The organism is Micromonospora sp. NPDC050784 (assembly GCF_044456765.1).
GTDB classification, from domain to species: Bacteria; Actinomycetota; Actinomycetes; order Mycobacteriales; family Micromonosporaceae; genus Micromonospora; species Micromonospora foliorum.
The window spans coordinates 1,825-58,125 of record NZ_JBITGG010000001.1 but is presented as its reverse complement, the minus strand read 5'-3'; the positions used below and the strand labels follow the sequence as shown (position 1 = coordinate 58,125).

General features: G+C 72.1%; 49 protein-coding genes, 1 tRNA gene and 2 pseudogenes. 35 read left to right on the top strand and 17 right to left on the bottom strand.

What is annotated here, in order from left to right:
* Positions 1–49 precede the first annotated feature (49 nt).
* On the top strand, positions 50–1,702 hold the full coding sequence (locus ACIBD9_RS00270; protein WP_396713170.1) for a protein kinase: 1,653 nt from the start codon (positions 50–52) through the stop codon (positions 1,700–1,702).
* Between the two features lie 68 nt (positions 1,703–1,770).
* Here ACIBD9_RS00270 and ACIBD9_RS00265 read toward each other — a convergent pair whose 3' ends face one another.
* The gene (locus tag ACIBD9_RS00265; protein ID WP_396713168.1) at positions 1,771–2,439 is read right to left on the bottom strand and encodes a potassium channel family protein; all 669 of its coding nucleotides are present in this window, start codon (positions 2,437–2,439) and stop codon (positions 1,771–1,773) included.
* A gap of 68 nt (positions 2,440–2,507) precedes the next feature.
* Positions 2,508–3,842: a TrkH family potassium uptake protein gene (locus tag ACIBD9_RS00260; RefSeq protein ID WP_396713166.1), complete on the bottom strand. Its 1,335-nt coding sequence runs from the start codon at positions 3,840–3,842 to the stop codon at positions 2,508–2,510.
* Between the two features lie 140 nt (positions 3,843–3,982).
* Here ACIBD9_RS00260 and ACIBD9_RS00255 point away from each other — a divergent pair, with 140 nt between their 5' ends.
* From ACIBD9_RS00255 to ACIBD9_RS00220, 8 genes are all read left to right on the top strand, one after another.
* On the top strand, positions 3,983–5,095 hold the full coding sequence (locus ACIBD9_RS00255) for a glycerophosphodiester phosphodiesterase (protein ID WP_396713165.1): 1,113 nt from the start codon (positions 3,983–3,985) through the stop codon (positions 5,093–5,095).
* Between the two features lie 446 nt (positions 5,096–5,541).
* Entirely contained in the window at positions 5,542–6,741 is a 1,200-nt protein-coding gene (locus tag ACIBD9_RS00250; protein WP_396713163.1) for a substrate-binding domain-containing protein, read from the top strand.
* Positions 6,742–6,743: 2 nt separating this feature from the next.
* On the top strand, positions 6,744–7,487 hold the full coding sequence (locus ACIBD9_RS00245; protein ID WP_238659585.1) for an ABC transporter ATP-binding protein: 744 nt from the start codon (positions 6,744–6,746) through the stop codon (positions 7,485–7,487).
* Entirely contained in the window at positions 7,487–8,212 is a 726-nt protein-coding gene (locus tag ACIBD9_RS00240; RefSeq protein WP_396713160.1) for an ABC transporter ATP-binding protein, read from the top strand. The genes ACIBD9_RS00245 and ACIBD9_RS00240 overlap by 1 nt, the downstream gene beginning before the upstream one ends.
* Entirely contained in the window at positions 8,212–9,102 is an 891-nt protein-coding gene (locus tag ACIBD9_RS00235) for a branched-chain amino acid ABC transporter permease (RefSeq protein ID WP_203150154.1), read from the top strand. Before ACIBD9_RS00240 ends, ACIBD9_RS00235 begins: the two co-directional genes overlap by 1 nt.
* A complete protein-coding gene (locus ACIBD9_RS00230; RefSeq protein WP_396713158.1) occupies positions 9,099–10,202 on the top strand; it encodes a branched-chain amino acid ABC transporter permease in 1,104 nt (367 codons plus the stop codon). Before ACIBD9_RS00235 ends, ACIBD9_RS00230 begins: the two co-directional genes overlap by 4 nt.
* Positions 10,203–10,301: 99 nt before the next feature.
* Complete coding sequence (locus ACIBD9_RS00225) at positions 10,302–12,434, top strand: DEAD/DEAH box helicase (protein ID WP_396713156.1); 2,133 nt, start codon at positions 10,302–10,304, stop codon at positions 12,432–12,434.
* Between the two features lie 114 nt (positions 12,435–12,548).
* The gene (locus tag ACIBD9_RS00220; RefSeq protein ID WP_396713154.1) at positions 12,549–13,556 is read left to right on the top strand and encodes a hypothetical protein; all 1,008 of its coding nucleotides are present in this window, start codon (positions 12,549–12,551) and stop codon (positions 13,554–13,556) included.
* Between the two features lie 111 nt (positions 13,557–13,667).
* On the opposite strand, the gene ACIBD9_RS00215 is transcribed toward ACIBD9_RS00220, so the two are convergent.
* On the bottom strand, positions 13,668–14,138 hold the full coding sequence (locus ACIBD9_RS00215; protein ID WP_396713153.1) for a nitroreductase/quinone reductase family protein: 471 nt from the start codon (positions 14,136–14,138) through the stop codon (positions 13,668–13,670).
* Entirely contained in the window at positions 14,135–14,914 is a 780-nt protein-coding gene (locus ACIBD9_RS00210) for a glucose 1-dehydrogenase (protein ID WP_366629745.1), read from the bottom strand. The genes ACIBD9_RS00215 and ACIBD9_RS00210 overlap by 4 nt, the downstream gene beginning before the upstream one ends.
* A 144-nt stretch (positions 14,915–15,058) precedes the next feature.
* Between ACIBD9_RS00210 and ACIBD9_RS00205 the strand changes: the two genes are divergently transcribed.
* A complete protein-coding gene (locus ACIBD9_RS00205; protein WP_396713150.1) occupies positions 15,059–15,694 on the top strand; it encodes a TetR/AcrR family transcriptional regulator in 636 nt (211 codons plus the stop codon).
* A 55-nt stretch (positions 15,695–15,749) separates the two neighbouring features.
* Here the strand turns inward: ACIBD9_RS00205 and ACIBD9_RS00200 are convergent, their stop codons facing one another.
* A complete protein-coding gene (locus tag ACIBD9_RS00200) occupies positions 15,750–16,166 on the bottom strand; it encodes a helix-turn-helix domain-containing protein (protein WP_089018891.1) in 417 nt (138 codons plus the stop codon).
* Positions 16,167–16,414: 248 nt separating this feature from the next.
* Between ACIBD9_RS00200 and ACIBD9_RS00195 the strand changes: the two genes are divergently transcribed.
* A complete protein-coding gene (locus tag ACIBD9_RS00195; RefSeq protein ID WP_396713148.1) occupies positions 16,415–16,855 on the top strand; it encodes a hypothetical protein in 441 nt (146 codons plus the stop codon).
* Positions 16,856–16,866: 11 nt separating this feature from the next.
* On the opposite strand, the gene ACIBD9_RS00190 is transcribed toward ACIBD9_RS00195, so the two are convergent.
* The gene (locus tag ACIBD9_RS00190; protein ID WP_396713146.1) at positions 16,867–18,021 is read right to left on the bottom strand and encodes a class I SAM-dependent methyltransferase; all 1,155 of its coding nucleotides are present in this window, start codon (positions 18,019–18,021) and stop codon (positions 16,867–16,869) included.
* Positions 18,022–18,109: 88 nt separating this feature from the next.
* Positions 18,110–19,798 carry a DEAD/DEAH box helicase gene (locus tag ACIBD9_RS00185; protein WP_396713144.1) on the bottom strand — a complete coding sequence of 563 codons (1,689 nt, stop codon included), beginning with the start codon at positions 19,796–19,798 and terminating at the stop codon, positions 18,110–18,112.
* Between the two features lie 451 nt (positions 19,799–20,249).
* Between ACIBD9_RS00185 and ACIBD9_RS00180 the strand changes: the two genes are divergently transcribed.
* Entirely contained in the window at positions 20,250–20,885 is a 636-nt protein-coding gene (locus ACIBD9_RS00180; protein ID WP_396713142.1) for a ferritin-like fold-containing protein, read from the top strand.
* A 75-nt stretch (positions 20,886–20,960) separates the two neighbouring features.
* Here the strand turns inward: ACIBD9_RS00180 and ACIBD9_RS00175 are convergent, their stop codons facing one another.
* Both ACIBD9_RS00175 and ACIBD9_RS00170 read right to left on the bottom strand, forming a co-directional pair.
* Positions 20,961–21,188 (bottom strand): DUF3107 domain-containing protein, encoded by a 228-nt coding sequence (locus ACIBD9_RS00175; protein ID WP_179781071.1) that lies wholly within the window; start codon positions 21,186–21,188, stop codon positions 20,961–20,963.
* Between the two features lie 64 nt (positions 21,189–21,252).
* Positions 21,253–21,891 (bottom strand): TetR/AcrR family transcriptional regulator, encoded by a 639-nt coding sequence (locus tag ACIBD9_RS00170; RefSeq protein ID WP_110563158.1) that lies wholly within the window; start codon positions 21,889–21,891, stop codon positions 21,253–21,255.
* Positions 21,892–23,732: 1,841 nt separating this feature from the next.
* Between ACIBD9_RS00170 and ACIBD9_RS00165 the strand changes: the two are divergent.
* The 6 genes and pseudogenes from ACIBD9_RS00165 to ACIBD9_RS00140 all read left to right on the top strand — a co-directional run.
* Positions 23,733–25,433: pseudogene (locus tag ACIBD9_RS00165) on the top strand (hypothetical protein); the annotation flags it as partial.
* Between the two features lie 23 nt (positions 25,434–25,456).
* Positions 25,457–26,431, top strand: coding sequence for an alpha/beta fold hydrolase (locus ACIBD9_RS00160; RefSeq protein WP_387174381.1), 975 nt, complete (start codon positions 25,457–25,459; stop codon positions 26,429–26,431).
* A gap of 5 nt (positions 26,432–26,436) precedes the next feature.
* Positions 26,437–27,288: a DUF3152 domain-containing protein gene (locus ACIBD9_RS00155; protein ID WP_396713140.1), complete on the top strand. Its 852-nt coding sequence runs from the start codon at positions 26,437–26,439 to the stop codon at positions 27,286–27,288.
* A 186-nt stretch (positions 27,289–27,474) separates the two neighbouring features.
* Positions 27,475–28,212 carry a DUF3152 domain-containing protein gene (locus tag ACIBD9_RS00150; protein ID WP_396713138.1) on the top strand — a complete coding sequence of 246 codons (738 nt, stop codon included), beginning with the start codon at positions 27,475–27,477 and terminating at the stop codon, positions 28,210–28,212.
* 123 nt (positions 28,213–28,335) lie between these two features.
* On the top strand, positions 28,336–29,517 hold the full coding sequence (gene moeZ / locus ACIBD9_RS00145; RefSeq protein WP_238657420.1) for an adenylyltransferase/sulfurtransferase MoeZ: 1,182 nt from the start codon (positions 28,336–28,338) through the stop codon (positions 29,515–29,517).
* Positions 29,518–29,663: 146 nt separating this feature from the next.
* Entirely contained in the window at positions 29,664–30,551 is an 888-nt protein-coding gene (locus ACIBD9_RS00140; RefSeq protein ID WP_396713796.1) for a prenyltransferase/squalene oxidase repeat-containing protein, read from the top strand.
* A gap of 122 nt (positions 30,552–30,673) precedes the next feature.
* Here ACIBD9_RS00140 and ACIBD9_RS00135 read toward each other — a convergent pair whose 3' ends face one another.
* Positions 30,674–31,915, bottom strand: a complete 1,242-nt coding sequence (locus ACIBD9_RS00135; RefSeq protein WP_396713136.1) for a glutamate-5-semialdehyde dehydrogenase — start codon at positions 31,913–31,915, stop codon at positions 30,674–30,676.
* Between the two features lie 90 nt (positions 31,916–32,005).
* Entirely contained in the window at positions 32,006–33,163 is a 1,158-nt protein-coding gene (gene proB, locus ACIBD9_RS00130; protein ID WP_396713134.1) for a glutamate 5-kinase, read from the bottom strand.
* Positions 33,164–33,176: 13 nt separating this feature from the next.
* Between proB and ACIBD9_RS00125 the strand changes: the two genes are divergently transcribed.
* Genes ACIBD9_RS00125 through ACIBD9_RS00115 form a run of 3 tightly spaced genes read left to right on the top strand, consistent with a single transcriptional unit; the run spans position 33,177 to position 36,439 of the window.
* Positions 33,177–33,491, top strand: coding sequence for an MGMT family protein (locus tag ACIBD9_RS00125; protein ID WP_196919863.1), 315 nt, complete (start codon positions 33,177–33,179; stop codon positions 33,489–33,491).
* Positions 33,492–33,523: 32 nt separating this feature from the next.
* Positions 33,524–34,909, top strand: a complete 1,386-nt coding sequence (locus ACIBD9_RS00120) for an MFS transporter (RefSeq protein WP_396713131.1) — start codon at positions 33,524–33,526, stop codon at positions 34,907–34,909.
* A 27-nt stretch (positions 34,910–34,936) separates the two neighbouring features.
* Positions 34,937–36,439, top strand: coding sequence for a pyridoxal phosphate-dependent decarboxylase family protein (locus ACIBD9_RS00115; RefSeq protein WP_396713129.1), 1,503 nt, complete (start codon positions 34,937–34,939; stop codon positions 36,437–36,439).
* Between the two features lie 52 nt (positions 36,440–36,491).
* Here ACIBD9_RS00115 and ACIBD9_RS00110 read toward each other — a convergent pair whose 3' ends face one another.
* Both ACIBD9_RS00110 and ACIBD9_RS00105 read right to left on the bottom strand, forming a co-directional pair.
* Positions 36,492–37,697, bottom strand: coding sequence for a hypothetical protein (locus tag ACIBD9_RS00110; RefSeq protein ID WP_396713127.1), 1,206 nt, complete (start codon positions 37,695–37,697; stop codon positions 36,492–36,494).
* Positions 37,690–38,256 (bottom strand): SigE family RNA polymerase sigma factor, encoded by a 567-nt coding sequence (locus tag ACIBD9_RS00105; RefSeq protein WP_396713126.1) that lies wholly within the window; start codon positions 38,254–38,256, stop codon positions 37,690–37,692. Before ACIBD9_RS00105 ends, ACIBD9_RS00110 begins: the two co-directional genes overlap by 8 nt.
* Before the next feature lie 199 nt (positions 38,257–38,455).
* Here ACIBD9_RS00105 and ACIBD9_RS00100 point away from each other — a divergent pair, with 199 nt between their 5' ends.
* Both ACIBD9_RS00100 and ACIBD9_RS00095 read left to right on the top strand, forming a co-directional pair.
* Entirely contained in the window at positions 38,456–39,037 is a 582-nt protein-coding gene (locus ACIBD9_RS00100) for an NADH-quinone oxidoreductase subunit B family protein (protein WP_355005696.1), read from the top strand.
* A 99-nt stretch (positions 39,038–39,136) separates the two neighbouring features.
* Complete coding sequence (locus tag ACIBD9_RS00095; protein WP_396713124.1) at positions 39,137–40,453, top strand: DUF2252 domain-containing protein; 1,317 nt, start codon at positions 39,137–39,139, stop codon at positions 40,451–40,453.
* 16 nt (positions 40,454–40,469) lie between these two features.
* Here the strand turns inward: ACIBD9_RS00095 and ACIBD9_RS00090 are convergent, their stop codons facing one another.
* The gene (locus ACIBD9_RS00090; RefSeq protein WP_396713122.1) at positions 40,470–41,516 is read right to left on the bottom strand and encodes a glucose 1-dehydrogenase; all 1,047 of its coding nucleotides are present in this window, start codon (positions 41,514–41,516) and stop codon (positions 40,470–40,472) included.
* A 105-nt stretch (positions 41,517–41,621) separates the two neighbouring features.
* Here ACIBD9_RS00090 and ACIBD9_RS00085 point away from each other — a divergent pair.
* Positions 41,622–42,218, top strand: a pseudogene (locus ACIBD9_RS00085) (NADH-quinone oxidoreductase subunit C); the annotation flags it as partial.
* Positions 42,219–42,604: 386 nt separating this feature from the next.
* On the top strand, positions 42,605–43,567 hold the full coding sequence (locus ACIBD9_RS00080) for an NADH-quinone oxidoreductase subunit H (RefSeq protein WP_396713120.1): 963 nt from the start codon (positions 42,605–42,607) through the stop codon (positions 43,565–43,567).
* Between the two features lie 134 nt (positions 43,568–43,701).
* Here the strand turns inward: ACIBD9_RS00080 and ACIBD9_RS00075 are convergent, their stop codons facing one another.
* A complete protein-coding gene (locus ACIBD9_RS00075; protein WP_396713118.1) occupies positions 43,702–44,757 on the bottom strand; it encodes a glutathione S-transferase family protein in 1,056 nt (351 codons plus the stop codon).
* Between the two features lie 46 nt (positions 44,758–44,803).
* Here ACIBD9_RS00075 and ACIBD9_RS00070 point away from each other — a divergent pair, with 46 nt between their 5' ends.
* Positions 44,804–45,232, top strand: coding sequence for an ester cyclase (locus ACIBD9_RS00070; protein ID WP_396713116.1), 429 nt, complete (start codon positions 44,804–44,806; stop codon positions 45,230–45,232).
* Here ACIBD9_RS00070 and ACIBD9_RS00065 read toward each other — a convergent pair.
* Entirely contained in the window at positions 45,213–45,788 is a 576-nt protein-coding gene (locus tag ACIBD9_RS00065; protein ID WP_396713114.1) for a Uma2 family endonuclease, read from the bottom strand. The genes ACIBD9_RS00070 and ACIBD9_RS00065 overlap by 20 nt on opposite strands.
* Positions 45,789–45,887: 99 nt before the next feature.
* Here ACIBD9_RS00065 and ACIBD9_RS00060 point away from each other — a divergent pair, with 99 nt between their 5' ends.
* The 8 genes from ACIBD9_RS00060 to ACIBD9_RS00025 all read left to right on the top strand — a co-directional run bounded on the left by ACIBD9_RS00060 (position 45,888) and on the right by ACIBD9_RS00025 (position 54,899).
* Positions 45,888–46,490 carry a NuoI/complex I 23 kDa subunit family protein gene (locus tag ACIBD9_RS00060; protein WP_396713112.1) on the top strand — a complete coding sequence of 201 codons (603 nt, stop codon included), beginning with the start codon at positions 45,888–45,890 and terminating at the stop codon, positions 46,488–46,490.
* Between the two features lie 43 nt (positions 46,491–46,533).
* Positions 46,534–47,094, top strand: a complete 561-nt coding sequence (locus ACIBD9_RS00055; RefSeq protein WP_396713110.1) for an NADH-quinone oxidoreductase subunit J — start codon at positions 46,534–46,536, stop codon at positions 47,092–47,094.
* Positions 47,091–47,453: an NADH-quinone oxidoreductase subunit NuoK gene (nuoK, locus tag ACIBD9_RS00050; protein ID WP_396713108.1), complete on the top strand. Its 363-nt coding sequence runs from the start codon at positions 47,091–47,093 to the stop codon at positions 47,451–47,453. The genes ACIBD9_RS00055 and nuoK overlap by 4 nt, the downstream gene beginning before the upstream one ends.
* Entirely contained in the window at positions 47,450–49,381 is a 1,932-nt protein-coding gene (locus ACIBD9_RS00045) for an NADH-quinone oxidoreductase subunit L (protein WP_396713106.1), read from the top strand. Before nuoK ends, ACIBD9_RS00045 begins: the two co-directional genes overlap by 4 nt.
* Positions 49,382–49,495: 114 nt before the next feature.
* Positions 49,496–51,004, top strand: a complete 1,509-nt coding sequence (locus ACIBD9_RS00040; protein ID WP_396713104.1) for a NuoM family protein — start codon at positions 49,496–49,498, stop codon at positions 51,002–51,004.
* Complete coding sequence (locus ACIBD9_RS00035; protein WP_396713102.1) at positions 51,001–52,503, top strand: NADH-quinone oxidoreductase subunit N; 1,503 nt, start codon at positions 51,001–51,003, stop codon at positions 52,501–52,503. The genes ACIBD9_RS00040 and ACIBD9_RS00035 overlap by 4 nt, the downstream gene beginning before the upstream one ends.
* 113 nt (positions 52,504–52,616) lie before the next feature.
* Entirely contained in the window at positions 52,617–53,492 is an 876-nt protein-coding gene (gene htpX, locus ACIBD9_RS00030; protein ID WP_387174423.1) for a zinc metalloprotease HtpX, read from the top strand.
* Positions 53,493–53,639: 147 nt separating this feature from the next.
* On the top strand, positions 53,640–54,899 hold the full coding sequence (locus ACIBD9_RS00025; protein ID WP_396713100.1) for an MFS transporter: 1,260 nt from the start codon (positions 53,640–53,642) through the stop codon (positions 54,897–54,899).
* A gap of 295 nt (positions 54,900–55,194) precedes the next feature.
* Here ACIBD9_RS00025 and ACIBD9_RS00020 read toward each other — a convergent pair whose 3' ends face one another.
* Complete coding sequence (locus ACIBD9_RS00020) at positions 55,195–55,689, bottom strand: YajQ family cyclic di-GMP-binding protein (RefSeq protein WP_091402478.1); 495 nt, start codon at positions 55,687–55,689, stop codon at positions 55,195–55,197.
* Between the two features lie 147 nt (positions 55,690–55,836).
* Here ACIBD9_RS00020 and ACIBD9_RS00015 point away from each other — a divergent pair.
* Positions 55,837–55,920, top strand: a tRNA-Tyr gene (locus ACIBD9_RS00015).
* Positions 55,921–56,301 lie beyond the last annotated feature (381 nt).

Sequence of the window (56,301 nt, the reverse complement as noted above, 5' to 3'; positions counted from 1 at the left end):
TCCGATACTCCAGGTGTAGGCGGGCCGTTCCTGGGCAACATCGCTCACCATGGGTGGTGGGGATCGAAACGGCGCGCAGTTGCTCGATGAGCGGTACCGGCTGGTCGAGCAACTCGGCGCTGGCGGGATGTCGGTGGTCTGGCGTGGCTACGACGAGGTGCTCGGCCGCCAGGTCGCGGTGAAGGTGCTGGCCTCCCGGCTCGCCAGCGACCGGGCCTTCCGCCACCGCATCCGGATCGAGGCGCAGGCCGCCGCGCGGCTCTGCCACCCCAACATCACCAACGTGTACGACTACGGCGAGTCCGAGCAGGTTGGCCTGACCGTGCCGTACGTGGTGATGGAGCTGGTCGACGGCGCTTCGCTGGCCCACCGGTTGGGCCGGGAGAGCCGGCTGCCGTGGCGGGACGCGGTGACCATCGGCGCGGAGGTCAGCTCGGCGCTGGCCACCGCGCACGCCCGAGGTGTGGTGCACCGCGACGTCACCCCGGGCAACGTCATGCTCACCTCGACCGGGGTCAAGGTGGTCGACTTCGGCATCTCCGCGCTCGTGGGGGAGAGCGAGAAGGGGCCGGACGGCGCGCTGTTGGGCACTCCCGCGTACCTCGCCCCGGAGCGGCTGGACAACGGCCAGGTCTCCCCGGCCACCGACGTGTACGCCGTGGGGCTGCTGCTCTACCGGATGCTCACCGGCCGACTGCCGTGGCAGGCCAGCACGACCACGCAGATGCTGCGCGCCCACATGTACAACGACCCGGAGCCGATGCCCAGCGTCCCGGGGCTGCCCGACGGGGTGGCCGAACTGGTCGCACGCTGCCTGGCCAAGCGGCCCGCCGACCGGCCGGCCACCGCCGAGCTGACCCGGACGCTCGCCGACGCGGCCGGCATGCTGGCGGCGGTGCCGGTCTCTCCGGCCGCCGGGCCGCTGGACGAGGCCCTGCTCGGCAGTGTGGGTACGACGATCCTGCCCTGGTCGGCGGCGACCGACGCGTTGCCGTTGTCGCGGACCCGCAACCGGGACCGTCGGACGCAGCAGCGGGTGACCCGTCGTCGACGGGTGGAGGCCGGAGTGGCCGCCGTCGGTCTGATCGCGGTCACCGGGGCGATGTGGGGGTTCACCTCGCGCAGCCCGGCCAGCGGCGGGGACCGGCCGACGACCGAGGCGCGGATGGGTCTGCCGGCGGCGGCGCCCTGCGAGGTGGCGTACGCGCTGCGCACCGACTCCGGCAGCGAGTTCGCCGCCGAGCTGACCCTGACCAACACCGGGGGCCGTGAGCTGCGGGACTGGACGATGAGCTTCAGCTTCCCCGGGCAGCAGAAGGTGACGAAGGCGGAGCCCGCGCCGGTGCACCAGGAGGGGAGCACGGTGCTGGTCCGGCCGGCGGCCCAGCGCACCACGCTGGCCCCCGGCGCGGCCGAGAAGGTGACCCTCACGGGTCGGTACAGCGGGGCGAACCCGTTGCCTGTCGAGTTCCGGCTCGGCGAGGCGACCTGTGGGGTCCGGGTGTCCGGGGTCGCCGGCAGTGCGCCGTCCACGGCCCCGCCGAGCACGGCCGCCACGACGAAGGCCCCGCCCAAGCCCGCGAAGGCGCGGAGTGGCTCCGGTTCGGGCGGCGGTGCGTCGAAGGTTAAGCCGCCGAAGGCGCCGAAGGGCCCCGAGAAGCCCAAGGCCGCGGGTGGTGGTCCGGGAAAAGCGGAAAGGTGACCAAGGGGTCGGGTGGTCACCGGGAGAAGTGAGCAGGCCACAACCGTGTCGGCGACGCGCGCAGCGGGTCAGCGCAGACCCGCGAACCGCTGCACCTGGTCGATCCGGCCCTCGACGATTACCACCCCGCCCCGAGGAAGTGCGATGTCGTCGGACGCGTACCGGAAGCGTTCGCCCGGCAGCTTGGCGCCGACCACGCGGACCCCGTAGCGCTCCTCCGATCGCAGGTCGAGCAGGGTGCGCCCGACCAGGGACTCCGGCACCCGCACGGTGGCGATGGCGAAGTCGTCGTCGAACTCGATGAAGTCGAGCAACCGACTCACGATCAGGTGCGCGACCCGGTCCCCGGTCTCCGCCTCCGGGAAGATCACGTGGTGCGCGCCCACCGACGCCAGGATCTTGGCGTGCTTCTGCGAGGTGGCCCGCGCCCAGATCTGGGGCACACCCAGCTCGACCAGCGCCAACACGGTGAGCACACTCGCCTCCACCGAGGCCCCGATGGCCACCACCGCCCGCCCGAAACTGGTGATGCCCAGCTGCCGCAGCGCCCCCTCCTCGGTCGCGTCGGCCTGGACCACCCGTTCGAGCTGCGCCGACCAGCGCTGCACCTTCGCCGGGCTGCGGTCGATCGCCAACACCTCGCGGTTCATCCGGGTCAGCGACCCGGCCAGGTGACAACCGAATCGACCCAAGCCGATCACCACGATGCCGCCGCTGTCCGCCCGTCTAGCCGACACCTCGGCCCTCCCTGCTTCCAAGGGCATGTTGCCGACCTGCGGGCCGGCCGACACTTCCGAAACACGCCCTAGCCGACAATGGGTTGCTCCTGGGGATAGCGGTAGAGCCGGCGTCGGGTGTTCAGGGCGATCGCCGACCCCAGGGTGAGCGTCCCGACCCGGCCGATGAACATCAGCACGGTCAGCGCCAGTTGGCCGCCGGCCGGCAGTTCGGCGGCCAAACCGGTGGTCAGACCGGTGGTGCTGAACGCCGAGGTGATCTCGAACAGGGCCGCCACGAAGCGGACGCCCTCGGTGAGCAGCAGCAACAACATGGTTCCGGCCATCACCAGTGCGACGCTGAGCAGCGCCACGGTGATCGCCTGCCGCTGGCTCGCGGTGGCCACCCGCCGGTGCCCGATCGTCACGTCGGGCTCACCCCGCAACTCCGCCCAGATGGTGAACGCCAGCAGGAAGAACGTGGAGACCTTGATGCCACCGGCCGTGCTGGCACTGCCGCCGCCGATGAACATCAACACGATCAGCAGGGGATAGCTCTCCTCCTGAAGGGCGGTGATGTCCAGGACGCTGAACCCGCCGGTGCGGCTCAGCGCGATCTGGGTGAACGACGCGAGGATCTTGCCCGGTACGTCGTACTGGCCGATCGTGCCCGCGTTGGTCCACTCGGCGGCGAGCAGGCCAGCGAAGCCCACCACCAGCAGCACCACGCTGCCCCAGATGGTCAACTTCGTCGCCACCGCCCAGTGCGCCGGCTGACGCCACTCCCGGACCGCCTCGAACAGCGCGGGAAACCCGAGACCGCCGATGATCGCGCCGATCGCCAGCGGCAGCGACACCCACGGGTCACGACTGAAGGCCAGCAGGCCGTCGGTGTAGAGCGCGAAGCCACCGTTGTTGAACGCCTGCACGGCGTGGAAGACGCCCGACCAGAGGGCCTGCCCGAAGGGATAGTCGTAGGTCAGCCAGAGCCGACCGGCGACCAGCACGGTCATCACCGCCTCGCAGGCGAAGACGGTCAGCGCGATCCGGCGGAGCAACCGGCCGACGTCACCGATGCCGAACTCCGCCGTCTCGGCCTGCACCAGCAACCGGTTGCGCAGCCCGAGCTGACTGGAGACCACCAGGATGACCAACGCCGCGACGGTGAGGATGCCGAGGCCGCCGAGCTGGGTGAGCAGGGTGATCACCAACAGTCCCCCGCTGGACCAGTAGTTCGGCGTGTCGGTGATCGCCATGCCGGTGACCGACACGGCCGAGGTGGCGGTGAAGAGCGCGGTGACCAGCGGCGGGCGCTGGTGTTCGACTGTCGCCCAGCGCGCCATGAGCAACCCGGTACCGAGCAGGATCGGCACCAGGAACGCGAACGGCACCAGCCGCACGGGATTGCGGAAAAACCGGCGCACCAGACAATCTTCCTGTCCGCCAACGGCTCCGGAGTGGGAACGGGCATTCCGGAGATTCATCTGCCGGCCAGCCATCGACCAACTCCTGGCAAATCGCGGGCGGTCTGCTTACCCGGACCAATCGATGACAGGAGACGGCGTTGCGACGTACCCTCTCGACCCTCGGCGTGGCCGGCGTTCTGCTCGCCGCCGCCGTGGCCCTGCCGACCACGGCCGTGGCCGAACCGGCCACGAACGCGGACCACTCTCGGGCCAACGACCGACCACTCGTGATCGGTCACCGTGGCGCCAGCGGTTACCGGCCGGAGCACACGCTGGAGGCGTACCGGTTGGCGATCCGGATGGGTGCCGACTACATCGAGCCGGACCTGGTCTCCACCTCCGACGGCGTGCTGGTGGCCCGGCACGAAAACGAGATCTCCGGCACCACCGACGTGTCGACCCGCCCGGAGTTCGCGGCCCGCAAGACGACGAAGACCATCGACGGCGTTGCGGTGACCGGTTGGTTCACCGAGGACTTCACCCTCGTCGAGCTGAAGACGCTGCGGGCCAAGGAGCGGCTGCCGCAGGTACGCGTGGCGAACACCGCCTTCGACGGCCGCTTCGAGGTGCCCACCCTCCAGGAAGTCATCGACCTGGCCCGGACCGAGGGGCGGGCACGGGGCCGCACCATCGGCATCTATCCGGAGACCAAGCACCCGAGCTACTTCGCCTCGATCAAGCTGCCGTTGGAGGAGCCGCTGCTCCGGGTGCTGCGGCAGAACAAGTTGGACCGGAAGAACTCGCCGGTCTTCATCCAGTCGTTCGAGACGGCCAACTTGCGTCGCCTGAGCCGGCTGACCGACGTGAAGCTGGTCCAACTGCTCGACGCGACCGGCCGCCCCTACGACTTCACCGTCGCCGGTGACGCCCGCACCTACCAGGACCTGGCCACGCCTGCCGGGCTGAAGTGGATCGCCGGGTACGCCGACGGCATCGGCGCGAACAAGAACCTGATCGTCCCCCGGAACGCCGCCGGCGCCCTGCTCGCCCCCACCAGCGTGGTGCGTGACGCGCACCGGGAGCACCTGCTCGTGCACTCCTGGACGTTCCGCGCCGAGAACCAGTTCCTCCCGGTGGACTTCCGGATCGGCACCGACCCGAACGCGCGCGGCGACATCACCGCCGAGTACGAGCTCTTCCTCGGCCTGGGCCTCGACGGTGTCTTCAGCGACCACCCGGACACTGCCGTCGCCGCCCTCGCCGGCCGCTGACCCGAACCCCGGCCCGGAGCTGATCCGCTCCGCGCCGACCACCGGGCCCATCACGCCCGGCCCACACGCTGGCCCGTCGTCCGCCACCCGGACGACGGGCCAGCGGCACGCCGGGGCGGGTCCGCCGCAAGATCGCACTTGATCCAGGAAGTAGTGGTGTTGAGGCCGCCCGAGGTCACTACATCCAGGATCGAGCACGATCTTGAGTGGGCGGCCCCGACCGAACCGGGCGAATGGCGCGGGGCGACACACGGCTCGGGTGGTCCGTGGGGGTTCGGGCCATCGAGGGCGTGGGCTCCCGCCTGGTAGTGCGGCCCGTTGTAACCTCCGGCCACCTCAATCCTGTTACTTGTGTGTTTCCGCCACATAGCTCGTGGGTGACGTCACTTCTAGCGTGAGCCGTCACGAAGAAGTTCTCTCCCTCTGAGTCCTCATGTGGAGTCGCAATGACGGTCCGGACGACGCGGCGGGCGTTCCTCTCCGCCGCCACGATGATGGCCGCGGCGTTGGCCGCCACGGCCTGTGGCAGCCCGCAGGACACCGCCACCGGCGGCGGCGACAGCGCCGCGCCGGTCAAGGTTGGCCTGGTGTACTCCCAGTCGGGAGCCCTGGCCAGCTACGGAAAGCAGTACAGCGAGGGGTTCAAGGCGGGGCTGGACTTCGCCACCAAGGGCACCGGCAAGGTCGGTGACCGGAAGATCGAGCTGACCGAGGTCGACGACGCGGGCGACCCGGCAAAGGCGGTCTCTGCGGCGAAGGACCTGATCGGCAAGGGCACGAAGATCATCGCCGGCTCCACCGCCTCCGGTGTGGCGCTCCAGGTCGCGCCGATCGCGGCACAGAACAAGGTCCTGTTCATCTCCGGCCCGGCCGCCACGGACGCGGTGACCGGCGCGAACAAGTACACCTTCCGCTCCGGCCGGCAGTCCTACCAGGATGTGGTGACCGCCAAGTCGTTCATCGGAGACCCGACCGGCAAGAAGGTCGTGGTCTTCGCCCAGGACGGCGCGTTCGGCGACGCCAACGAGGCGGCCGTCAAGGCCGTCATCGGCACCGCGGGCGCGACCGTGAGCAGTGTCCGGGCCCCGGCCAGCGCCACCGAGTTCACCCCGTTCGCCAGCCAGATCAAGGCCGCCAAGCCGGACCTGCTCTTCGTGGCGTGGGCGGGCACGACCGCACCGGCCATGTGGCAGACCCTCGACCAGCAGGGCGTCCTCTCGTCCACCACTGTCGTCACCGGCCTGGACATCCGCGCCTCGTGGCCGACCTTCGGTGCTGCCGGCGCGAAGATCTCCTTCCTGTCGCACTACTTCGACGGTGCCAGCGACACCGAGGCCAGCAAGGCGTTGAAGGCCAAGGTCAACACCATCGACCTGTTCCACCCGGACGGCTTCGCCGCCGCGCAGATGGTGGTCCGTGCCGCACAGGAGGGCGGGGACGACGTCGACAAGATGGTCACCGCCCTGGAGGGCTGGAGCTTCGACGGGGTCAAGGGCAAGATGACCATCCGGGCCGCCGACCACGCGCTGCTCCAGCCGATGTTCCAGGCCAAGCTGACCGGCAGCGGCACCGCGTTCACCGCGACGGCGCAGAAGAGCCTCACCGGTGACGAGACCGCGCCGCCGGCCGTGGCCATGAAGGGCTGACCATGCTCGCCACCCGCGGTCTGACCTGGCGGATCGGTGAGGTCGCCATTGTCGACAGCGTCTACCTCGACCTGGCGCCCGGGGAGTTCCTGGGCGTCATCGGGCCGAACGGCGCCGGTAAGACCTCACTGTTCAACCTGATCACCGGCCTGCGCCGGGCCACGGAGGGCCGGATCACCCTGGACGGGCAGGACATTGGAGAGCTTCCGCCGCACCGGCGGGCCCGCCTGGGTCTGGGCCGTACCTTCCAGGCGTCCTCGGTCTTCGGCTCGCTGAGCGTGCGGGAGAACGTCCGGCTCGCCGTGCAGGCGCACCGCGGGGGCTCGATGGCACTGTGGCGGCGGGCGGCGGCCGACCGGGAGGTCGCCGCCGCCGCCGACGCGGCGCTCGACCGGGTCGGCCTCGCCCACCGGGGTACGGCCCTCGCCGGCACCCTGGCTCACGGCGAGAAGCGCAAGCTGGAGATCGCCCTGCTGCTCGCCGGTGAACCGCGGGTGATGCTGCTGGACGAGCCGATGGCCGGGGTCAGCGCGGAGGACGTACCGGAGCTGGTCGCCGTCATCAAGTCGCTGACCGGCGACAGCGGCAGGGCGGTGCTGATGGTCGAACACCACATGGACGTCATCCTCGAACTGGCCGACCGCATCGCCGTCATGCACCACGGCGCGCTGCTGGCCTGCGACACCCCGGAGACGGTGATGGCCAACCCCACGGTGCAAGAGGCCTACCTGGGGGAGTCGCTCTGATGGAACCGATCCTCAGTGTGGAGGAGCTGTCGGTCCGGATCTCCGGGCTGCACATCCTCCAGGGGGTGTCCTTCACGGTCGCCCCGACCGGCGTGACCGTCCTGCTCGGTCGCAACGGCGTCGGCAAGACCACCACGCTGCGCGCGATCGTCGGCCTCACCCCGCCCGCCGGGGAGGTCCGTGGCACCATCCGGATGGGCGCGCAGAGTCTGCTGGCCCGGCCGACGCACCGGCTGGTCCGTGGCGGTCTCGGCTACGTGCCCGAGGACCGCTGCGTGTTCGCCGGGCTCACCGTCGCCGAGAACCTGCGGCTCGCCGAGCGGCGCGGCACCAGCCCGGCGTACGACAAGGTCTTCGCGCTCTTTCCGGAGCTGGACCGGCGCGGACGGCAACGGGCCGGTTCGCTCTCCGGTGGGCAGCAGCAGATGCTGGCCATCGGTCGGGTGCTGCTCAACGACAACCGGCTGCTGCTCGTGGACGAGCCGACCAAGGGGTTGGCGCCGAAGGTGGTCACCGAGGTGGCCGAGGTGTTGGAACGGGTCGCGGAGTCGGTGCCGGTGCTGCTCGTCGAGCAGAACCTGGCCGTCGTACGCCGGCTGGCCCGTGACGCGGTCGTGCTGGCCGCCGGCAAGGTGGCCTGGACCGGCGACGCCCACGAGTTGCTGCTGGAGACCGCGTTGACGAAGTCGCTGCTGGGTGTGGGCTCGGCGGAGGTGAATCACTGATGGGCACCGTGATCCTGTTGGCGCTGACCGGGCTCGGCCTGGCGGCGCTGTACTTCCTGGTCGCCTCAGGTCTGTCCCTGGTCTTCGGCCTGGCCGACGTGCTCAACTTCGCGCACGGGCTGTTCCTCGGTGTGGGCGCGTACGGCACCTGGTGGGCGGCGGGCAACCTGCCGGGCGCCGGGCCGGACGGGTTCGGTTTCGTGCTCGCGGTCGCATTCGGGGTGGCCGCCGGCACGCTCGTCGCGATCCTGGTCGAGCTGGTGCTGATCCGCCCGCTGTACTCCCGCACCATCGAGCAGGTGCTGGTCACCGTCGGGCTGTCCCTGGCCGGGGTGGCATTGCTCCAGGCCACCTGGGGTGCGGACGCCCGGCCGTTCCCGCGTCCGGACTGGACCCGGCAGGTGACCGGGATCCTCGGCGCGCAGGTGCCCAACGGTGGCCTGCTGCTGATCATCGCGGCGGTGCTGGTGCTCGGCGCGATCCTGGCGTTCCTGCGCTGGACCCGGTACGGCCTGGTGATCCGGGCCGGGGTGGAGAACCGGGAGATGGTGACCGCGCTGGGCATCGACGTCCGCAAGGCGTTCACCCTGGTCTTCGCGATCGGTGGGGCGGCCGCCGCGCTCGCCGGCGCGCTCGGCGGGGTCTACTTCGGCACCGTCTCGCCCGGGCAGGGCGGCTCGCTGCTGATCTTCGCGTTCATCGTGGTGGTGATCGGCGGGATGGGCTCGGTGGTCGGCTCCGCGTACGCGGCGGTCGTGGTCGGGTTGGTGCAGCAGTTCGTCAACTACTACGGCACGTCCGGGCTGGGCGACATCTGCGTGGTCGGACTGCTGGCCGTGGTGCTGCTGCTGCGCCCGCAGGGCATCGCCGGAAAGGTGGCAACGGCATGACGGTGATCGACGCTCCTCCCGCGCAGGTGCCCGACGAACTGACCCCGCAGCGGGGGCGGTGGCACCGGGTCCGCCCGTTCCTGCCGCTGGTCGCGCTGGTCGTGCTGGCGATCCTGCCGTACTCGACGATCTCCCTGCCGGGGATCTTCGAGGGGCCGGTCAACTCACCCGGCACCCTGCAACTGCTCGCCATCTGCCTGATCTTCGGCGGGTTGGCGGCCGGGTACGACCTGCTCTTCGGCCGGACCGGGATGCTCTCCTTCGGGCACGCGCTGTACTTCGCCGCCGGTGTCTACGGCACCGACATCCTGGTCACCCGGGCCGGTCTGCCGCTGTGGCAGGCGGCGCTGCTGACCATCACCGGCGGCACCATCCTCGCGGCGCTGCTCGGCGCGGTGGCCCTGCGGACGGTGGGCATCGCGTTCGCCATGGTCACGTTGGCCTTCGCCCAGGTGGGCGCGATCCTGGTGGCCCGGGACTTTGGCGGGCTGACCGGCGGCGAGGAGGGCCTGCCGCTGGACGTGTCCGGGCTGCCCGCCGGGCTGGTGGGGGTGACCAACACGGTCAACCTGTACTGGTTGGCGCTGGCGTACCTGACCCTGGTGGTCTTCGTGGTGCACCGGGTGAGCGGGTCACCGACCGGTCGGGTGCTCGCCGGGCTGCGCGACGACGAGCGGCGGATCGGCGTGCTCGGGCTGGACCCGTACCGCTACAAGCTGGTGGCGTTCACCCTGGCCGGCGGCTTGGCGTCGGCGGGCGGGGTGGTCTACGTCCTGATCGTCGGCGGCGCGTCGCCGCACATCACGTCCTCCGAGCTGACCCTGTCGCTGCTGGTCATGGTGGTGCTCGGCGGGCCGGGCACCCGGTGGGGTCCGGTGCTCGGCGGCGTCCTCTACATGTACCTGGACCATCGGCTCACCGCCTTCGGCACGAGCGACGCCGTGGACAACCTGCCGGCAGTCCTCAGCCGTCCGCTGAGCCAGCCGCTGTTCGTGCTGGGCACGGTCTTCATCCTGGCCGTCTACTTCTTCCCCGGAGGCCTGACCAGCCTGGCCCCCCGCCTCTCCCACCTGACCCGTTCCCTCCGCCCCCGCCGATAACACCGTTGATCAAGAGGTTTGCGTCGGAATCCGGCCGAATGATGACGCAAACCTCTTGATCAACAAGGGCTTGACGGACGGCGCTGGTAGAAATGCCGGGTGGAGACAGCAGAGCGGGCAGGGGTACGGGAGCGGGCCGAGGCGGTGCTGCGCCGGCTGGCCGGTGACCACGCCCGGCTGCGCGAGGATCAGTGGCGCGCCATCGAGGCACTGGTCGTCGACCGGCGACGGGTGCTCTGCGTCCAGCGGACGGGTTGGGGCAAGTCGGCGGTCTACTTCGTGGCCACCGCCCTGCTCCGGGACCGCGAGCAGGGCCACCAGGCCGGGCCGACCGTCATCGTCTCGCCGCTGCTGGCGTTGATGCGTAACCAGGTCGAGGCGGCCGCCCGGGCCGGCATCCGGGCCCGCACGATCAACTCGGCGAACCTCGACGAGTGGGACGAGATCACCGCCGAGATCCAGACCGGCGCGGTGGACGTGCTGCTGATCAGCCCGGAACGGCTCAACAACCCGGACTTCCGCGACGGCGTCCTGCCGAAGTTGGCCGCGACCACCGGCCTGCTGGTGGTCGACGAGGCGCACTGCGTCTCCGACTGGGGGCACGACTTCCGGCCGGACTACCGGCGGCTGCGGACGTTCCTCGCCGAGCTGCCCGAGCGCACCCCCGTGCTGGCGACGACCGCCACCGCCAACGCCCGGGTCACCCAGGACGTCGCCGAGCAGCTGGGCGACGCCCTCATCCTGCGCGGCACCCTGGACCGCGAGTCGCTGCGCCTCGGGGTGCTCGACCTGCCCAGCCCTGCGCACCGGCTGGCCTGGCTCGCCGACCACCTGGACCAGCTGCCCGGCTCGGGCATCGTCTACACGCTGACCGTGGCGGCGGCGGGGGAGACGGCCGAGTTCCTGCGCTCCCGGGGCTACCCGGTCGCCTCCTACAGCGGGCAGTCCGACGACGCCGACCGGCGGGCCGCCGAACAGGACCTGCTCGACAACAAGATCAAGGCGTTGATCGCCACCAGCGCCCTCGGTATGGGCTTCGACAAGCCCGACCTGGGCTTCGTCGTCCACCTCGGCGCGCCACCCTCGCCGATCGCGTACTACCAGCAGGTCGGCCGCGCCGGCCGCGCCGTCGAGCACGCCGAGGTGCTGCTGCTGCCCGGCGTCGAGGACGCCGCGATCTGGCGGTACTTCGCCTCGCTGGCGTTCCCACCGGAGCAGCAGGTCCGGGCCGTGCTGGCCGCCCTGCACACCGACCGCCCGCTCTCCACCCAGGCCCTCGAACCCCTCGTCGACCTTCGCCGGGCCCGGTTGGAGCTGATGCTCAAGGTGCTCGACGTGGACGGCGCGGTCCGCCGGGTGCGCGGTGGTTGGCTCGCCACCGGCGAGCCGTGGGTCTACGACGAGGCCCGGTTGCGCCGCGTCGCCGAGGCGCGCACCGTCGAGCAACAGGCCATGCGGGAGTACGCGACCACGTCCGACTGCCGGATGCGGTACCTACGGGAACGCCTGGACGACACCGGGGCGGTCGACTGCGGCCGGTGCGACAGGTGCGCCGACCCCCTCTTCGCCGCGGACGTGTCGACGGCCGCGCTCGCCGCCGCGCAGGCCTTCCTGGGCCGACCCGGCGTGGAGATCGCGCCGAAGAAGCTGTGGCCGACCGGGCTCGACGCGGTGGGCGTACCCCTCAAGGGCCGGATCGCCCCCGCGGACCAGGCGCTGCCGGGCCGTGCCGTCGGGCGCCTCTCCGACCTGGGCTGGGGCGGGCGGTTGCGCGATCTCGTCGGCCCGGAGGCGCCGGACGCGCCGGTGCCCGACGACGTCGCCGGCGCGGTGGTGGAGGTGCTGAAGGCGTGGGCGCACGGCGACGACCCGTGGCCCCGCCGGCCGGTGGGGGTGGTCGCGGTCGGTTCCCGGCGCCGGCCCCGGCTGCTCGGTTCGCTCGCCGAGCGGATCGCCACCGTGGGCCGGCTGCCGCTGCTCGGCGAGGTCACCGCGGCCGGCCCCGGCGGGCCAGCCGGGCCGCGCGGCAACAGCGCCCAACGGGTACGCGCGCTGCACGACGCCTTCACCGTGCCGACCGACCTGGCCGACGCGCTGGCCGGGCTGGACGGCCCGGTGCTGCTCGTCGACGACCTGATCGACTCGGGCTGGACGATGACGCTGGTGGCCCGGGCCCTGCGCCGGGCCGGCGCGACCGACGTGCTCCCGCTCGCCCTCGCCGTTGCCGGCTGACCCGCTGCCCTCGCGGTCGGGTGGGAAAGTTCCCGGGCGGCGTCGAGTGCGACCGTCGCCACGCTGTCCGGGCGTCGGCCTGACCCGGCCGGAGGCGGCGGTACCGTGGGCGGCATGACCGACCAGCAGCCCGTCCGCCGCGCGTCCGCCGGCACGGACCTCGCCTCTGGCGGTGAGGCCGGACCGGGGCTGGGCGGGTCTGACCAGGTCTCCGCCGGGCCGGACCGGAGCACGCTCCGGCTGGCGCTGGTGGTCGGCGGGCTGGTGCTGGCGGTGCTGCTCGGCTTCGGCCTCGGCCGGTTGAACACCACAGGTGCCGCCACCGGCAGCCCGTCGTTGGCAGCCGAGCACACCGACCCGCCGGGCGTCGGGCCGCACAACCACGGCTCCGCCACCACCACCGATCAGGGCGCGACCACCGAGCCGGGCGGTCTGGCGGTCAGCTCGGCCGGGTTCACCTTGGCACCCCTGGCCACCGAGTTCGCGGCGGGCCGCCCCGGTCAGCTCCGCTTCCAGGTGCGCGACGCGCAGCGCCGGCCGATCACCCGGTTCGCCATCGTGCACGACAAGCCGATGCACCTCATCGTCGTCCGACGGGACCTGACCGGTTACCAGCACCTCCACCCGACCATGGCGGCCGACGGCACCTGGTCGGTGCCGTTGACCCTCGCGCAGCCCGGCCTCTGGCGCGCGTACGCCGATTTCACAGTCGTCGCCGACAACGGCGCGCAGACCGCGGTGACCCTCGGCACGGACCTGGTGGCGCCCGGCGACTACCAGCCTCGTCCACTGCCGGGGCCGGCCACCTCGACGACCGTCGAGGGCTTCACCGTCGGCTACCAGGGCACTCCGCAGGCCGGGACGACCGTGCCGCTGACCTTCCGGGTGGACGGCGTTGGCGGCGCAGCTCCGCTGGAGCGGTACCTCGGGGCGTACGGGCACCTGGTGGCGTTGCGCGAGGGCGACCTCGGCTACCTGCACGTGCACCCGGAGACCGAGCTCGTGGACGGTCAGATCAAGTTCTGGTTGACGACTCCCGGCCCGGGCCGCTACCGCCTCTACCTCGACTTCCAGGTGAGCGCCGAAATCCGAACCGCCGAGTTCACCCTGACCGTCCCCTAGGCCTCGGCCCTCACCTCGGCCCGGTGATCATGAAGTCATCGCCTCTCGGGCCTGTCCCTTGGCGTGCCCGGGAGGCGTCAACGGCGGGATGTGAGTCGAGGGACCCCCCGATTACGGCCGCTGGCGGAAGCTGATGCGCATCAGCCGGCTTTCGGCCCAATCTTCGAGCCGTGTCGGCCGGATGGTTCCGGGGTCGTGGGGCTGATTGAGATCCGCGACGATTTCCGCCAGCACGGCCTGACGCTCGGCTGGGTCGGTGACCGGCGTGGCCCGTGCGGGCAGATCTGCGGCGATCCCGTTCTTGAGATGGAAGGTGAAGTTGGGATTGGAGAGAAGGTTCGCGTGCCAGTCGGTCGCGGCTCCGCCGGCGCCGCTACACAGGTAGGCCGCGCCTGCGGCTCGGTAGAAGAAGATCTCGATGCGGCGTGGCCGGCCGCTGCGGCGCCCCAGCGTCGTGATGTCGATGATCCGTTCCCCGGTGCCCGCGGCGGGTGTGATCTCGATGGCTCGCCGGATCGGATCGGGCAGATGGGACAGAGACGCGTCGGAGTCGTTCGATGCGGTCGTGTCTGGAGTGCTCATGCGGTCTCTTTCTGGAGAGCGGGGCCGAGGAGGAGCCCACCGTCGATGACGTACTCCGAACCGGTGATGAACGACGCGTCCGAGGACGTGAGGAAGAGGAGAAGACGGGTGACGTCGGTCGGCTCGCCGAGGCGGGGGATGGCGAACGGCTCAGGTGAGTAGAAGTCGGCGATTGCTGCGGTGGCGCCAGCCGCTGGTTCATGGATGAAGGACGTCGCGATCACGCCAGGGTGGATGGTGTTCACACGGATGTGGTCGCGGCCGAGCTCGAGCGCTGCCGTTTGGGTGAGTCCTCGCACGGCCCACTTGCTGGCGACGTAGGGCGCGTAGTGAGCCGTGCCACCCAGGCCCATGGTCGAGGCGATGTTGACGATGGCCCCTCCCGCCGCGCGACGCAGAGCCGGGGTGGCGACCTTGATGCCGAGGAAGGTCCCCGTGAGGTTGATGTCGAGGATGCGCCACCACGTGGCCTGCTCCGTGTTCTCGATCGGCGCCGGCGGGTTCTGGACACCCGCATTGTTGACAAGCACGTTCAGGGCACCGAAAGCGCTTTCGGCGGCTAGCACGGCGGCGGACCACGAGCTCTCGTCGGTGACGTCGAGGCGGGTAAAGCGAGCGCGGGGCCCGAGTTCGTCGGCGAGAGCGGCGCCGCGCTCGGCGTCGATGTCGCCGATCACCACGTTCGCTCCCTCCGCGTGAAAGGCGCGTACGTGGCTCGAGCCCTGGCCGCCGGTCCCACCGGTCACGAGCACGGTCTGGTTGTCGAAGCGGTTCATCAGATGTTCCTTCGGCACGGGGGGGTCCGACCGGGATCATCGGCGATGCACGCCGGCCGGTGGTGAGCTGAGCGACTCACCATTGCCCCGACGCTACGCCGGCGGCAATGGCGAGTCAAGCCACTCACCTCGTATGCTCGATCCATGAGCAGTGTCGTGACGACGTACCACCAGCGCGTCGCCCAGGAGAAGCGCGCGCTGATCGTGGCGGCCGCGACCGCACTGTTCCTCGAGTTGGGCTACGACCGGACGTCGCTGGCGCGGATAGCGGAGCGCTCGGGCGTTTCGCGGGCCACCTTGTTCAAGCAGTTCCCGAGCAAAGCTGCCCTGTTCGACGCCATCGTCACCGAGTCCTGGTCAACCGCTGACGAGGGGGAACCTCCGCCGGCAGGAAACGTCGTCGACGGACTCGGCGCCATCGGTCACCGTTACGCCGAGCTGTTGAGCCGACCCCAGATGACCGACCTGTTCCGGATCGTCATCGCCGAGCTGCCACGGTTCCCCGAACTGGCCCACGCGCAGTTCTCGCACGGGAAGATGCCCTACTTCGAGTCGGTACGCGGCTACCTCCTGGCCGAGCACGAGGCGGGAACGGTGCGGATTGAGGACGTGGACGTCGCAGCCACCCAGTTCCTGGGCATGATCTCCAACTACGTCTTCTGGCCGAAACTCCTCGTGCCGGACTGGGAGGTGAGCGCAGTACGCATCGCGCAGGTGGTCGACGAGGCCGTCAAGACCATCGCCGCACGGTACGGCGCGAGCGGCGCATCAGGCGAATGACGTTCCCGGCGCCTTTCGTCAACGATGAACCGCTACCAGATCGGCAGGACACGCCCTAGCCTGCTCGGCGGATGGGGCGGCGGGCCAGGTAGCGGAGCAGGTCGCGGATGTGGTGCTTCTCCTCGGCGGGGACCGTGGGGTCGGCCAGCCGGTCCAGGATGGCCCGGACGTCGGCCTCGACCGGGCCGTCGTCGTGGCGGCGGCGGGGCGCGGGGCCGGCGTCGGGCAGCCCGAGCGCGCGGAACGCGGCGGCGACCGGCAGATCCAGTGCGGAGCAGAAGCCGCGCACCTTGGCCAACTCGGGATAATCCTGCCAGTCACCGGCCAGCCAGCGGAACACGGTGGAACGTCCCACGCCCGTGTGCGAGGCAAGATCGGTCACGGTCCAGCCACGTTCGTCGCGAGCGTCATCGATGGCGCGCCGGACGAAGCGGGCGAAGGCCATCTGCGGTGATACGTCGGCTGATCCCATCCCTGTGTGTCTTCCCCTCCTGCCGGAGCACCGGGACGATGCGCCTTCCGAGGGTAGTACGCCCGGAGCCGGAAACAATTGACTGACCGCACAAACTGTCCCGTGGACGAGACTTTTCTCTGGAACCGTGTGTGCAGAACGAAAATTGCATCAAGCGATCATCATCGTTCTTCGATTAAGCTCGGTGCCCGTCCCGACATGGCGTCCATCGCCTGCCGCGTCCGACCGGACCACCGCCGAGGAGCACCATGGCCGAATCGAGCCGCCCCCAGCCGTACCAGCCCGGTGCGGTGAGCCTCTTCTTCGTCGCCAAGGCCGGCGTCTTCGCGGCCGGGTTCTGGATCTGGTTGCTGGTCCTGGTACTCCGCACCGACTCGGCGACCGGTCTCCAGGTGCTGGCCGCCACCGGCACCATCACCACCACGCTGGTCGCGGTCCTGCTCGGTGCCCGAATGGCGTTGCAACACAACGCCGCCATCCGGCACGCCGAGGTGAAGAAGCTGCTGGTGGACATCTCCTGGAACGCCTTCGCGGCAGCCGGCAACGCCGAGAGCGGGGGCAAGGTCGTGCCATTCCCGACCGCCCCGGGCGACGGTGAGTGGGCCGCCCAGCGACCCGCCGCCGACCGGGTGTCGGTCCTCGACCGTGGTGCCGGCGAGCGCAACGGCGGCCGGGACCGCCGACGCTAGCCACCCAGGAGCTAGGGCGTCTCTCCGGCGGCCAGCAGCGTCTCCAGCCGGGGGGTGACCTGCCACTGGTCCACCAGCTCGCGGTACTCCGCGCGCTGCGGCTCGGTCGCCCCGGCGCCGGTACGACGTGCGCGGATCAGCAGGTTACGCGGGGTGTGCTGCGAGTCCACGAACTCCACCACCTCGGCCCGATACCCGTGTACGCGCAGCAGCCCGGCGCGCAGGGCGTCGGTGAGCACGTCGGCGAAGCGTTCGCGCAGGATGCCCTGCCGGGTCAGCAGCTCGTACGGGGCCGGGGCGGGGTGGGCGCGGAGCTGCTTCGCCAGATCGTGGTGGCAGCACGGCGCGGCGAGCACCCAGCGGGCCTCCCAGCGCACCGCGCGGGCCAGCGCCTCGTCGGTGGCGGTGTCGCAGGCGTGCAACGCCAGCACCAGGTCGGGGGCGGGGTCGACGACGGCGTCGGCGATCGTTCCGGCCACGAAGCCGACCTGATCGGCCCAGCCCAGCCGCTGCGCCAGCTCGGTGTTGCGCCGCCGCTGGTCCTCGCGGACGTCCACGCCGATCAGCTGGACCTCGAGCCCTCGGCTCATGAGGTAGCGGTACGCGGCGAACGTCAGGTAGGCGTTGCCGCAGCCCAGGTCGACCACCCGTAGCGGACCGGTCAGGTCGTCGGGCAGGGTCGCGGCCAGGGCCCGCAGGAACGCGTCCACCTGGCGGCGCTTGGCCGCCGAACCGCCGATCTCGGCGAAGATCGGGTCACCCGGGTCGAGCAGGTATTCCTTCGTCCGGTCGTTTCCGGTGGGGGTCGCCGCCGGGCGGGACGTCACGGCCCGGTGCACCTGCGCCTCACCGGACTTGGTCACCCGCAGTTGGAGCGTCGCGTCGGCCGTCTCGACGTGCCAGTTGCCGAACGGCTCGGCGAGCAGTTCGTCGATCGCCGCAGCGGCCTCGGGACCGGAGGCGAGGTTGCGGGTGTACGGGCGAGCGCCGTCGGACGTGGTGATCTGCATCCGGGGCCCGGCCTTGAGCCTCACCGGCCGCAGCTCGGCCCGCTCAACGGTGGGGCGGCGCCCGCGGCGGCGTCCGGCGGCGACCGCCCGGGTCAGCGCGGGGTCGAGCAGCAGCGCCCGAACCTCGGTCAGGGCGGCGTCCAGTGGTTGCGGCATCGTTCCATTTTCAGCAGGTGGGGTGGGAGAAGGGAACATCCCCCGCACCGCGCGAGGCGGTGCGGGGGATGTCAGGTGTGGCTGGTGGTCAGTCCGCGGTCGCCTCGGCCGGCGTACCCGCGCCGGAACCGCCACCACGGCGGCGCCGGCGGCGGCGCGGCTTGGACGCCTCGCCGTCGGACGCGGTGGCCGGCTCGGCGGGGCTGGCGTCGGCGGAGATCACCGCGGTCGCCTCGCCCGCGACCACCTCGCCGGACCGGCGGCGACGCCGGCGGCGGGGGGTACGGGTGCCTTCGTCGTCGACGTCGGCCACGGGCGCCTCGGCGACGGCCGGGGTGCCGGCGTCGGAGCGGTCGCGGCGGCCATCGCCCCGACCACGGCGCTCGCCGCGGCCCTCGCCACGGCTCTCACCGCGTCGGGGGCCCCGACCACCGCTGTCGCCCCGGCGGGAGCGGGTCGTCCCACCCAGATCCTCTTCGATCTCGGCGGACAGCCCGGCCCGGGTGCGCTCGGCCGTCGGCAGCGTGCCGCTGACCTCGGTGGAGATGTGCAGGTCGGTGTAGAGGTGCGGCGACGTGTGGTACGTCTCCGGCGGCTCCGGCATCTCCAGACCGAGGGTCTTGTCGATGATCCGCCAGCGCGGCATGTCGTCCCAGTCGACGAAGGTCACCGCGACACCCGTCGCGCCGGCCCGGCCGGTACGACCGATCCGGTGGGTGTAGGTGTCCTGGTCTTCCGGGCAGTCGTAGTTGATCACGTGGGTGACGCCGGTGACGTCCAGCCCACGGGCCGCCACGTCGGTGGCGACCAGGATGTCGATCTTGCCGGCCCGGAAGGCCCGCAGAGCCCGCTCGCGGGCGCCCTGGCCGAGGTCACCGTGCACCGCGGCGACCGCGAACCCGCGGAAGTCGAGGTCCTCGGCGACCCGGTCGGCGGCCCGCTTGGTACGCGTGAAGATCATGGTCAGCCCACGCCCCTCCGCCTGGAGGATGCGCGCCACCACCTCGACCTTGTTCATCGAGTGGGTGCGGTAGACCAGTTGCTGGGTCTGCGGCGACGGGCCGGTTTCGGCGGTGTGCCCGGCGTGGATCGTCATCGGTTGGCGCAGGAAGCGCCGCGACAGGGTGACGATCGGGTCCGGCATGGTGGCCGAGAAGAGCATCGTCTGCCGGTCTTCCGGAAGCATCGCCAGGATCTTCTCGACGTCGTCGAGGAAGCCCAGGTCGAGCATCCGGTCGGCCTCGTCGAGGACGAGTGCGTGCACCCGGTCCAGTCGGAGGTGCTTCTGCTTCTGCAGGTCCATCAGTCGGCCGGGAGTGCCGACCAGGATCTCGACGCCCTTGCGCAGCGCGTCGATCTGCGGCTCGTACGCCACGCCACCATAGATCGGCAGCACCCGGACGCCGCGCGTCCGGCCGGCCGCGGCCAGATCCTTGGCGACCTGGATGCCCAGCTCACGGGTGGGGACGACGACCAGCGCCTGGGGGACGCCGTCGCTGCCCTCGCCCGGGGCGAAGACCCGGTCGAGCAGTGGGACGCCGAAGCCGAGGGTCTTGCCGGTGCCGGTGGGCGCCTGGCCGATCAGGTCGACGCCGCGCAGCGCGATCGGGATCGCGTACTCCTGGATGGCGAAGGCGCGGGTGATGCCAGCCGAGGCCAGGGCCTCGACGGTCTCGGCGCGGGCGCCGAGTGCGGCGAACGTGGGGGCCTCCGGTCGAACCGGGGCGATGGGGGCCAGTTCCTGGCCGTCCAGCAAATCTTGAGTCAGGTCGCTCATGTGGATGTGGGGGTGCCCTCTCGTGGGTGCGCCCGTCATGTCCTCAGGGCGCGTTCGGTATGACGCGGGCCACACGGTCGGCGGCAGATTGCCGAGCCGGACCGGGCCGCACGCGCGCCGCGGGCTGAGCTTCGATCAGATCGGCGCCCACGGCAACTGCTCCATGTTACCTGAACAGGCACGCCCCCGTCCCCATTCCCAGTCGGCCCCTCGCCACGCGGGGCAAGCAAATGTGACTCACGCCACAAAGGCTGCCCACCTCGCGCCGCCCCCGGCGCCGCGCAGGCCTCGCGCCCGTCCTCGCGCAGGCCTCGCGCCCGTCGGCGTCGATCATGGAGTTGTGGTGGGGTACAAAGTTCGCAAATTATGTCAAGGCGGGCACCAGTACTCCATGATCGACACGGAGGTGGCGGGACGCCCGCGCAGAGCGGTACGGGGTAGCCTGCCGCTCGTGTCTGCTTTCGCCGTCGCTGACCTTTTGGGTCTCGTCGCCTTCGGTGAGCTGCTCGCCTTCGAGCGGATGGCCGGCGACGCCCGGCTCGCCCCCGACCTGCGCCGCCGAGCCGCGTTGAACGAGATGGCCGCGGCCGAGATCGTCAACTACCGGCGCCTCGCCGACCGGCTCACCGCGCTGGGCGTGCCGCCAGAAAATGCGATGGCGCCCTATGTCGAGCCGGTGCAGGCGTACCACGACTCGACCGAGCCACGGGACTGGGCGGAAGTGGTCACCAAGGCGTACGTCGGCGACGCGATCACCGACGACTTCGTTCGCGAGATCGCCGATGCGCTGGAGGAACCGGACCGGGGGTTGGTGCTGGACGTCCTGCACGACTCCCGGTACGCGGACTTCGCCGCGGCGGAGATCCGGCTGGCCGTCGCCGACGACCCCCGGGTGGCTGGTCGGCTCTCGATGTGGGCCCGGCGGCTGGTCGGAGAGGCGTTGTCCCAGGCCGGCCGCGTCGCCGCCGAGCGGGGCACCCTCACCGCGCTGATCGCGCAGGACGGCCGGGTCGACGTGCCTGGGCTGTTCGGCAGGCTCACCACCGCGCACACCGCGCGGATGGCCGCCGCCGGGCTGAACAACTGACCGCCCGGCCGGGTCGGGCCGGTGCCGGCCTGCGGCAGGTGGCCAAGCGCCGACCTGCCGCGATGGCCGGACCGGTCAGCGGACGGTGAACCCGACCGCCCGGGGCGACGCCTCGGCGATCTCCACGTAGGCGACCTTCTCGACCGGAACGATCACCCGCCGGCCCTTCTCGTCGGTCAGGGAGAGCGTGCCGCCGTTGCCGGCGAAGGCGTCGGTCACGATCTGCTCGATCTCGGCCGGCGACTGCGCGCTGTCCACTACCAGCTCGCGCGGCGCGTACTGCACGCCGATCTTGACCTCCACTGTGCCTCCTCAACTGGGGCGAAAGAACCGCCCTGCGAAGGCTATCCGATCACGGGGTCGACGGTCAGGCTGACTCACCTTGCAGCGGGAAGCTCGCGATGCCCCGCCACGACAGCGCGGCCACCAACGCCTCGGCCTCGGCCTTCGGCACCTGCCGGCCACCGGCCAGCCAGAACTGCGCGGCCGTCTCCGCCGCGCCGACCAGCCCGGAGGCGAGCAACTCGGCGTGCGCCCGGCTCACCCCGGTGTCGGAGATGATGGTGTCGGTGATCGCCGCGATGCAGCCCTGCTCGACCCGCTCCACCCGCTGCCGCACCGCCGGGTCGTTGCGCAGATCCGACTCGAAGACGAGCCGGAACGCCTCGCTCTCGTGGTCGACGAAGTCGAAGTACGCCCGCACCGAGGCGCCGACCCGCTCCTTGTTGTCGCTGGTGCCGCGCATTGCGTCTTGCACCTGAGCGACGATGGCGTCACAGTGCGTGTCGAGCAGCGCCAGGTAGAGATCCATCTTTCCGGGAAAGTGTTGGTAGAGCACCGGCTTCGAGACCCCGGCCCGCTCGGCGATGTCGTCCATCGCGGCGGCGTGGTAGCCCTGCGCGACGAACACCTCCTGCGCCGCAGCGAGAAGCTGCTTACGGCGCGCGGAGCGGGGCAGGCGGGTGGGCCGGCCGGCGGTCTGTGCACCGTTCCCCGCAGCGGTCATGGGATCCTCCGAGTTCTCCGTACGAGCCGGCATTTTCCCCCCAGACCGGGCGAGGCCCGTGACCTCGGTCGTGGAAATGGCCCGCCGCTGTAACTTATCGCCACTCTCGGCACACGGTAGCCTCAGCGGGGGCGACCAAGGAGCGCGCGGTGAGTGAAACAGGGCAACCCGGAGCCGCCACCCCGGGAGAGCACGGTGACGGAGCGGGTCAGCACGACGACCCGAGCCGTTCCGTCAGCGGGTGGGCGCCTACGGCGGGTGGGTGGCCCCGAGCCGCCGACCGCGAGGACGCCCGGGACGAGGCGCCGCGCTGGCAGCCGGACCCGGCGTCGGGCTGGCGGACGTCCTCGACACGGCACGGCGACCTGCCATCGCCGCTGGTCGGGCGGTCGGGCGACCCGGAGTCGCCGGCCCGCAGCAACGGCCACCACGTCAACGGCGTGCACCACCCGGACGACGTCAACGGCGTCCATCACCCCGGTCTCGAACCGCCGGCGGGACGCCCCACCCCGGTGAGCGCGCCGCCCGGGCTGCCCGCCGAGGGTCGACCCGGGGCGGCCGGCGACCGGCTCGTGGTGCCCGCCCAACGTCCCGCACCTCCGGCGGAGCAGGGTGCCGTCGAGCCCGACCCGGGCCCCGCCCCGCACTCCACCGTCGATCCGGCCGCCGCGCACCGTGCCCGCTGGGCCGAGCCCGGGTTGCCGACCTCGGCCCCACCGGCCGTCCAGGTGCCGCCCGTCGGCACCGCGGCGTCGGGTTTCGAGGTGCCGCCCGGTTTCCACGCGCCGACCGGCGAGCGACCGGCCGCCGACGAGAATCCGACCGCGCCACGCGACTGGCGGGACCCGCTCGCACCGGAGCACGCGGCGACCGCGGGACGCACCCCGGGCCCGGCCGGGCCCGCCGACGAGGGCGAGCCCGGTCGAGCCGCCGAGGGCGCCCGGCCGGCAGAGACACACCGAGCCGGAGACCCGCACCTGCCCGGCGACACGCACCGGGCCGGCGAGTCGTCGGCCATCGAGCCCGACTGGTCGGGGCCGAGCTGGAACCGTCCGAGTTGGGGTGGCGGGTGGGCCCCACCCTGGTCCCGTCCGGACGACGAGCCGGTTGGCCCGGCAGCACGGGACGAGTCGGCGCCGGGCTGGGTCGCCGAGCCCAACCAGCCGTACGAGCCGGTGCGCGCCGAGGTGCCCCGCCCGTACGAGCCGGTGCGCGCCGATCCGCCTCGTGCGTACGAAGCTGGCCGGGGTGGATCCGATTCCACGCCGGAGCGCCCCGCCGAACCGACCAGCGCACCACCGGCTGACCGGCCGTCCTGGGCTGGGGGTGCGTCGCCGACCAGTGGTCCACCGGCTGACCGGCCGTCCTGGGCTGGGGGTGCGTCGCCGACCAGTGGTCCGCCCGCTGACCGTCCGTCCTGGGCTGGGGGTGCCACGCCGACCAGTGGTCCACCGGCTGACCGGCCGTCCTGGGCCGGGGGTGCCACGCCGACCGGCGGGTCCCGGGCCGACCATCCGTCCTGGGCTGGCGGGGCCGCTCCCGACCCCACCAGCGCGTCGCCCGCGCGTCCCTCCTGGGCTGGGGGGTCGGATCCGACGCCGACCAGCGTGCCGCCGGCGCGGCCGTCCTGGGCCGGCGGGTCCGAGGCGGCGACAAGCGTGCCGCCGGTACGACCCTCCTGGGCTGGCGGGTCCGAACCGTCGACGACCAGCGCGACGTCGACGCGGCCGTCCTGGGCCGGGGGTTCCGATCCGGCACCGGCCAGCGCGCCGCCGACGCGACCCTCCTGGGCCGCCAGCCCGTCAGCTGCCGACCCGCCCGCAGCGGTCGAGGCGTCACCTCCGGCACCCGCCGGCCCGCCTCCGGCTCCCGCCGGGCCACCGCCCACGCTGACCGATGCGCCACCGGCTCCGGCGGGTCCGTCGCTGGTCGCGGAGCGGCCGACCTGGACCGGCGGTTCGCCGACGGCGAGCAGTTCCCGGGCCGAGCGGCCGGACTGGTCCGAGGGCCGGATCCCCGCGACCCCGGTCGAGCGTCCGTCCTGGCCGGCCAGCCGATCGGCCAGCTCCGGTGGGGGCGACGTCGGCGAGACGCCCGGCCGCTCCCGGCCCGAGGTCCGGCCGACCGCACCGTTCCGGCTCCGGCCGGAGTCACCCGAGCCCGGTCCGTCACCCGTCGAGTCGCCCCGACCGGCCGTGCCGGCCAGTGACCCACCATCGAGTGACGCCGCACCGCCCGCCGCCGCAGCGGTCCCGCCCGCCGTCGCGAAGGTTTCCGGCCGCCGCGATCAGCCCGCGTCGGCGTCCGCCTCCTCCTACGCGGCGCGCCGATCCGCCCCCGACCCGACGTCGCCGGGTGACGATGGCCCGCAGTCGGACCCGAGCGCGGTCGTGCTGCCGCAGCGCGTCCCCGCGGAACCGGACGTGCCCGTCGTGCCGGAGCCGCCAGCCGTGGAGCCACCCGCCGAAACCCCGGAACTCGCCCGCATCGCCACCCACCTGCGTCGGGACGACGAGCCAGCCCCACTGCGGGAGCGCCCCGAGGGGTTCGACGTCAACGCCATCCTGGACGCCGTCCGGGAGGTGGCCGGTGTCCGCGACGCGGCCCTGCGCCGTACGCCGGCCGGGGCGCACAGCCTGCGACTGGACCTGGCCGACGGCGCCGACCCGGCCGAGGTGAGCCGGCAGGTGGCCCGGCTTCTCCAGGAGCGGATGGGGTTGGCGGCGGCCCCGCAGAACGTGCCCGGCCTGCCCAGCACGCCACCTCCACCGGTTCGCCGTCGCGCGGCCGAGCCCCGACCCGCCGAGCGGCGTACCCCGGAAACCAAGAACGCGGCTTCGCGCGATCCCGGCGAGGTTCGGGCGGCCGAGTCGCCGACTGTCGTCCGTCCGCCCGGCGCTCGGGTCGAGACCCCGCCGGCCGGCCCGGAGCAGCGGACCAGCACGGACCCGACGCGCCGCCGCCGGTCGAACGCTCCGCACCGGGGTCGCGCCACGGTGGAGGAGCCCGGATCGGTCTCGGCCGCGCCGACCAGCGGCGCGACCGGTAGCCCGGCGACGCTTGGCACGTCGTACTCCGGTGGTCAGGTGACCACGACGGAGTCGGCGCCGTCCCGGCCGCTGGAGACCGGCGACACGCCGGGACCTCGCGTGGTGATCGACCACGTGCAGGTCAGCACCTTCGGCCTGGACGCGAACGTGGAGGTCCGGCTGCTGGCCGGGGGCGACAGCGCCTCCGGGTACGCCACCGGGCCGGCGGTGGACGGTTACGTGCTGCGGCTCTGCGCGGTGGCCGCGGCCGCCGCGGTGGACGAGTTGCTGCGCGGCTCCGACAACGCCGAGCGGGGGCGCTGCTTCGTCGAACACGCGGCGGTGGTGCCGTTCGGCAATTGCGAGGTGGCCACAGTGGTGGCGTTGCTGGTCTGTGAGGGTTGGGTCGAGCAGCTCGCCGGGTCGGCCCTGGTCGCGGGTGATCCGCGTCAGGCGGTGGTGCGGGCGACGCTGGCGGCGGTCAACCGTCGGCTGGAGGCGCTGCTGTCCTGAGTGGTCCGGGGCAGACTGGAACGATGAGAAGCGCCACCCTCTGGCCGGACCACCTGCTCCCCGACCACCGTGTCCCGCCGCCGTGGCCGGGCCGGGAAGTCCGCCTCGACGGCCGGGTCACGTACGTGCGGGACACCCCGGCCACCGCCGCTGGGGCGGAGCCGGCGCTGTACGTGCACGGGCTGGGCGGGTCGTCGCAGAACTGGACCGACCTGGCCGGGCTGCTCGCCGACCGGCTGGACGGTCAGGCCATCGACCTGCCCGGCTTCGGCCGTAGCGAGCCGGGCCCGCGTTACACGATCCCGGCCTTCGCGGATCTGGTCGTCCGCTGGATCGAGCATTCCGGTCGGGGGCCGGTGCACCTGTTCGGCAACTCGCTGGGCGGCGCGGTCGCGGTCCAGGTCGCCGGGCTCCGGCCGGACCTGGTCCGTACCCTCACCCTGATCTCCCCGGCGCTGCCGTTCCTGGATTTCCGGCGCTCGTTGCAGGGGCGGATGCTGCCGGTGCTCGCCATTCCACGCGGGGAACGGCTGGTCGCCCGACGACTCACCTCGCTCGCGCCCGAGGTGATGGCCCAGCAGGTGCTGGAGGCGTGCGTGGCCGACCTCAGCCGGATCTGCGATCAGCGCCGGGCCGAGGCGCTGGAGGAGATCCGGGTGCGGTACGAGGCCGAGCACTACGCCGCCGCGTACGTCCGGACGTTCCGTGGGCTGGTCTCCAGCTTCCTGCGGGCGTACCTGCCGGGGCCGGGGTCGCTGTGGCGTCTCGCCGAGGCGGTACGCGCGCCGACCCTGGTGGTGGGCGGTCGCCAGGACCGCCTGGTCGACGTGCGGGTCGCGCCGCAGACCGCACGGGTCATTCCGGACAGCCGATTGATGATGCTCGACGGTGTGGGTCATGTGGCGCAGTTGGAGGTTCCCCGGCTGGTTGCCCGCGCGGTGGTCGGCCTGCTCGCCGAAACGGAGGACGCCGCGGGGCGGTCTGATCTGGCAGGCTGACGTGGATGCCCAGCTCAGCCCGCCTCCCTAATCGCCGTCGGCGACGTTTCGCGCTGCTCGCCCAGCTGGTGGCGGTGGTGGTGGCCGTCGGCGCGGCGGTGACCGTGATCGCCGAGGGGCCGGGCGGGCACCCCGGCGCCGACCGGCTGGCCGCCGAGGAGATCGGCACGCCGCCGCTGGTGGCCGGGCCGCTGCCGCCGTCGGCCGAGCCTTCGCCCTCCGACGCGGTGCCGTCCAGCTTGCCCCCGGTGTTGCGGGTGCCCGGAGCGGTTCCGAGCGCCGGCACGGGCAGGTTCGGCTACCACGCCCGCTCCGGCCCGGTGCTGGGTCGGGCGGGTGAGCTGCGGCGTTACCGGGTCGCGGTGGAGTCGGGCAGTGGTGCGGACGCCGCCGAGTTCGCCCAGGCGGTTCAGGTGGCGCTCGCCGGGCCGGGCAGTTGGGTCGACAGCGGTCGGCTGCGGCTACAGCAGGTGCCCGGGGCTGCGCCTCGGGACTTCACCGTCTACCTGGCCACCGCCCGCACCGCGGGTCGGATGTGCGCCGAGGGTGGGGTGGACATCCGCATCGACGGTCGGCCGTACACGTCCTGCCGGGCGGCCGGCCAGGTGATCATCAACCTGGATCGGTGGCGGTTGTCCGTGCCGCACTTCGTCTCGGCCGGCGTGCCGCTGACCGTCTACCGGACGTACGTGGTCAACCACGAGGTGGGTCACCAGCTTGGGCATCGGCACGAGCGCTGCCCCGGTGCGGGCCGGCCGGCGCCGGTGATGATGCAGCAGACGCTCTTCCTCAACGGCTGCCGGGTCAACCCGTGGCCGTACCTGAACGGGCGTCGGTACACCGGTCCCGCTCTCTGAGCCGATCGGCCCGACAGGCCGAGCACCGACCCCCATCAGGCGGCTTGCGGCAATAGCGATAAAAATGGAGAAATGCCCGAATAATCTGGCACGCTTGACTCCATGACGCCGTCGTCCCCTTACGGCCCGCCCCGGCCGCCCGACCACAGCTCGGCGTTTCGGGGTGTGCGTCCCGCGTTCGTCCGGATGCACAGGCGTCGTCGCCGCAGCATGCTGCTCGGCCTGCTCGTGCTCGCCGCCGCCATCGGCGTGACGGTGAGCCGAGGCGGTGAGCCGTCAGGCGAGCCGCCGGCCACCACCCAGGGCGGAATGGGCCACGGAGGTGGGGTGGCCGCGCACCCGGCGCCCACCAGCTACCCGTCGGTCGGAGCGGGACGCTTCACTGTGGCCGACGGCGAGACACGCGTGCACGGCACGGACGGGCCGCTGCGCCGTTACCGGGTCGTCGTCGAACGCGGCGCCGGCCTGGACGCCGACGTGTTCGCGGCCAGGGTGGACGAGGTGCTGGCCGACCCGCGCAGTTGGATCGCGTCCGATGAGCTGCGGGTGCAACGAGTGGCCGACGCGGGGGCCGCCGACTTCACCATCTACCTGGCCACCCCGGTCACCTCCGAGCAGATGTGCGCCGAGGGCGGGTTGACCACCGAGCGCTACACCTCCTGTCGCCTGCCCGGCCAGGTCATCATCAACCTGGCCCGCTGGATGGAGGCGGTCCCCGACTACGGCGCTTCGCTGGACACCTACCGGACCTACGTCATCAACCACGAGGTGGGACACGAGTTCGGCGAGGACCACGAGGCGTGCCCCGGCCCGGGGGAGCCCGCCCCGGTGATGCAGCAGCAGACGTACGGCCTGCACGGCTGCGTGGCCAACGCCTGGCCATACCTCGACGGTCGTCGCTACGCGGGGGACATCGTCCCCTGATCGGCCGGGTCGTCGGTTATTCCCGCTCCCGCATACCGGACCACGTGTCGTCCCTCATGGCCGAGCGGGGCTCCCGCGAGCAACAATGGCGCGGTTCACACCGCCGATCCCGGGGAGTCCACCGTGTCGTTGCCCCCGCTCGTCGAGCCCGCCGCCGAGCTGACCGTAGACGAGATCCGCCGCTACTCACGTCACTTGATCATTCCGGACGTCGGGGTGACCGGCCAGAAGCGGCTGAAGAACGCCCGGGTGCTCTGTGTCGGCGCCGGTGGCCTCGGGTCGCCCGCCCTCATGTACCTCGCCGCGGCCGGGGTCGGCACGCTCGGCATCATCGACTTCGACACCGTCGACGAGTCCAACCTGCAGCGCCAGATCATCCACGGCGTGTCCGACATCGGCCGGTCCAAGGCCGAGTCCGCCGCCGCGTCGATCCGCGAGATCAACCCGCTGGTCAACGTGGAGATCCACAACACCGCGCTGGACCGGGAGAACGTCCGCGAGATCTTCGCCCAGTACGACCTGATCGTCGACGGCACCGACAACTTCGCCACCCGCTACATGGTCAACGACGCGGCGGTGCTGCTCGGTAAGCCGTACGTCTGGGGCTCGATCTACCGCTTCGACGGCCAGGCGTCGGTGTTCTGGGCCGAGCACGGCCCCTGCTACCGCTGCCTCTACCCGGAGCCGCCGCCGCCCGGCATGGTCCCGTCCTGCGCCGAGGGTGGCGTGCTCGGCGTGCTCTGCGCGTCGATCGGCTCGATCCAGGTGAACGAGGCGATCAAGCTGCTCACCGGCATCGGTGAGCCGCTGGTCGGCCGCCTGATGGTCTACGACGCCCTGGAGATGGAATACCGCAAGATCAAGGTCCGCAAGGACCCGAACTGCGCGCTCTGCGGCGACAACCCGACGGTCACCGACCTGCTGGAAGACTACGAGGACTTCTGCGGCGCGGTCTCCGAGGAGGCCCAGGAGGCGACGCTCGACTCGACCATCACCGCACTGGAGCTCAAGGAGTGGCAGGACGCCGGCAAGGACATCTTCCTCGTCGACGTGCGCGAGCCGGCCGAGTACGAGATCGTCCGGATCCCCGGCGCCACCCTGATCCCCAAGGGCGACATCATCTCCGGTGAGGCCCTCGCGAAGCTGCCGCAGGACCGGCAGATCGTGCTGCACTGCAAGTCCGGTGTCCGCTCGGCGGAGGCGCTCGCCGCGCTCAAGGCGGCCGGATTCAAGGACGCGGTGCACGTGCAGGGCGGCGTGCTCTCCTGGATCAAGCAGATCGACCCGTCGCTGCCCGCGTACTGACCAATCGAGCCGGGGCGGCCACGCCGCCGTGCCGGGGCGGCCCGCGAGCCACACCGCCGGGCCGGGGCGGCCCACCGGCCGTTCCGGCGAATCGACGCAGATCACGCCGAGCGGCCGTCCGGCGGGAGCGACGCAGCCATTCCGGGCTGGCCGATTCTCCGAGGCGGCATCGCGTCTGCGCAGGTAGCGTGTCCGCCGTGGTCGACTTGGAAGCCGCGATCGGGTTCGTCGTGGCGCACGGGGATGCGGTGGAACGCGCCCGCCTCTCCTGGCTCCGCAACGGCACCCCCGTGCCCGCCGAGTTGCTGGAGACGGCCGAGGTCGGCCAGTCACCGGACGGCGGTTGGCCGGCCACCTGGGGCGGCGAGATCGCCTCGATCGACGCCACCTGCTTCCGGCTCGCCGAGCTGGACGACCTGGGCGCGCTCGGCCGTCCCGCCGCCCGCCGCGCACTGGACTGGCTGGCGTCCCGGCAGCAGGCCGGCGGCGGTTGGGAAGAGGACGTGTCGCTGACCGACTCGGCACCTGAGTGGGCCCGGCCCGGCGACCCGGAGGCCGGGTTCCTGGTGTCGGCCAACGCCGGTTTCTGGCTCACCGTCGCCGGCCTGGACGCCCGGGCTTCGGGTCCGCTCGATCATCGGGTCGGCGGGGCGTACGCCGGGGTGGTGCAGGCGGCGGCCCACTCGCTCGCGGCGCGGTTGCGCCCGGACGGTAGCTGGCCGTCGTTCCTCGCCGCCGGTTGGCTGAGCGCGGCCGTGCTGCACCGGCAGGAGATGTTCCAGGAGTCGGCGCGGATCCAGGTGGTGCTCGCCGAGCGGATGCCGAAGATGTCCCCGGGGGACGTGGCGTGGCTGGCGGCCACCCTGCGCCGCGCCGGGGTCGACCCACAAGACTGGATCATGGTGCGGGCGCTGCGTCGGCTGACCGAGACCCAGCGCAGCGACGGCGGCTGGGAGAGCGACGACGGCCACCAGTTCGACGTGCACGCCACGCTGGCCGCGATCCGGGCGGCCCGCCCCGCGCCGACGGGCTGACCCCGCGCCCCCGCGCGCCCGCCCTCTGCGGCGATCTTGCAGTTCCTGTCGCCGATGTGCGCTGATTGCACCTTATGTCGACGCAGTAAGTGCAAGATCGCCGCAGGGGGACGGGGGCGTCGCTAGCGCAGGTGCCCGTCGCCGGTGACGACGTACTTGGTGCTGGTCAGCTCGGGCAGGCCCATCGGACCGCGGGCGTGCAGCTTCTGGGTGGAGATGCCGATCTCCGCGCCGAAGCCGAACTCGCCCCCGTCGGTGAACCGGGTCGAGGCGTTCACCATCACCGCGGCCGCGTCCACCCGCGCGACGAAGTCGCGGGCCGCGCTCGCCGAGTCGGTGAGGATCGCCTCGGTGTGCCCGGTGCCGAAGCGGCGGATGTGCGCGACCGCCGCGTCCAGCGAGTCGACCACCGCCACCGAGATGTCGGCGGACAGGTACTCGGTGGCGTAGTCCTCCTCGGTGGCCGGGACCACGGCTGCGGAGTACGCGGCCACCTCGGGTGAGCCGTGCACTGTCACCCCCGCCTCGGCGAACGCGGCCAGCACCGGCGGCAGGAACGCGTCGGCGATGCCGGCGTGCACCAGCAACGACTCGGCCGTGTTGCAGGTGGACAGGCGTTGCGTCTTGGCGTTCAGCGTCACCGCGACGGCCTTCGCCAGGTCGGCGGCGGCGTCGACGTAGACGTGGCAGTTGCCCACCCCGGTCTCGATCACCGGCACTGTCGACTCCTCGACCACGGTGCGGATCAGCGACGCGCCACCGCGCGGAATGAGCACGTCGACGAGCCCTCGGGCGCGCATCAGCTCCTTGACCGAGTCACGGGAGCTGGCGTCGAGCAACTGCACCGCGTCGGCCGGCAGACCGGCCCCGGCGACCGCGTCGCGCAGCACCGCGACCAGCGCGGCGTTCGAGTGCGCGGCCGACGACGACCCACGCAGCAGCGCCGCGTTGCCGGACTTGAGGCAGATGCCGGCGGCGTCCACTGTCACGTTGGGCCGAGCCTCGTAGATGATGCCGACCACCCCGAACGGCACCCGGATCTGGCGCAGCTCCAGGCCGTTGGGCAGGGTGGACCCGCGGACCACCTCGCCGACCGGGTCGGGCAACGCGGCCATCTCGCGTAGCGCGTCGGCGATGCCGGCCACCCGACCCGCGTCGAGCGCGAGCCGGTCCAGCACGGCCGCGCTCAGTCCGGCCTCGCGGCCGGCCGCCAGGTCCGTCTCGTTCGCGGTCAGGATCTCCGGGGTACGCGCCACAAGCGCGTCGGCCATCGCCACCAGCGCGGCGTCCTTGACCGTACGCGTGGCCACGGCCAACTCCGCGGCGGCGTCCCGCGCCCGTCGCGCCTGCTCGGTCACGCTCATGCCGGCACTCCGCTGCGCTCCGTGCCGCCCTGAGGCACCAAAGCCCTGAGCCGATGACTCGCTCGCTGACGCTCACTCATTGTTGACTCCTTAGAGCAGCACCAGGTCGTCGCGGTGGACGACCTCCCGTTCGTACGCCGGGCCGAGCGCCGCGGCGAGTTCGGACGTGGAGCGGCCGAGCAGCCCGGGTAGCTCCACCGCGTCGTAGTTGACCAACCCTCGGGCGACCGATGCGCCGGCGGTGTCCACCAAATCCACCGGGTCGCCGGCCGTGAACGTGCCGTCCACGGCGGTGATGCCGGCCGGGAGCAGCGACTTGCGCCGCCCGACGACGGCGGCGACCGCGCCCGGGTCGAGGTGCAGCCGGCCCCGGGGTGAGGTGGCGTGGGCCAGCCAGAACAGCCGGGCCGTCGGGCGTTGCCGCTGCGGGTGGAAGAGCGTGCCGACCGGTTCGCCGGCCAGCGCCTGCGTGGCCAGGTCGGCGGCGGTGAGCACCACCGGGATGCCGAAGCCGGTGGCGATCCGGGCCGCCTCGACCTTGGTCACCATGCCGCCGGTGCCGACGCCGGACCGGCCGGCCCCGCCGATGGTGATGCCGGTGAGGTCCGCGTCGTCGCGCACCTCGGCGATCCGGGTCGAGTGCGGGTTGGTGGGGTCGCCGGTCCAGAGCGCGTCCACGTCGGAGAGGAGCACCAGCAGGTCGGCGTGCACCAACGCGGCCACCAGGGCGGCCAGCCGGTCGTTGTCGCCGAACCGGATCTCCTGGGTGGCCACCGTGTCGTTCTCGTTGACGATCGGCACCGCCCGCAGGTCGAGCAGCTTGCGCAGCGTCCGGTACGCGTTGCGGTAGTGCGCCCGCCGGGTCACGTCGTCGACGGTGAGCAGCACCTGCCCGACGGTGCGGCCGTGCCGGGCGAAGCTGGCCGCGTACCTGCCGATCAGTAGCCCCTGCCCGACGCTGGCGGCGGCCTGCTGGGTGGCCAGGTCGCGCGGGCGTCGGGACAGCCCGAGCGGGGCGAGCCCGGCGGCGATGGCGCCTGAGGACACCAGCACCACCTCGCGGCCCTCGGCGGTGAGCCGACCGAGGGTGTCGACCAGCGTGTCGACGCGCTCGTCGGCCAACCCGCCGGTGGCGGTGGTCAACGAGGAGGATCCGATCTTGACGACGACCCGCCGGGCCGTCGTGACTGCGTCGCGCACCCGACCATTCTGCGTGGTCACGGCCGCACCGCCCGGCAGCGTTCCCATATGGTGGCGGATTGTGACTCCTGACGAGTACGTCGAGGCGGTGCTCGACCTGGTGGAGCGGATCCCAGAGGGTCGGGTCATGTCCTACGGCGGGGTGGCCGACGCGCTCTCCGAGCGCTCGGGACGCGCCTCGGCCCGGTTGGTCGGCAACATCATGGCCCGGCACGGAGGCTCGGTGCCCTGGCACCGGGTGGTGACGGCGAGTGGTCGCCTGCCGCCGGGGCACGAGCGGGAGGCGCGGGCCCGACTGCGGGCCGAGGGAGTGCCGCTGCGCGGCGAGGGAGTGGACATCGCGGCGGCGGGCTGGTCGCCTGATGAGGGGATGTGACCGCCGCCCTAACGTGAGTAACATTCGGGCCCATGAAAACGCCGCCGGGCGCCGGCTCGTCAGCCAATGGCTCGCTGCCCCGCTCGGTGCACGCCGGCTACGCGCTCGGTTCCCTGGCGACCGGAGCGTTCGGCACCGTGCCCGGCCTGCTGCTGCTGCCGTACCTGACCGACACCCTGGGCGTGGCCGCCGGGCTGGCCGCCCTGCTGGTGTTGCTGCCCAAGGCGTGGGACGTGTTGGTGAACCCGGTCGCCGGGCGGATCTCCGACCGCACCCGGTCACGGTGGGGCGCCCGTCGGCCGTACCTGCTCGTCGCCGGCCTCGCCCTCGCCGTCCTGTTCGCGTCGATCTTCGCCGCGCCCTTCGGTAACGGCCCGGCCGCCGTGGCGTACGTGGCGTTCGCCTTCCTCGCCACCGCCACCGCGTTCGCCTTCTTCCAGGTGCCGTACGTGGCGATGCCGGCGGAGCTGACCGGCGACTACGCCGAGCGCACCCGGTTGATGACCTGGCGGATCGCGGTGCTGGCGCTGGCCATCCTGGTCTCCGGCGCGGTCGCGCCGCTGGTCGTCAGCGCCGGCGGTGACGGCGTGGTCGGGCACCGCTGGATGGGCCTGTTCGTGGCCGTGCTGATCGCCCTCGGCGCGATCGGCGCGTTCCTGGGCACCCGGTCCGCGCCGACCGGCACGGTGGGCGAGAGCGAGCCGACCCTGCGCGCCCAGCTCGCCGTGGCCGGCGCCAACCGGCCGTTCCGGGCGCTGCTGATCTGCTTCGTGGTGCAGTCCGCCGGGGTGGCCACGATCCTGGCCGGGGTCAACTACTTCGCGGGGCAGATCCTGCGCGACGAGGAGAGCGGACCGACCCTGCTCTTCGTCTGCTTCGTCGGGCCGGCGCTGCTGGTGATGCCGATCTGGAGCCGGATCGGTGTCCGGCTGGGCAAGCGGACCGCGCTTGTCGTCGCCTCGCTGATCCTCGCCGTCGGTGCGTTCGCCCTGGTCGCCGCGCCGGTGCTGCCGCCGGTCGCCGTCTATCTCGTGGTCGCGCTGATCGGCGTCGGGTACGCCGGGCAGCAGGTCTTCGCGCTGGCCATGCTGCCGGACTGCATCGCGCACGAGACGGCGCGCACCGGTCGACGGCAGGCGGGCGTCTTCACCGGGCTGTGGACCGCCGGGGAGACCTTCGGCCTGGCGCTCGGCCCGGGCATCTACGGCCTGGTGCTCCAGCTCTCCGGCTACGTCTCCTCCGACACCGGCTCGGCGGCGGCCCAGTCCGACACGGCGAGACTGGGCGTGCTCCTCGGCTTCACGCTGATCCCGGCCCTGCTGATCGCCCCTCCGATCCTCCTGCTCCGCCAGTACACCCTCACCGCTCACAGCGACCGGGTCGATCACGGAGTTGTGGTGGGGGACGAAAGTCGTTGACCGTCACGAGAAGGGCACCATGACTCCATGATCGACGAGAACAGGGTTGAGGCCGGGGCGCTTCCCGCTGCCGGCGTTCCCGCCGAGGTCGCCCTCGCCGAGGTTCGGCAGTTGCGGGGCGTGGACCGGCCCACCCACGGGGGACGGCTGTTCGCGTACGTCTACGACCCCGCGGTACCGGGGCTGGACGACCTGGCCGCCGCCGCCCACCGGGAGAGCGCCCACGTCAACGGGTTGGACCCGACCGCGTTCCCGTCCCTGCTGGCCATGGAGAACGCGCTCGTCGGCGCCGCCGGCCGGGTGCTGGGCGCCGGCCCGGGCACCACCGCCCCGGACGTCGTCGGCAGCGTGACCAGCGGCGGCACCGAGTCGCTGATCCTCGCCGTCAAGACGGCCCGGGACGCCCACCCGGAGATCACCGCACCCCGGATCGTGGTGCCGTCGAGCGCGCACGCCGCGTTCGCCAAGGCGGCGCACTACCTGCGGGTGGCGCTTGACGTCGTGCCGGTCTCCCCGGAGACGCTGCGCCCCGACCCGGCCGTGATGGCCGCCGCGATCCGCCCGGAGACGGTGCTTGTCGCCTGCTCCGCGCCGTCGTACGCGCACGGGGTGGTCGACCCGGTCGCGCAGATCGCGGCCGCCGCGGCCGAGGCCGGGGTGCGCTGCCACGTGGACGCCTGCTTCGGCGGCTGGACCCTGCCGTACCTGCGCCGCCTCGGGGAGCCGGTGCCGGCGTTCGACTTCGCGGTGCCCGGGGTCACCTCCATCTCGGTGGACCTGCACAAGTACGCGTACGCGCCGAAGGGGGTGTCGGTGCTGCTGCACCGCGACGCCGCCATGCGCGCCCCGCAGTACTTCGCGTACGCCGACTGGCCCGGCTACACGATGATCAACCCGGTGATCGCGTCCACCCGCTCGGGCGGCCCGATCGCCGCCGCGTACGCCACCGTGCGGCACCTCGGCGACGACGGTTACCTGCGGCTGGCCGCCGTCACCCGGGACGCGGTCGCCGGTCTGGCCGACGCGGTCCGTGCCGTCGACGGGTTGCGGCTGATGGCCGAGCCGGAGTCGACAGTGGTCTGCTTCACCGCCACCGAGGGTGGCCCCGACCTGTTCGTCCTGGTCGACGAGCTGACCTCACGGGGCTGGCACACCCAACCCCAGCTCTCGTACGCCGGTCTGCCCGCCAGCGTGCACCTCACGGTGACCGCCGCGGTCGCGCCCCGGGTGGCCGAGTTCGGGCCGGACCTGGCCGAGGCGGTGGCCGCGGCCAGGGCCGCCGGCCCGGTCCGGCTGCCCGCCGAGTTGGGCGCGATGGTCGGTGCCCTCACCCCGGACGCACTGACTCCGGAGATGGTCGTCGGGCTGGCCGCCGGCCTGGGTCTGGGCGGCGATCCGGACGCGGGGCCACTGCCGGAGCGGATGGCGCTGGTGAACACCCTGCTCGACGCCGCGCCATCGGCGCTGCGCGAGCGGTTGCTTGTGGAGTTCGTCAGCCTGCTCCAGCGCCCCACCTGGGCACCCAGCTGACCGTGCGGCACCGGGCCCGGCCGGCAGTACCGGCCGGGCCCGGTCGGCCGGATCAGGAAACCACCCGCACCTTCACGTAGTTGTCTTTGAAGGTCCGGTCCTGCCAGTGCCGGTCCTGGTCGTCGAAGTGCACCACCCGGACGCTGGGCTGGTTCAGCGCGGTCGGATCGACAAGCAGATGGAACGTGTACGCCCGGCGCTCCCCGGACCGCAGGCCGGCTGAGCGACAGGTGGTCCCCGACTCGTCGCCTCCCCGCCACGGCACGCAGATCGACGAGTCGGAGTTGTCCATCGCCCCGATGCGCTCGATTTCGGCGAAGCCGAGGTGCGCCACGTCCACCGGCCCCTTGTTCGTCACGGTCAGGGTCAGGGTGCCTGGGCGCTTCCCGTCGGTGCCGGCCGGCCCGAGTACGAGGTTGCCGCCGGTCAGCACCAGGTCGGTCAGCCGGGGGTCCTTGCCGAAGGACCTCGGCCCGTCGCTCTGGGTGAACCGGCCGTCGTGCCAGCGGTACGTCCGCCACTGCTTCTGCGCCCAGTAACTCGGCGTCGAGCAGCAGGGCTGGATGTCGGCCACCTCCGCCCGCACCGTTCCGTCCTCGGTGACGGCGGCGTCCGTGATGTCGTCGAGCCCCTCCTTGGTGCCGACGACCCGAGCCATGGTCACGATCCGACCGTGCCCGTCGCGGTCGAACGCCACGAGTTGTTTCGCCGAGGCCTCGCCGAGCCGGCAGGTGACCAGGGCGACCGTCTCGGTCGCGCCATCGCCGTCCAGGTCGGTGTAGCTCAGGTCCAGGTCCGCCAGTGTCGACACACTCGTGTCGCGTCCCGAAGGCCGCAGCCGAACGTCCGAGGTGGCGCAGTTCGAGGCGTACGAGGGCCAGGCCGGCAGATCGACGCGGGCGGCCAGCAACTGCGCCCGGCTGATCCGGCCGTCCGGCGCGGCCGGACTCGTGGTCGTGGTGGTGCTGGGCGTGAGCGGGGTGGACGGCGTCGGTGCGGGAGCGCTCGTCGGCGGTGTCGTCGGCTCGCCGGTCTGCGCCGGCACCGGCACCGACCCGTCGTCCCGTAGGGCGGCGTTGGCGACGATCGGTGCGACAGCCAGGGCAATCGCCGTCACGGCCACCGCCACCGCCTTCGTGCGCCGACGCCGACGAAGGGTACGCCGGGCCTGGTCAGGTCCCGGACCGGTGATCTGGCAGACCGTCTCGGCGCGGTACGCGGCGAACCGGTCCCGTAGGCGCGGATCGATGTCAGACATTGTCTGTCCCCTCGGTGCTCTCGTCGAGCAGCCCCGCCAGCGCCAGCCGACCGCGGTGCAGCCAGGACTTGACCGTGCCCTCGGCCACCCCCTCCTGACTCGCGATCTCGTTGACCGGCAGGTCGGCGAGGTAATGCAGGATGACGGCCCGTCGGTGGTTGGCGGGCAGTTGGGCCAGCGCGGCGTCGATCGCGACCCGATCGGGCGTCGGCCCGGCCATCGTGGCCTCGGTCCGCCGCTGCCGGAGCAGGTGGTTGCGCGCGGTCCGGAGCCGTCGCCAGCGGCTCCGGGCGAGGTTCCAGGCGACCTGACGGACCCAGGCGACCGGGTCGTCGTACCGGGCCAGCCGGTCCCAGCGGGCCAGGGCCCGGCAGAACGCCTCCTGCGCGAGGTCCTGGGCCTGTGAGAGGTCGCCCGTGTAGGCGCCCAGTTGGGTGGTCACGCTGCGGAAATGCGCGTGGTAGAAGTCGTCGAAGCTCACCGTCCCGGTGTGCTCCCCGGCCATCGCGGCGATCGCCCCCGGTGGCTCGTTGGCACGGGCTCCCGTCATCACTGTCACTGCCCCTCCCCGTTCGCCGTCGGGCCCGTGCCCGAGGCGGTCGTACCACTCGCTGATCTGCCGGGGGTTGTTCCCGTGCTCCCCGTTGCGGCGGTCGTGCTCGGCGCGCCGTACCCCGTTAGAAGCCTCGAACGGGCCTCGGGGTTGCAGCCGGGCGCTGTGGTTGACTGTCGTGTGGGGGACAGGGAAGGGGGCGGTCGTGCAGCTGCCGGCAGTGCTCGGTGAGCCGATCCGGTTCGTGCTGAACTGGGGCCGCCGCTACTCGCTCTGGGTGTTCAACTTCGGTCTGGCCTGCTGTGCCATCGAGTTCATCGCCACCAGCATGGGTCGGCACGACTTCATCCGGCTCGGCGTGATCCCGTTCGCCCACGGCCCCCGCCAGGCCGACCTGATGGTGGTCTCCGGCACGGTGACCGACAAGATGGCCCCGGCGATCAAGCGGCTCTACGACCAGATGCCCGAGCCGAAGTACGTCATCTCGTTCGGCGCCTGCTCCAACTGCGGCGGCCCCTACTGGGACTCGTACTCGGTGACCAAGGGCGTCGACCAGCTCATCCCGGTCGACGTGTACGTGCCGGGCTGCCCGCCCCGGCCGGAGGCGCTGCTGCACGGCATCCTGCGCCTGCAGGAGAAGATCGCCGCCGAGCAGTCCGGCATCGGGGGTGTGCCGCAACGGGACGTGCTGGCCGCGCCGCTGGACGCTCCGCCCCGCGAGGCCGCCGCCCCACGCTCGGTGGACTCGCTCACCGCCCCGCCGGTACGCCCACCCGCCGCGACCTGAGGTCGACGCGCGCCCCTCGCGCCCGGACGCCACGCAGCACCATCGATGGGTGGCTGGTTCGCCACCCCGTGGTGGATCCGCCGCACTAGCCTGCGCACTATGAGCAGCTCAGTGGACCAGCGGTCCGCCCACATCGTCGACGTGCTCACCGAGGAGTTCGGCGCGTCGATGGCGATCGACCCCTCCGCCTTCCGCCGCAAGTTCCGCAAGATGGCGGCTTCTCCGTTCGCCTTCTACCGGGGCAGCGCCGCGCTGTTCTACGCCGACCAGCGCGGCGACTTCGCCGACGACCGGTTCTCCGACGAGCGGACCAGCCGGGTGTGGATCCACGGTGACCTGCACGCGGAGAACTTCGGCACCTACATGAACGCGTCCGGGCAGCTGGTGTTCAACGTCAACGACTTCGACGAGGCGTACGTCGGGCCGTTCACCTGGGACCTGCGTCGGCTGGCGGCCAGCGTGGCGTTGCTCGGCTACGGCAAGGCGCTCTCCGACACCGCGATCGGGGAACTGGTGGCCGGGTTCGCCCGGTCGTACCTGACCGAGCTGCGGGCCATCGCCGCCGGCGGCGACGACGCGATCGGCTCGATCACCCTGGACAACGCCGACGGGGTGCTGCGCCGGGTGCTCCAGCGGGCCCGGCTCAACACCCGCGTCGACCTGCTCGCCGCGCAGACCACCATCGACAACTACGAGCGACGCTTCTCCATCGGCGACGGCGTCTTCGAGATCGACGACGCCACCCGGGACCTGGTCACCGCCGCCTTCCAGGACTACCTGGGCACCCTGCCAACCGCGTCGGCGCAGCTCCGCCCGGTGGCGGCGCGGATCAAGGACGTGGTGCTGCGCAAGGGGGTGGGCATCGGCTCGGCCGGGCTGCCGTCGTACAACCTGCTGCTGGAGGGGCACACCCAGGCATTGGAGAACGACGTCGTCATCTACATGAAGCAGGCGCAGGTGCCGGCCGTGGCGCGGTACGTCACCGACGAGTCGGTCCGCGGCTACTTCCAGCACCAAGGGCACCGGACCGCCGAGTCGCAGCGGGCGTTGCAGGCGCACGCCGACCCGTGGTTGGGCTTCACCGAGCTGAACGGGGCCGGTCAGCTCGTCGCCGAGGTCTCCCCGTACGCCGCCGACCTCGACTGGTCGGACGTGAACGAGCCGGAGGAGCTGACCGGGGTTCTCGTCGACCTTGGCCGGGCGGTGGCCCGGATGCACTCGGTCGCGGACGACGAATCCAGTCACGATCTGGTGGACTACTCCACCGAGGAGGCGATCGTCGCGGCGGTGGACGCCGACGAGGCGGGCTTCGTCGCCCATCTGGTGGAGTTCGCGCACGCGTACGGGGTGCGCGCCCGCCAGGATCACCAGCTTTTCGTCGACCTGTTCCGCAACGGTCGACTGCCGGGCATCTGATCGGGTGCGGCCTCGCTCAGGACGCGAACTCCAGCACCACCTTGATGTCGTCCGGCCCGGGGGTGTACGCGTCGGCGTACCGGTTCACCGGCACCCGCCGGGTGATCAGGGACTCGAGCCAGACCTGGTCGGCGCGGGCGAGTGCCTGCGCGGCCATGGTCCAGTGCCGCCGGTTGGCGTTCACCGAGCCGAACACCACGTTGTTCTCCAGCACCAGCGCCCGGTTGAGAGCCCCGGCGTCGAAATCGATGGTCCGGCCACCGCTAGACACCCCGGCCAGGCAGACGATCCCGGTCGGCGCCGCCTTGCACATCACGTCGAGGACCACCGTGGGAGCGCCCGTGCACTCGATCACCACGTCCGGCTCGAAGGGCAGGTCGTTGACCGGCACCGTGTGGTAGGTGGCGCCGAGCCCGGCGACCAGCTCCGGCTTCGGCCCCTCGGTGTTCCGGTCCAGCACGTGGACGGTGAGCCCGCGCTGGGTGCCGAGCAACGCGGCCAGCAGGCCGATCGGCCCAGCCCCGGTCACCAGGACGGTCTGCGGCTGCCACTCGGCCCGGTGCCCGATCCGCTCGATGTGGTCCCAGGCCTTCGCCACCACACTGGTCGGCTCCAGCAGCACGCCGACCTGCGCCAGCGTCGGGTCGAGCCCGACCGCGAACCGTGGCTCGACCCGCCAGCGGTCCCGGGCGAACCCGGCCAGCCCCTTGATGCCGTGTTCGGTGTACTGACCGTTGCGGCACATGTCCCACTCGCCGACCGCGCAGTTCGAGCAGGGCACCGGGTCGGGGTAGCGGACGATTCCCGCCACCAGGTCACCGGGTTGCAGGGTGCCGCTGGAGTCCTCGATCACCCGGCCCAGTGACTCGTGCCCGATGACCAGGCGGTCCGCACCCGGCGGCGCCTCGCCGTACTCCCCGGCGATGATCTCGTGGTCGGTGCCGCAGATCCCCACCGCCAGCGCCTCGACCAGGACAGAGCCCTCCTCGGCAGCCGGCTCGGGCTGATCCTCGACGAGGCTCAGCGAGTTGGCGACTCCGGGTCTCACTGTCACAGCGCGCACACCCTCATCTTTCCCCGCCGGGAAGTGCGCCGCGCCCAAAGCCGGCAGATCGCTGGGCATCGGCGGCGGCCAGGTGCCGGCCCGGGCGGCACTAGGATCAGCGGCATGACTCCCGAAGAGGTCGGCGCTCGACTGGTCGCGCTGCTCGCGCCGGTTGAGGCGACCCCGTCGGTCTCCGGCGGGCAACGGTTCGCCCGGGCCACCGTCGACGTGCCGCCCGCGAGTTGGCTGACCGCGGTCTCCGCCGCCCGTGACGACGCCGAGCTGGCCTGCGACTTCTTCGACTGGCTCTCCGCCGTCGACGAGTTGGCCGAGGGCTTCGACGTGGTCGCGCACCTCTGGTCGACGCGACTGCGCCACGGCCTGCTGCTGCGTACCCGGTTGCCGCGCGGGGCGCCCACTGTCGCCTCAGTGGTCGACGTCTACCCCGGTGCCGCCTGGCACGAGCGGGAGACACACGAGATGTTCGGCATCGACTTCGCCGGCCACGGGGAACTGCTGCCGCTGCTGCTGCCCCCGGAGTTCGAGGGCCACCCGCTGCGTAAGGAGTTCGTGCTCGCCTCCCGGGTGGCCAAGCCCTGGCCGGGTGCGAAGGAGCCGGGCGAGTCCGAGGCCGGCGGCGGGCGCCGACCGATCCGCCCGCCGGGCGTTCCCGCTCCGGGCGAGTGGGGCCCCACGCCCACCCCGGCTGGCGCCGGTGGCGTGGGGGAGGGCCCGCGTGGCGGCACCCCGGCCAGACCGGCCCGTGAGCGTCCGGCGCGGCCCGCCCCGGGGGCCCGTCCGGCGCGTACACCCCGGCCTGCCGGCACCGCCGACGGCCCGACCCCCGTCGACCAGCCCACGCCCGGCGCAGGCCCGGCTGCCGAGCCTGTGTCCGGCGCTGGTCCGGCTGCCGAGCCCGTGCCCGGCGCAGGTCCGGCTGCCGAGCCTGTGTCTGGCGCTGGTCCGGCCGCCACGTCTGTGCCTGGTGCGGCCGCACCTGACAAGCCTGGCGCAGGCCCGGCCGACCCGGCCGCATCGGGCGGCGAGCCGATCGCGGACCCGCCGGGCCGCGCTGGCCAGAGCGACCACGACGGGGGTACGGCCTGATGCCGCTCTGGGTGGAGCTGCTGCTCCGGATCGGCGGCGTGGTGGTCGCGTTCCTCACCCTGCCGTTGCTTGTCGGTCAGGCCGAGCACAAGGTGATGGCGCACATGCAGGGCCGGCTCGGTCCGATGTACGCGGGCGGCTTCCACGGCTGGGCGCAGCTCGTGGCCGACGGCGTCAAGTTCGTGCAGAAGGAAGACATCACGCCACGCGAGGCGGACCGGGCGGTGTTCCGGCTGGCGCCGGCGGTGGCCCTGGTGCCCTACCTGCTGGTGCTGTTGGTCATCCCGCTGGGTCCGAACGACCTGGTCGGGCAACCGTTGGACATCGGCCTCTTCTTCGTGCTGGCCGTGGTCGGCGTCGGGGTGGTGGCGGTGCTGATGTCGGCGTGGGCGTCGGCCAACAAGTACAGCCTGCTGGGCGGGCTTCGCGGAGCCGCCCAGTTGCTCGGTTACGAGCTGCCGCTGGTGCTGGCCGCCGCGTCGGTGGCGATGGCGGCCGGCACGCTCAGCCTGTCCGGCATCGTCGAGGCGTGGCAGCCGTGGTGGCTGCTCTGGCAGGCACCCGCGATGATCATCTTCTTCGTCGCCGGGCTGGCCGAGATCCGTCGGCCGCCGTTCGACATGCCGGTGGCCGACTCGGAGCTGGTCTTCGGTTACATGACCGAATACACCGGTCTGCGGTTCGCGTTCTTCCTGCTCGCCGAGTACGTCGGCATCGTGGTGATCGCCGCGCTGACCACGGTGTTGTTCCTGGGCGGTTGGCAGGGCCCGTTCGCCGACGACCAGCTGGGCTGGCTCTGGACGCTGCTCAAGATCTTCGCGGTGTCCTTCGTGATCATTTGGCTCCGGGTGTCCTACCCCCGGCTACGCGAGGACCAGCTGCAACGCCTCTGCTGGCTGGTGCTGGTCCCCGCATCCCTGGCGCAACTGGTCCTCACCGCAGCCGTCCGCATCGCCCTGTAACCCGCCCCCGCGCGCGCCCTCCCGCGCGCCTCGCCGCGCCTCTCCCACCTCGATCTTGCACTTTCTGTGCCGGCAAATCCTGCCAAGGTGGGCATTTCGGCGACAGAAAGTGCAAGATCGACGCGTGCTGGGGGCTAGCGCAGCGGGGTGTGTGCGGGGTCGACGGGCTCGGCCGGGGGTGGGGGTGGGGTGCCGTCGCCGAAGGGGCGGCCGCCCAGCGTTTCCCGGCCGTGTGGGGTGAGCCAGTTGGACAGGTCGGGGCCGAGCGGGACGATCCCGGTCGGGTTGATGTCGCGGTGCACCTCGTAGTAGTGCCGCTTGATGTGGTCGAAGTCGATGGTGTCGCCGAAACCGGGAGTCTGGAAGAGGTCCCGGGCGTACGCCCACAGCACCGGCATCTCGCTCAGCTTCTGCCGGTTGCACTTGAAGTGGCCGTGGTAGACCGGGTCGAAGCGGACCAGCGTGGTGAACAGCCGCACGTCGGCCTCGGTGATGGTGTCGCCGACCAGGTAGCGCTGGTCGGTCAACCGCTCGGTGAGCCAGTCCAGTCGGTCGAAGAGCTGGTGGTACGCCTTGTCGTACGCCTCCTGGCTGCCCGCGAACCCGCACCGGTAGACGCCGTTGTTGACGTCCCGGAACACCACGGCGTTGACCTCGTCGATCTGCTCCCGCAGGTGCTCGGGGTAGAGCTGCGGGGCACCCTCGCGGTGGTACGCCCTCCACTGCGTGGACAGGTCCAGGCTCATCTGCGCGTAGTCGTTGGTCACCACCTGCCCGGTCGGCACGTCCACGATCGCCGGCACGGTGATGCCGCGCTCGTACCCGGGGAAGCGCTTGAAGTACGCCTCCTGGATGCGCTCGATGCCGAGCACCGGGTCCCGGCCGTCCGGGTCGAGGTCGAAGGTCCAGCTCCGGGCGTCGTGGGTCGGGCCGGCCACCGCCATCGAGATGGCGTCCTCCAGACCGAGCAACCGCCGTACGATGATCAGTCGGTTGGCCCAGGGGCAGGCCCGGCTGACCGCGAGCCGGTACCGGCCCGGCTCGACCGGATACCCGTCGCGCCCGTCCTCGGTGATCCGAGTGGCGATGTACCGCTGGTCGCGGGTGAACTCGCCGCCCGGCTCGACGTACTTGCCGCCTTGTTCCTCGCCCACGTCGCTCCTCCCGGTCTGGTCAGTGTCTCTACCCAATCCTCGCGGATCTACGGCGCACCGTGGTCCCGGATACCCTGCCGGCATGACGGATGTGGAGGCGGCGGCCCGACGGTTCATCGCGGATGTGTGGAATGCCCGCCAGGAGGAGTCGGCGTACGAGCTGGTCGCCGAGGAGTGCCCGGGGCTGGGCGGCACCGGGCCGGAGGCGACGCTGGCCTGGCACCGCGAGCGCCGGGCGGCCTTCCCGGACCTGCGCTACAAGATCGTCGACGTGGTCGCGGCCGGCGAGCGGGTGGCCGTGCACTGGCGGGCCGCCGGCACCCACGTGGGGCAGTTCGGGCCGGTGCCGCCGACCGGTCAGGTGGTCAGCTACTCGGGGGCGACGTTCCTGCGCTTCGACACGGCGGGCCGGATCGTCGAGGTGTGGAGCTGCAACGAGCTGTTCCAGTTGCTGCAACAACTCGGCGTCGAGATGCTCCCACCGGCCGTCGTCAGCGGGCCCGGGGCGTGATCCGGCTGATCGGCAGATTGATCGGAAAGGGCTCGCCGGTGTCGACGAACTTCGTCCACCGCCCGGTCTCGGTGTAGACCTCGTTCACGGCGTCGATCCGGTAGGTCACGACCTCCAGTGCGCCTTCGGTCTCGATCCGCCAATAGAAGGGGATGCCGGCCTGGGCGTACAGCGCCGGCTTCAACACCCGGTCGATCGTCTCGGTGCCCTTGCCGACGACCTCGACGGCGATCACGACCTCGCTCGGGGCGAACCAGTGCCGGTGCCCGTCGTCGTCGCCGGTGACCCGGAGGACCACGCCGTCGGGCACGAACGTTCGGCTGTTGCTCACCCGCACCTCCACACCGTGGACGGCGACGTACCCGTCGGATGACATGTCATCGAGCGCTGCCATGAGACGTGCCGTGACCTGCTGGTGCGAGGTTCGAGGAGGCGGCGGCATGAGCAAAATGCCGTCGAGCAGCTCGCGGCGGCGATTGTCGTCGGGGAGTCTGTCGAGATCCTTGGCAGTCCAGCCGCCCTCCGGAGTGCAAAAAGTTTCCAGTTCGGTCGTCATCGATCCTCCGGGCGGTTCGTGCTTCCCGGGTACACCCTAGGGTCGTCGACCTGTGGGTGGTGGTCGCGCGCGCCGTGGCCACAGGGCAGGATGGTCGACATGAGCGACCCCAGCGAGCGCGGTGACGCCAGCGACCGCGGCCTTCCCGGCGCGGGCCTGGTGAAAGGGCTGGCGGTCACCCTCAAGACGATGACCAGCCGTTCGACCACCCAGCAATACCCGGACACGGCCCCCGACCTGCCGCCCCGCTCGCGTGGCGTGATCGCCCTGTCCGAGGAGAACTGCACGGTCTGCATGCTCTGCGCCCGCGAGTGTCCGGACTGGTGCATCTACATCGACTCGCACAAGGAGGAGGTGGCGGTGCCCGGCGCCGCCCGCCCCCGCCAGCGCAACGTGCTCGACAAGTTCGACATCGACTTCTCGCTCTGCATGTACTGCGGCATCTGCATCGAGGTCTGCCCGTTCGACGCGCTCTACTGGTCACCGGAGTTCGAGTACGCCGAGTACGACATCAAGGACCTCCTGCACGACAAGGACCACCTCGGTCAGTGGATGGCCACCGTTCCGCCGCCGCCCGCGCACGACCCGAACGGCGAGCCGGCCAAGGAGGAGACCGCGGCCGCACGCAAGGCGGCCGCCGCACGTCCCGCTCCGCCAGCGGTACGCCCCGAGCCCGACGCCGACCCGGGTTCCGCGTCGTGAGCGCCCGAGCCGGCGTGAGCGCCCGAGCCGGAAGGGCGGCCCGGTGACCGGGGCGGATGTGCTGCTGCTCGCCCTCGGCGCGGTGGCGGTCGGTGCCGGCGTGCTGGTGGTGACTACGAAACACCTGGTCCGGGCCGGGCTCTACCTGGTGGTGTGCCTGGGCGCGTTGGCCGGTGACTTCCTGGTGCTCAGCGCCGAGTTGGTGGCCTGGGTGCAGGTGCTGATCTACGTGGGCGCGGTGGTGGTCCTGCTGCTGTTCGCGGTGATGCTGACCCGGGCTCCGATCGGCGCCTCTGACGACCTGGACCGGCCCGGCTGGCCGGCCGCGCTGATCGGTGGTGGCGCCGGGCTGGGGCTGACCGCCCTGCTTGTCGACGCGTACCGCTGGAGCACCGTCGCGCTACCCGCCGCGGGCACCGCCGAGCGGCTGGGCGAGCAGATCTTCCAGTCCTGGGTGCTGCCGTTCGAGGTGCTCTCGGTGCTGCTGCTCTCCGCCCTGGTGGGCGCGATCGTGCTGTCCCGGCCGGACATCGGCCGAGCGGGCCCGCACGCCGACGGCCGGGCCGCTGACCTGGTCGGCAGCGAGTCCGGGGGGCGCCGGTGAGGCCGGTCATCCCGTACGTCACCGCCGCGCTGCTGTTCGGCCTCGGCGTGTACGGCGTCCTGCGCCGCCGCAACGCGGTGCTGGTGCTGATGTCGGTGGAGTTGATGCTCAACGCGGTCAACCTGATCCTGGTCACCGCTGACACCACCGCCCGCGCCGTGCTCCCGCACTCGGGGCAGGTCTTCGCCCTCTTCGTCATCGTGCTCGCCGCCGCCGAGATCGGGGTGGGGCTGGCGATCGTCCTTCAGCTCTACCGGCTGCGGGCGACAGTCGCCGTGGATGACGTGCCGCTGACCGAGCTGTCGGATCACGTCGACGGGCGTGAGCCGGCCGTCCTGGATGCGGAGGCGGGCCGGTGACCGGGCTGCTCGGGGCGCTGCTGCCCGCCGTACCGCTGGTCGCCGGGCTGCTCGGTCTGCTGCTGCCGCCGGCTCCTCGGCGGGACAGCGCGACCGGCGGCGACCGGGCTCGGACGATAGCCGTGACGCTCGGCGTCACCGGCGCGGCCGGCGCGTTGGCGTTGGCCGTCGCGCTGCTGTTCACGGTCGACGGGCCGACGGAGACGTCGAGCACCTGGGTCGACATCGGCGGGCTGGCGGTGACCCTCGGCGTGCGGCTGGACGGCGCCGCCGCGCTGGTAGCTGTGGCGGTCACCGCGGTCGCCCTGGCCGTGCAGGTCTACTCGATCGGCTACCTGCGGCGCGGCCCCCACGATGACGTCGACGTCGACCACCGCTACCCGCCCTACGCTGCCCAGATCAGCCTCTTCACCGGCGCCATGCTGCTGGTGGTGGTCGCCGGCGACCTGATCATGCTGTTGGTCGGCTGGGAGGTGATGGGCCTCTGCTCGTACCTCCTGATCGCCCACGACCGCCGACTGGCCGGCGCCCCCGCCGCCGCCATGAAGGCGTTCCTGGTGACCCGGGTCGGTGACGTCGGGTTCCTGCTCGGCATCGCGCTGCTGGGCGTGTCGACGGGCAGCTTCCGGATCGCCGACGTGCTCGCCCACGACCACTCCGGCGCGACGTTGACCGCCGCCGGCCTGCTGCTGCTCGCCGGCGTGGCCGGCAAGAGCGCGCAGTTCCCGCTGCACACCTGGCTGCCGGACGCGATGGCCGGCCCGACCCCGATCTCCGCGCTGATCCACGCCGCGACGATGGTCGCCGCCGGGGTGTACGCCGTGGCCCGGCTCTACCCGCTGTTCACGGCCGCGCCGGTGACGCTGACCGTGCTGGGGGTGCTCGGCGCGATCACGCTGTTGCTCGGCGCGCTCGCCGCCACCGCCCAGGACGACATCAAGCGCGTGCTGGCCTGGTCGACCGTGTCCCAGTTGGGCTACATGACCGGCGCGCTGGCGGTCGGCTCACCCTCGGCCGCACTGTTTCACCTGCTCACCCATGCCGCCTTCAAGGCGCTGCTGTTCCTCGCCGCCGGCGCGGTGATCCACGCCGTCGGCACCACCCTGATGTCGGAGATGGGCGGGCTGCGGCGAAGCATGCCGGTGACGTTCTGGTGCACGGTGGTGGGCCTGGGTGCGCTGGCCGGCGTGCCGCCGCTGGCTGGTTTCTGGAGCAAGGACGGCGTACTCACGGTCGCCGAGTCGGCCGCGCTGGAGGGCACCGGCCCGGCCCCGTCCTGGGTGGGCTGGATCGTCTGGATCTCCGGGCTGATCGGCGTGGCGGTCACCGCCTGGTACGCCGGTCGGCTGCTGCTGCGCACCTTCTTCGGCGCTCCACGCCTGCCGCTGCTCCGGCCGCACGATCCGCCGGCGGTGCTGCGCTGGCCGGTGTTGCTGCTGGCCGTACCGGCCGCGCTGCTCGGTCTGGCCGGGTTCGTCGGGGCGTTCGCCGACCGCCTACGGTTCCCCACCGTCCCGGTGGCGGGCTCCGAGGACGGCCTGGTCCACCTGGGGCCGGGGGTGCTGCTGCCGCTCGCGTTTCTGCTGGTCGGCGCCGGCCTGGTGACGCTGGGCTGGCGGCGCGACAGGGCCGCCGACCCGGCGGCCGCGCTGGGTCCGCTGCGGCCGGTCTTCGCCCGCGCGTTCCGGCTCGACGACGTCCAGCACGCAGTCGTGGTACGCCCCGTTCGCGCGCTGGCCCGCACCGCGCGCGCCGGCGACGAGGTGGTGGTGGACGGCGCGGTCGAGGGCAGCGGGCGAGCCGCGTCCGGTCTGGGCGCGGGGCTGGCCGCGCTGCACCGCGCGGCGCTGCCCCGAGCCGCCGCCGGCGTCCTGGCCGGCGCGCTGTTGATCGGCCTGGCCGCCGCCCTAATTGGAGTCAACCAGTGAGCGCGAGGAGTGAGCCGGGTTTGCGAGCCCCGCAGTCGCGAACAGAGGCGGTCCAGTGAGCGCGAGGAGTGAGCCGGGTTTGCGAGCCCCGCAGTCGCGAACAGAGGCGGTCCAGTGACGTTCGGGCAGGGGTTGCTGGTCGCTGTTCTGGCGCTGCCGGCGCTGGGAGCGGTCGCGGTGGCGGCCACGCCCCGGGACCGGGCGGCCCGGGTGGTCGGCACGGTCGCGGCGGCGTTGACCCTGCTGGCCGCGGTGCCGCTGGTGTTCGGTGGTCGAGGCTGGGTCGCCTGGTCAGCCGGTGCGCCGGCGGTGCGCCCGTGGCACCAACTGGATCTGCCCTGGGTGTCCGGTCTGGAGTTGCGCTTCCACCTCGGCGTCGATGGCATCTCCTGGCCGCTGGTGGTGTTGACCGCACTGCTCACGCTGCTGTGCTGCGCGTACACGATGTGGCGGGTCCCGGACGGCGGCAGCGGCCGGGCGCTGGTCGCGCTGCTGTTGGTGGTCGAAGTGGGCATCCTGGGCACCTTCCTCGCCCTGGACCTGGTGCTGTTCTTCCTCTTCTTCGAGGTCGTCCTGCTGCCGATGTACGCGATCATCGCCGGTTGGGGTGGTGCGGACCGGCGTCGGGCGGCCCGGAAGTTCGCCCTCTACACGCTGTTCGGGTCGGTGCTGCTGCTGGTCGGTGTGTACGTCGTGGTCGCCGCCGCCGGCACCGCCGATCTGGTGACGCTTACCGGTGGCGCGGGGATGTCCCGGGGCACCCAGTTGGCCGCGTTCACCCTGCTCGCGTTGGCGTTCGCGGTGAAGAGCCCGCTGTGGCCGTTGCACTCCTGGCTGCCCGACGCGCACACCCAGGCACCCACGGTGGGCAGTGTGGTGTTGGCCGGTGTGCTGCTCAAGATGGGCACGTACGGCCTCATTCGGGTGGCGGTGGGGGTGGCGCCGGAGGGCGCGCGCTGGGCGGCGCCGGTGCTCGGCGTGCTGGCCGTCGCCGCGATCCTGATCGGTTCGCTGGTCTGCCTGGCCCAGTCGGAGGTGAAGCGGCTGATCGCGTACTCCAGCGTGGGGCACATGGGCTTCGTGCTGCTGGGCGTCGCCACGCTGACCGCCACCGGCATCCAGGCGGCGTTGATCGGCAACGTCGCGCACGGCGTGATCACCGGCCTGCTGTTCTTCCTGGCCGGGGCGGTGAAGGACCGTACCGGCACGGGCACTCTCGCCGAGCTGTCCGGGCTGCGGGAGACCGCGCCTCGGTTGGCGGGTCTGCTGGCGTTCGCGGCGATCGCGTCGCTGGGCCTGCCCGGGCTGGCCGGCTTCTGGGGTGAGGCGTTCGCGGTGATCGCCGCCGTGCAGGTGGGCGGCCCGCTCTGGACCACCCTCGGGGTGCTGGCGGCGGTCGGTGGGGCGCTCACCGCCGCGTACTTCCTGCGGTTGCTGCGCCAGGTCACCCACAACCGTCCGAGCCCCGCCGTCGGCCAGGTCGGCCCCGGTCTGGCCGGTGCGGAGTTGACCGCCTGGGTGCCGCTGGTGCTGCTCGCGTTGGCCATCGGGCTGGCGCCGACGCTGGTCCTGGGCGTCGCCGAGGCCCCCGTCGACGCCCTGATCGGAGTGGTCAAACCATGAACGTCGTGCAGAGCGTGGACAGCGTCGCGCTGCTGCCGGCCTACCTGGCCGCAGGCACGGCCGTACTCGTGCTGATCACCGATCTGCTCGTGGCCCGGCCACGGGCCACCATCGCGGTGGCCGCGCTCGGCGCCCTCGGCACCGCCGTCGGCTCCGCGCTGGTCGGGGCGGGTGGGGAGCGGCGGACGTTCTGCGTGGGCGCCGACTGCTCCTGGATCTTCGGTGGTCGGGCGGCCCTGGTCGGTGTGATGGTCGCGCTGCTCACCCTGGGCGTGCTCGGGCTGTCGGTGCCCGCGCTGCGGGCCGGGCGGTCACCGGTCGGGGAGTACGCCTTCCTGCTGGCCTGCTCGATGACCGGCGGCGTGGTGCTCGGCGCGGCCGGTGACCTGATCACGCTGATCGTCGCCCTGGAGACGCTGACCCTGCCGCTGTACGTACTGGTCGGCCTGCGCCGGGGGAGCCTCGCGAGTGCCGAGGCGGCGTTGACCTTCTTCGTGGTCAGCGTGGTGGCGACCACGCTGACCCTGCTCGGCGCGGCGCTGCTGTACGCGGTGACCGGTGGGCTGCACCTGGACCGGCTCGGCGCGTTGCTCGCCGAGCAGCCGGAGTTGCGGGACCTGCCGTTGACCACCGCAGCGGTGGCGGTGCTGCTGGTCGGGCTGGCGTTCAAGGTGGCGGCGGTGCCGTTCCACGCCTGGGCGCCGGCCACCTACGACGGCGCGCCGCTGCCGGTGGCCGCGTACCTGTCCACCGCGTCGAAGCTGGGCGGCCTGGTTGCCCTGCTCGCCGTGGTGCAGCGGGCGCTGCCGGCGGACCAGACCGGTCCGGTGCTCGCCCTGCTCGCCGTGCTCACCATGACCGTCGGCAACCTGGTCGCCCTGCGTCAGCGGCGGACCGTCCGGCTGCTCGCCTGGTCGTCCGTCGCGCAGGCCGGGTACATCCTCGCCCCGTTGGGAGCGCTGGCGCTGGCCGCCGGCCGCACGGACGAGGCACGGTCCGCCGCGTACGCGGCCGCCGTGGCGTACGCCGTCTTCTTCGTGGTGTTGGAGCTGGCCGCCTTCGCCGGAGTGACCGCGCTGCGGCCGGCGGGCGCGGACGGCGGCACGCTGGACGACCTACGCGGAGCGGCCCGGCGGCACCCGTGGCGGGCCGCGGCGCTCGGCCTCGCGCTGGTGGGTCTGGCTGGTCTGCCGCCGGGGCTGGCCGGCCTGTTCGCGAAGGTGACGGTGGTCCGGTCGCTGCTCGACGGCGGCGCGGCCTGGCTGGCGCTGGTGGTGGCGTTGAACGCCGTGATCGGCCTCGCCTACTACCTGCGGGTGACCGCCGCGCTCTGGGCACCGCCGACGACGACGCCCGGCCCAGCCGCGGCGCTCGCCGGTGGCGGAGCGGCGGGCGTACCCGTGGTGGGTGTGGTGGCCGTGGTGCTGGCGGTGGCGACGGTGGCCGCCGTGGTGCTCGGCGTCGCCCCGCAACTGGTGCTCGACCTGGCCGGTCGCTGACCCCACCCGGCCTGGACTCAGTCAACTCTCAGCGTTGAGACGGATGGTTGACGGGTACCGGGTTGTTACACCGGTCAGCGGATCCCGGCGATCCGTGCACCGAAGGAGACATCGTGCACCACAACCGTCTGAAGACCGCAGCGCTGCTCGGCCTGCTCAGTGCCCTGATCCTGGCGGTGGGCTACTGGTTCGGCGGCAGCGGCGGCTTGGTCATCGCCGTCCTCGTGTCTCTGGTCATGAACGGCGTTTCCTACTTCTACTCCGACAAGCTCGCCCTGCGCTCGATGGGGGCGCAACCGGTCACCGAGGCACAGTTCCCCGAGCTGTACCGGATGGTCCGGGAGTTGGCGACCGACGCCCGGCAGCCGATGCCGCGGCTCTACGTCAGCCCCACCGCGCAGCCCAACGCGTTCGCCACCGGGCGCAACCCGCAGCACGCGGCCGTCTGCGTGACCCAGGGCATCACCGAGATCCTCGACTACCGCGAGCTGCGTGGCGTCATCGGGCACGAGCTGTCCCACGTCTACAACCGGGACATCCTGATCTCCAGCGTGGCGGCCGGCCTGGCCAGCATCATCACCCTGCTGGCGAACCTCGCCTTCTTCATCCCGCTGGGCGGCGGGGACGACGAGGACCGACCCAACCCGGCTGTGCTGCTGCTCACCCTGATCCTAGGCCCGATCGCGGCCACGGTGATCCAGTTGGCGATCAGCCGGAGCCGCGAGTTCCAGGCGGACGCCTCGGGCGCCGAGCTGAGCCGCGACCCGCTGGCCCTGGCCAGCGCGCTGCGCAAGATCGACGCGGTGGCCTCACGTCGGCCGTTGCCGGCCCAGGGCCAGCTCACCAGCACCGCCCACCTCATGATCGCCAACCCGTTCCGGGGCGGCGGCATGGCGGCGCTCTTCTCCACCCACCCCAAGATGGAGGATCGCGTCGCCCGGCTGGAGCAGATGGCCCGCAACTCGGGGCCGGTGCAGTTCCAGCGTTGATCCACTGATCGTCCGCATCCGCCCGTATCCGGCAGCGCCGGGTACGGGCGGATCGCTGTGTCGAGGAACTATTCCGCTGTCTTCCTGTCCGTCGGCGGCGTTAGGGTCATAACGGCTCACGCTCATTACACCCTCGGGAGGTTCACGGTGACCGCGCTGCGTCAGTACCTGGGTGTCTGGCGGATCCCCGGCGCGCCCATGCTGCTGATCACCGGCATCATCGGGCGGCTCGGCATCGGCATGACCCCGCTGGCGCTGCTCCTGGTCGTCGAGCAGGTGACCGGACGCTACTCGCTGGCCGCCGTCGCGGGCGGCATCTACGCCCTCGCCGGCGCCGCGCTCAGCCCGGTGGCCGGACGGATCGCCGACCGGGTCGGCCCCAGCCCCGTCCTGCTGCTCACCGCCGTGGCCCACCCGCTGGCGCTCGTCGGGTTGCTGCTGGCCAGCCGCTCCGGCGACGACGCTCTCCCCGTCATCTACCTCGCCTCAGGCGTGGCCGGCGCCACCTATCCGCCGCTCACCGCCGCCATCCGCGGCGCCTGGAACGACCTGACCAGCCCCAACTCCGGCCGATACCACCTCCGCAACACCGCGCTGGCCGCCGAGACCACCCTGTTCGAAATCGTCTTCGTCCTCGGCCCACTGCTCGTCGCCGGCTTCGTCCTCGTCGCCGACGCCGCGGCCGCGCTGATCGGTGCCGCCGTGGTCACCCTGGCCGGTACGACCGCCGTGGCCCTCGGCCGGGTCATGCGCGGCTGGCGTCCACACCCGCGGGAGCACCACGCCCGCGGGCTCGGCCCGCTGCGGGTGCCCGGCTTCCCGGCCCTGCTGATCTGCGTGGCCGGCCTGGGCATCGCTTTCGGGGCCGCCGGAGTGATCGTGCCGGCCTTCGCGAGCGACCACACCACCGACGACCCGGAGAGCCTCGCCGGCGTGCTGCTCGCGGTCTGGGGGATCGGCAGTGCGATCGGTGGGCTCTGGTTCGGCGTCCGCAAGCCGGCACCGAACATGACCCGGCAGTTCGCCCTACTGCTCGCCGCGCTGGCCGCCACCTTCGCCGTGTTCGCGGTGATGCCCACCCCGCTGGCGTTGGGCATCGCGCTGGTCGCCGGCGGGGCCACCATCGCGCCAGCGCTGACCCTGGAGAACACCCTGGTCGGCCGGATCGCCCCGACCGGCATGTTGAACGAGGCGTACACCTGGGTGGTCACCGTCGCGGTCGCGGCGAGCGCCGCCGGCGGCTCGGTGGCCGGCGTGATCGTGGACCACGCCGGCGGCGTCCGCTGGGCGTTCCTGTTCGCCGGGGCGGCGGTCGCCGTCGGGGCCGCGGTCGCCGCACTACCCGCCGGGCCCATCGCCCGCGCGGAAACCACGGCGGTACGCACCGAAGAGCCCGTCACCGTCTGACCACGTGGCCCGGTCGCCTCGCGCCCCGCGCGGCGTCTCGGTCGGGCCGCGCCTCGGTCGGTCCGTGCCTTGGTCGGCCTGCGCCTCGGTCGGTCCGTGCCTCGGTCGGCCTGCGCCCTTCGGTCGGCCTGCGCCTCGGTCGGTCCGTGCCTCGGTCGGGTTTTCCTTGATCGACTCGGTTTCCTGAAAGTCGCGGGGTTCCAATGGCCCGGATGCCGCGACTTCCAGGAACCCGAGTCGATCTCAGCCGGGCGTGCTGCCTCGCAGGCCAGATCGCTGTGGGGCCCTCAGGCACTCAGCGGTAGTTGTTGAACTGGAGGGCGACGCCGAAGTCCTCGCCCTTGAGCAGCGAGATGACGGCCTGCAGGTCGTCGCGCTTCTTGCCGGTCACGCGCAGCTGGTCACCCTGGATCTGTGCCTGCACGCCCTTGGGGCCCTCCTCGCGGATCTTCTTGCTGATGGCCTTGGCCTTGTCCGTCTCGATGCCCTGGATCACCTTGCAGTCGATCTTGAAGATCTTGCCCGACGGGCGCGGCTCTCCGGCATCCAGCGACTTCAGCGAGATGTTCCGCTTGACGAGCTTCTCCTTGAAGACGTCCAGTGCGGCGCGGACGCGCTCCTCGGTCTCCGCCTGAAGGCCGATCGCCTCCTCGCCGGACCAGGAGATCTCAGCGCCGGTGCCGCGGAAGTCGAACCGCGTCGCGAGCTCCTTCTCCGCCTGCCGAAGGGCGTTGTCGACCTCTTGACGGTCAACCTTGCTCACGATGTCGAACGACGGGTTCGCTGCCATGTTTCTGCTCCTGCTGTCCGGCGGTCTGGGCCTGCCGTCGGCCGCCGACCAGCGGCACGACCCCCTGACCGTACCCGGTTGCGTCGGCACCGGGGGGAGCCGCTATTCTTGCTTCCGCCGCCGCGTTGCGACGCGGTGGGGTGCCCTGGCGGGTTGCCCGAGCGGCCAATGGGAGCGGACTGTAAATCCGTCGCGAAAGCTTCAGAGGTTCGAATCCTCTACCCGCCACCAGGTGCAGACACGGCCCCTGACCTGCGAGAACGCACGTCAGGGGCCTTTGTCGTCTCCTGGCCATGTTGACCGCTGTTACCCCCTGTCGTCCGAGTGATCGGGCACGCAACGGGCACGCTTCTGTGGAGTATCGATGGCGCGGACGGCTGTTGGAGACGACTACCCGGACGACCGCCGGGCGAGGGAACTGGCAAGGATCGCCAGGATGACTGCGCCGTCCGAGGTGATGATGCGGCGTCTAGCGGAGATGACCGCGCCGTCCGAGGTGATGATGCGGCGCCTGGCGGAGATGACCGCGCCGTCCGAGGTGATGATGCGGCGCCTGGCGGAGATGACCGCGCCGTCCGAGGTGATGATGCGGCGCCTGGCGGAGATGACCGC

What these genes read in the sequence shown, in the direction of transcription:
- ACIBD9_RS00270 (WP_396713170.1), top strand. Translation starts at nt 50, where the DNA reads ATGGGTGGTGGGGATCGAAACGGCGCGCAGTTGCTCGATGAGCGGTAC.
- ACIBD9_RS00250 (WP_396713163.1), top strand. Translation starts at nt 5,542, where the DNA reads ATGACGGTCCGGACGACGCGGCGGGCGTTCCTCTCCGCCGCCACGATG.
- ACIBD9_RS00245 (WP_238659585.1), top strand. Translation starts at nt 6,744, where the DNA reads ATGCTCGCCACCCGCGGTCTGACCTGGCGGATCGGTGAGGTCGCCATT.
- ACIBD9_RS00240 (WP_396713160.1), top strand. Translation starts at nt 7,487, where the DNA reads ATGGAACCGATCCTCAGTGTGGAGGAGCTGTCGGTCCGGATCTCCGGG.
- ACIBD9_RS00235 (WP_203150154.1), top strand. Translation starts at nt 8,212, where the DNA reads ATGGGCACCGTGATCCTGTTGGCGCTGACCGGGCTCGGCCTGGCGGCG.
- ACIBD9_RS00230 (WP_396713158.1), top strand. Translation starts at nt 9,099, where the DNA reads ATGACGGTGATCGACGCTCCTCCCGCGCAGGTGCCCGACGAACTGACC.
- ACIBD9_RS00220 (WP_396713154.1), top strand. Translation starts at nt 12,549, where the DNA reads ATGACCGACCAGCAGCCCGTCCGCCGCGCGTCCGCCGGCACGGACCTC.
- ACIBD9_RS00215 (WP_396713153.1), bottom strand. Translation starts at nt 14,138, where the DNA reads ATGAGCACTCCAGACACGACCGCATCGAACGACTCCGACGCGTCTCTG.
- ACIBD9_RS00210 (WP_366629745.1), bottom strand. Translation starts at nt 14,914, where the DNA reads ATGAACCGCTTCGACAACCAGACCGTGCTCGTGACCGGTGGGACCGGC.
- ACIBD9_RS00205 (WP_396713150.1), top strand. Translation starts at nt 15,059, where the DNA reads ATGAGCAGTGTCGTGACGACGTACCACCAGCGCGTCGCCCAGGAGAAG.
- ACIBD9_RS00200 (WP_089018891.1), bottom strand. Translation starts at nt 16,166, where the DNA reads ATGGGATCAGCCGACGTATCACCGCAGATGGCCTTCGCCCGCTTCGTC.
- ACIBD9_RS00195 (WP_396713148.1), top strand. Translation starts at nt 16,415, where the DNA reads ATGGCCGAATCGAGCCGCCCCCAGCCGTACCAGCCCGGTGCGGTGAGC.
- ACIBD9_RS00190 (WP_396713146.1), bottom strand. Translation starts at nt 18,021, where the DNA reads ATGCCGCAACCACTGGACGCCGCCCTGACCGAGGTTCGGGCGCTGCTG.
- ACIBD9_RS00185 (WP_396713144.1), bottom strand. Translation starts at nt 19,798, where the DNA reads ATGAGCGACCTGACTCAAGATTTGCTGGACGGCCAGGAACTGGCCCCC.
- ACIBD9_RS00170 (WP_110563158.1), bottom strand. Translation starts at nt 21,891, where the DNA reads ATGACCGCTGCGGGGAACGGTGCACAGACCGCCGGCCGGCCCACCCGC.
- ACIBD9_RS00160 (WP_387174381.1), top strand. Translation starts at nt 25,457, where the DNA reads ATGAGAAGCGCCACCCTCTGGCCGGACCACCTGCTCCCCGACCACCGT.
- ACIBD9_RS00155 (WP_396713140.1), top strand. Translation starts at nt 26,437, where the DNA reads ATGCCCAGCTCAGCCCGCCTCCCTAATCGCCGTCGGCGACGTTTCGCG.
- ACIBD9_RS00150 (WP_396713138.1), top strand. Translation starts at nt 27,475, where the DNA reads ATGCACAGGCGTCGTCGCCGCAGCATGCTGCTCGGCCTGCTCGTGCTC.
- ACIBD9_RS00135 (WP_396713136.1), bottom strand. Translation starts at nt 31,915, where the DNA reads ATGAGCGTGACCGAGCAGGCGCGACGGGCGCGGGACGCCGCCGCGGAG.
- proB (WP_396713134.1), bottom strand. Translation starts at nt 33,163, where the DNA reads ATGGGAACGCTGCCGGGCGGTGCGGCCGTGACCACGCAGAATGGTCGG.
- ACIBD9_RS00120 (WP_396713131.1), top strand. Translation starts at nt 33,524, where the DNA reads ATGAAAACGCCGCCGGGCGCCGGCTCGTCAGCCAATGGCTCGCTGCCC.
- ACIBD9_RS00115 (WP_396713129.1), top strand. Translation starts at nt 34,937, where the DNA reads ATGATCGACGAGAACAGGGTTGAGGCCGGGGCGCTTCCCGCTGCCGGC.
- ACIBD9_RS00110 (WP_396713127.1), bottom strand. Translation starts at nt 37,697, where the DNA reads ATGTCTGACATCGATCCGCGCCTACGGGACCGGTTCGCCGCGTACCGC.
- ACIBD9_RS00095 (WP_396713124.1), top strand. Translation starts at nt 39,137, where the DNA reads ATGAGCAGCTCAGTGGACCAGCGGTCCGCCCACATCGTCGACGTGCTC.
- ACIBD9_RS00080 (WP_396713120.1), top strand. Translation starts at nt 42,605, where the DNA reads ATGCCGCTCTGGGTGGAGCTGCTGCTCCGGATCGGCGGCGTGGTGGTC.
- ACIBD9_RS00070 (WP_396713116.1), top strand. Translation starts at nt 44,804, where the DNA reads ATGACGGATGTGGAGGCGGCGGCCCGACGGTTCATCGCGGATGTGTGG.
- ACIBD9_RS00065 (WP_396713114.1), bottom strand. Translation starts at nt 45,788, where the DNA reads ATGACGACCGAACTGGAAACTTTTTGCACTCCGGAGGGCGGCTGGACT.
- ACIBD9_RS00060 (WP_396713112.1), top strand. Translation starts at nt 45,888, where the DNA reads ATGAGCGACCCCAGCGAGCGCGGTGACGCCAGCGACCGCGGCCTTCCC.
- ACIBD9_RS00035 (WP_396713102.1), top strand. Translation starts at nt 51,001, where the DNA reads ATGAACGTCGTGCAGAGCGTGGACAGCGTCGCGCTGCTGCCGGCCTAC.
- ACIBD9_RS00020 (WP_091402478.1), bottom strand. Translation starts at nt 55,689, where the DNA reads ATGGCAGCGAACCCGTCGTTCGACATCGTGAGCAAGGTTGACCGTCAA.